General features: G+C 60.2%; 43 protein-coding genes and 6 pseudogenes (2 of these 49 cut by a window edge). 15 read left to right on the forward strand and 34 right to left on the reverse strand.

The genetic code is table 11. The annotated features are described in order from the left end of the window. The 6 genes from ACZYHG_RS36925 to ACZYHG_RS36950 all read right to left on the reverse strand — a co-directional run. Nucleotides 1–103, reverse strand: partial view of a hypothetical protein gene (locus tag ACZYHG_RS36925; RefSeq protein WP_464615533.1) — the 5' portion only. 464 nt of this gene lie to the left of the window's left edge; the window shows 103 of its 567 coding nt (coding positions 1–103); the start codon lies at nt 101–103; the stop codon falls past the left edge of the window. Between the two features lie 208 nt (nt 104–311). Beyond that, the gene (locus ACZYHG_RS36930; RefSeq protein WP_464615381.1) at nt 312–950 is read right to left on the reverse strand and encodes a DUF2026 family protein; all 639 of its coding nucleotides are present in this window, start codon (nt 948–950) and stop codon (nt 312–314) included. Between the two features lie 62 nt (nt 951–1,012). Beyond that, nucleotides 1,013–2,023, reverse strand: coding sequence for a hypothetical protein (locus ACZYHG_RS36935; protein ID WP_464615382.1), 1,011 nt, complete (start codon nt 2,021–2,023; stop codon nt 1,013–1,015). Next, the gene (locus ACZYHG_RS36940) at nt 2,020–2,418 is read right to left on the reverse strand and encodes a hypothetical protein (protein WP_464615383.1); all 399 of its coding nucleotides are present in this window, start codon (nt 2,416–2,418) and stop codon (nt 2,020–2,022) included. The genes ACZYHG_RS36935 and ACZYHG_RS36940 overlap by 4 nt, the downstream gene beginning before the upstream one ends. A 237-nt stretch (nt 2,419–2,655) precedes the next feature. Next, nucleotides 2,656–3,582: an HNH endonuclease family protein gene (locus ACZYHG_RS36945; RefSeq protein ID WP_464615384.1), complete on the reverse strand. Its 927-nt coding sequence runs from the start codon at nt 3,580–3,582 to the stop codon at nt 2,656–2,658. A gap of 114 nt (nt 3,583–3,696) precedes the next feature. Beyond that, nucleotides 3,697–6,012: an AAA family ATPase gene (locus ACZYHG_RS36950; RefSeq protein ID WP_464615385.1), complete on the reverse strand. Its 2,316-nt coding sequence runs from the start codon at nt 6,010–6,012 to the stop codon at nt 3,697–3,699. Between the two features lie 167 nt (nt 6,013–6,179). Between ACZYHG_RS36950 and ACZYHG_RS36955 the strand changes: the two genes are divergently transcribed. The 6 genes from ACZYHG_RS36955 to ACZYHG_RS36980 all read left to right on the forward strand — a co-directional run bounded on the left by ACZYHG_RS36955 (nt 6,180) and on the right by ACZYHG_RS36980 (nt 13,664). Further along, a complete protein-coding gene (locus ACZYHG_RS36955) occupies nt 6,180–6,989 on the forward strand; it encodes a hypothetical protein (protein WP_464615386.1) in 810 nt (269 codons plus the stop codon). After that, nucleotides 6,986–7,558 (forward strand): hypothetical protein, encoded by a 573-nt coding sequence (locus ACZYHG_RS36960; RefSeq protein WP_464615387.1) that lies wholly within the window; start codon nt 6,986–6,988, stop codon nt 7,556–7,558. The genes ACZYHG_RS36955 and ACZYHG_RS36960 overlap by 4 nt, the downstream gene beginning before the upstream one ends. Then, nucleotides 7,558–10,998, forward strand: a complete 3,441-nt coding sequence (locus tag ACZYHG_RS36965) for a UvrD-helicase domain-containing protein (protein ID WP_464615388.1) — start codon at nt 7,558–7,560, stop codon at nt 10,996–10,998. Before ACZYHG_RS36960 ends, ACZYHG_RS36965 begins: the two co-directional genes overlap by 1 nt. Nucleotides 10,999–11,177: 179 nt before the next feature. Next, the gene (locus tag ACZYHG_RS36970) at nt 11,178–11,936 is read left to right on the forward strand and encodes a multiubiquitin domain-containing protein (RefSeq protein WP_464615389.1); all 759 of its coding nucleotides are present in this window, start codon (nt 11,178–11,180) and stop codon (nt 11,934–11,936) included. A gap of 1 nt (nt 11,937) precedes the next feature. Further along, complete coding sequence (locus tag ACZYHG_RS36975; protein ID WP_464615390.1) at nt 11,938–12,378, forward strand: hypothetical protein; 441 nt, start codon at nt 11,938–11,940, stop codon at nt 12,376–12,378. Between the two features lie 107 nt (nt 12,379–12,485). Beyond that, on the forward strand, nt 12,486–13,664 hold the full coding sequence (locus ACZYHG_RS36980) for a hypothetical protein (protein WP_464615391.1): 1,179 nt from the start codon (nt 12,486–12,488) through the stop codon (nt 13,662–13,664). Nucleotides 13,665–13,710: 46 nt separating this feature from the next. Here the strand turns inward: ACZYHG_RS36980 and ACZYHG_RS36985 are convergent, their stop codons facing one another. From ACZYHG_RS36985 to ACZYHG_RS37025, 9 genes and pseudogenes are all read right to left on the reverse strand, one after another. Further along, nucleotides 13,711–16,878: a UvrD-helicase domain-containing protein gene (locus tag ACZYHG_RS36985; RefSeq protein ID WP_464615392.1), complete on the reverse strand. Its 3,168-nt coding sequence runs from the start codon at nt 16,876–16,878 to the stop codon at nt 13,711–13,713. Further along, nucleotides 16,875–19,541, reverse strand: a complete 2,667-nt coding sequence (locus ACZYHG_RS36990) for a PD-(D/E)XK nuclease family protein (RefSeq protein WP_464615393.1) — start codon at nt 19,539–19,541, stop codon at nt 16,875–16,877. Before ACZYHG_RS36990 ends, ACZYHG_RS36985 begins: the two co-directional genes overlap by 4 nt. Nucleotides 19,542–20,000: 459 nt before the next feature. Beyond that, nucleotides 20,001–23,483 (reverse strand): AAA family ATPase, encoded by a 3,483-nt coding sequence (locus tag ACZYHG_RS36995; RefSeq protein ID WP_464615534.1) that lies wholly within the window; start codon nt 23,481–23,483, stop codon nt 20,001–20,003. Beyond that, on the reverse strand, nt 23,483–24,754 hold the full coding sequence (locus ACZYHG_RS37000) for a metallophosphoesterase family protein (RefSeq protein WP_464615394.1): 1,272 nt from the start codon (nt 24,752–24,754) through the stop codon (nt 23,483–23,485). The genes ACZYHG_RS36995 and ACZYHG_RS37000 overlap by 1 nt, the downstream gene beginning before the upstream one ends. A gap of 63 nt (nt 24,755–24,817) precedes the next feature. Further along, complete coding sequence (locus tag ACZYHG_RS37005) at nt 24,818–25,264, reverse strand: ubiquitination-like system serine protease family protein (protein WP_464615395.1); 447 nt, start codon at nt 25,262–25,264, stop codon at nt 24,818–24,820. After that, nucleotides 25,261–26,093, reverse strand: a pseudogene (locus ACZYHG_RS37010) (ThiF family adenylyltransferase); the annotation flags it as partial. The gene ACZYHG_RS37005 and the pseudogene ACZYHG_RS37010, both read right to left, overlap by 4 nt. Then, nucleotides 26,091–26,323: pseudogene (locus tag ACZYHG_RS37015) on the reverse strand (nucleotidyl transferase AbiEii/AbiGii toxin family protein); the annotation flags it as partial. The pseudogenes ACZYHG_RS37010 and ACZYHG_RS37015, both read right to left, overlap by 3 nt. 240 nt (nt 26,324–26,563) lie before the next feature. After that, nucleotides 26,564–26,656: pseudogene (locus ACZYHG_RS37020) on the reverse strand (oxidoreductase); the annotation flags it as partial. A gap of 46 nt (nt 26,657–26,702) precedes the next feature. After that, nucleotides 26,703–27,512 carry a hypothetical protein gene (locus ACZYHG_RS37025; protein ID WP_464615396.1) on the reverse strand — a complete coding sequence of 270 codons (810 nt, stop codon included), beginning with the start codon at nt 27,510–27,512 and terminating at the stop codon, nt 26,703–26,705. Nucleotides 27,513–27,563: 51 nt separating this feature from the next. Here ACZYHG_RS37025 and ACZYHG_RS37030 point away from each other — a divergent pair. Beyond that, a protein-coding gene (locus ACZYHG_RS37030; RefSeq protein ID WP_464615096.1) for an IS630 family transposase occupies nt 27,564–28,510 on the forward strand; the annotation gives its coding sequence in 2 pieces (ribosomal slippage) (nt 27,564–27,912 and nt 27,912–28,510; 948 coding nt in all). Here the strand turns inward: ACZYHG_RS37030 and ACZYHG_RS37035 are convergent. The 5 genes from ACZYHG_RS37035 to ACZYHG_RS37055 form a co-directional block, all read right to left on the reverse strand. Next, nucleotides 28,455–29,207 carry a hypothetical protein gene (locus ACZYHG_RS37035; protein WP_464615397.1) on the reverse strand — a complete coding sequence of 251 codons (753 nt, stop codon included), beginning with the start codon at nt 29,205–29,207 and terminating at the stop codon, nt 28,455–28,457. The two genes, ACZYHG_RS37030 and ACZYHG_RS37035, sit on opposite strands and share 56 nt — an antisense overlap. A 176-nt stretch (nt 29,208–29,383) precedes the next feature. Beyond that, a complete protein-coding gene (locus tag ACZYHG_RS37040) occupies nt 29,384–30,694 on the reverse strand; it encodes a hypothetical protein (RefSeq protein WP_464615398.1) in 1,311 nt (436 codons plus the stop codon). After that, complete coding sequence (locus ACZYHG_RS37045; RefSeq protein WP_464615399.1) at nt 30,691–32,421, reverse strand: hypothetical protein; 1,731 nt, start codon at nt 32,419–32,421, stop codon at nt 30,691–30,693. Before ACZYHG_RS37045 ends, ACZYHG_RS37040 begins: the two co-directional genes overlap by 4 nt. A gap of 172 nt (nt 32,422–32,593) precedes the next feature. Next, entirely contained in the window at nt 32,594–33,934 is a 1,341-nt protein-coding gene (locus ACZYHG_RS37050; RefSeq protein ID WP_464615400.1) for a hypothetical protein, read from the reverse strand. A 72-nt stretch (nt 33,935–34,006) separates the two neighbouring features. Further along, nucleotides 34,007–34,417: a hypothetical protein gene (locus tag ACZYHG_RS37055; protein ID WP_464615401.1), complete on the reverse strand. Its 411-nt coding sequence runs from the start codon at nt 34,415–34,417 to the stop codon at nt 34,007–34,009. Between the two features lie 527 nt (nt 34,418–34,944). On the opposite strand from ACZYHG_RS37055, the gene ACZYHG_RS37060 reads away from it, so the two are divergent. From ACZYHG_RS37060 to ACZYHG_RS37070, 3 genes are read left to right on the forward strand one after another with little or no spacing between them, the layout of a single operon-like run. Beyond that, nucleotides 34,945–36,183, forward strand: a complete 1,239-nt coding sequence (locus tag ACZYHG_RS37060) for a tyrosinase family protein (RefSeq protein WP_464615402.1) — start codon at nt 34,945–34,947, stop codon at nt 36,181–36,183. 16 nt (nt 36,184–36,199) lie between these two features. Next, complete coding sequence (locus ACZYHG_RS37065; protein WP_464615403.1) at nt 36,200–37,102, forward strand: hypothetical protein; 903 nt, start codon at nt 36,200–36,202, stop codon at nt 37,100–37,102. 11 nt (nt 37,103–37,113) lie between these two features. Continuing rightward, nucleotides 37,114–38,118 carry an SCO family protein gene (locus ACZYHG_RS37070; RefSeq protein WP_464615404.1) on the forward strand — a complete coding sequence of 335 codons (1,005 nt, stop codon included), beginning with the start codon at nt 37,114–37,116 and terminating at the stop codon, nt 38,116–38,118. A 58-nt stretch (nt 38,119–38,176) separates the two neighbouring features. Here the strand turns inward: ACZYHG_RS37070 and ACZYHG_RS37075 are convergent, their stop codons facing one another. The 6 genes from ACZYHG_RS37075 to istA form a co-directional block, all read right to left on the reverse strand. Beyond that, nucleotides 38,177–39,253: a ComEC/Rec2 family competence protein gene (locus ACZYHG_RS37075; RefSeq protein ID WP_464615405.1), complete on the reverse strand. Its 1,077-nt coding sequence runs from the start codon at nt 39,251–39,253 to the stop codon at nt 38,177–38,179. After that, the gene (locus ACZYHG_RS37080) at nt 39,250–40,572 is read right to left on the reverse strand and encodes a hypothetical protein (RefSeq protein ID WP_464615406.1); all 1,323 of its coding nucleotides are present in this window, start codon (nt 40,570–40,572) and stop codon (nt 39,250–39,252) included. Before ACZYHG_RS37080 ends, ACZYHG_RS37075 begins: the two co-directional genes overlap by 4 nt. After that, a complete protein-coding gene (locus tag ACZYHG_RS37085; RefSeq protein WP_464615407.1) occupies nt 40,569–41,777 on the reverse strand; it encodes a caspase family protein in 1,209 nt (402 codons plus the stop codon). The genes ACZYHG_RS37080 and ACZYHG_RS37085 overlap by 4 nt, the downstream gene beginning before the upstream one ends. 52 nt (nt 41,778–41,829) lie before the next feature. Further along, the gene (locus tag ACZYHG_RS37090; protein WP_464615408.1) at nt 41,830–42,963 is read right to left on the reverse strand and encodes a patatin-like phospholipase family protein; all 1,134 of its coding nucleotides are present in this window, start codon (nt 42,961–42,963) and stop codon (nt 41,830–41,832) included. A gap of 539 nt (nt 42,964–43,502) precedes the next feature. Next, nucleotides 43,503–44,258 (reverse strand): IS21-like element helper ATPase IstB, encoded by a 756-nt coding sequence (istB, locus tag ACZYHG_RS37095; RefSeq protein WP_464610223.1) that lies wholly within the window; start codon nt 44,256–44,258, stop codon nt 43,503–43,505. A gap of 12 nt (nt 44,259–44,270) precedes the next feature. Beyond that, nucleotides 44,271–45,782, reverse strand: coding sequence for an IS21 family transposase (istA, locus tag ACZYHG_RS37100; protein ID WP_464610222.1), 1,512 nt, complete (start codon nt 45,780–45,782; stop codon nt 44,271–44,273). Here istA and ACZYHG_RS37105 point away from each other — a divergent pair. From ACZYHG_RS37105 to ACZYHG_RS37115, 3 genes and pseudogenes are all read left to right on the forward strand, one after another. Continuing rightward, a complete protein-coding gene (locus ACZYHG_RS37105; protein WP_464613859.1) occupies nt 45,781–45,942 on the forward strand; it encodes a hypothetical protein in 162 nt (53 codons plus the stop codon). The genes istA and ACZYHG_RS37105 overlap by 2 nt on opposite strands. Nucleotides 45,943–46,551: 609 nt before the next feature. Beyond that, nucleotides 46,552–46,795: pseudogene (locus tag ACZYHG_RS37110) on the forward strand (3-methyl-2-oxobutanoate hydroxymethyltransferase); the annotation flags it as partial. Further along, nucleotides 46,786–46,887: pseudogene (locus ACZYHG_RS37115) on the forward strand (phospholipid N-methyltransferase PmtA); the annotation flags it as partial. The pseudogenes ACZYHG_RS37110 and ACZYHG_RS37115, both read left to right, overlap by 10 nt. A 159-nt stretch (nt 46,888–47,046) precedes the next feature. Here the strand turns inward: ACZYHG_RS37115 and ACZYHG_RS37120 are convergent. The 6 genes from ACZYHG_RS37120 to ACZYHG_RS37145 all read right to left on the reverse strand — a co-directional run bounded on the left by ACZYHG_RS37120 (nt 47,047) and on the right by ACZYHG_RS37145 (nt 53,600). Further along, nucleotides 47,047–47,673, reverse strand: coding sequence for a hypothetical protein (locus ACZYHG_RS37120; protein ID WP_464615409.1), 627 nt, complete (start codon nt 47,671–47,673; stop codon nt 47,047–47,049). 264 nt (nt 47,674–47,937) lie between these two features. Continuing rightward, a complete protein-coding gene (locus ACZYHG_RS37125; RefSeq protein WP_464615410.1) occupies nt 47,938–48,654 on the reverse strand; it encodes a hypothetical protein in 717 nt (238 codons plus the stop codon). Between the two features lie 14 nt (nt 48,655–48,668). Further along, on the reverse strand, nt 48,669–49,358 hold the full coding sequence (locus ACZYHG_RS37130; protein WP_464615411.1) for a hypothetical protein: 690 nt from the start codon (nt 49,356–49,358) through the stop codon (nt 48,669–48,671). Nucleotides 49,359–49,433: 75 nt separating this feature from the next. Further along, nucleotides 49,434–50,342 carry a DUF3616 domain-containing protein gene (locus ACZYHG_RS37135; protein ID WP_464615412.1) on the reverse strand — a complete coding sequence of 303 codons (909 nt, stop codon included), beginning with the start codon at nt 50,340–50,342 and terminating at the stop codon, nt 49,434–49,436. A gap of 68 nt (nt 50,343–50,410) precedes the next feature. Further along, nucleotides 50,411–51,457 (reverse strand): DUF2278 family protein, encoded by a 1,047-nt coding sequence (locus ACZYHG_RS37140; RefSeq protein ID WP_464615413.1) that lies wholly within the window; start codon nt 51,455–51,457, stop codon nt 50,411–50,413. Nucleotides 51,458–51,929: 472 nt separating this feature from the next. Next, on the reverse strand, nt 51,930–53,600 hold the full coding sequence (locus ACZYHG_RS37145) for a phospholipase D-like domain-containing protein (RefSeq protein WP_464615414.1): 1,671 nt from the start codon (nt 53,598–53,600) through the stop codon (nt 51,930–51,932). A gap of 945 nt (nt 53,601–54,545) precedes the next feature. Between ACZYHG_RS37145 and ACZYHG_RS37150 the strand changes: the two are divergent. Then, nucleotides 54,546–55,223 (forward strand): annotated as a pseudogene (locus ACZYHG_RS37150) (IS5 family transposase); the annotation flags it as partial. 52 nt (nt 55,224–55,275) lie between these two features. Here ACZYHG_RS37150 and ACZYHG_RS37155 read toward each other — a convergent pair. Both ACZYHG_RS37155 and ACZYHG_RS37160 read right to left on the reverse strand, forming a co-directional pair. Next, complete coding sequence (locus ACZYHG_RS37155) at nt 55,276–56,259, reverse strand: IS5 family transposase (RefSeq protein WP_464615415.1); 984 nt, start codon at nt 56,257–56,259, stop codon at nt 55,276–55,278. A gap of 513 nt (nt 56,260–56,772) precedes the next feature. Next, the gene (locus tag ACZYHG_RS37160) at nt 56,773–56,973 is read right to left on the reverse strand and encodes a hypothetical protein (RefSeq protein ID WP_464615416.1); all 201 of its coding nucleotides are present in this window, start codon (nt 56,971–56,973) and stop codon (nt 56,773–56,775) included. 151 nt (nt 56,974–57,124) lie between these two features. On the opposite strand from ACZYHG_RS37160, the gene ACZYHG_RS37165 reads away from it, so the two are divergent. Then, on the forward strand, nt 57,125–57,671 hold the 5' portion of the coding sequence (locus ACZYHG_RS37165) for an ATP-binding response regulator (RefSeq protein WP_464615417.1). It continues 551 nt past the right edge of the window; only the first 547 of its 1,098 coding nucleotides appear in the window; its start codon is at nt 57,125–57,127; the stop codon falls past the right edge of the window.

Here is a 57,671-nt window from a genome sequence, read left to right on the forward strand (position 1 = left end):
CGCCTGCGGCCAACCCGACCGGCCGAGAGTCATGGCTCATATCCTTTGCGTCATCCTCCAAGCTCGCCAGCTTGAGCAGGACGACAATATCCTGGCCCTTCATCATGAGTGCCGTCCTCTGTCCTCGGACAGAGGACACTAAGCACTGCGCAGCCCTTCCTGTCAACGATCACGACTGCAAAACGGGTTGGTCTTGCCAGCGCAAGTTGCGCATCCGCGTTCTTTCAGCGTTGTCCACAGTCCCCGGACAGCGGACGCAGACGCCTGGCGGCGCACGCCAAGCATTCATGCTCCGGTCCGACACTGCCCGATTACCAAGAGCCGATGGCGACCGTCGCCGCAAGCGACAGCCGGGTTACCCGACCCTTCTCGTCTTGCATCGCGCAGGTCGGCATCTGTTTCGCGCGTCGTTTTCCGTACCAGGCCATCGCAACGTTGATCAGATCCTCGTTGAACCGCTTAGCGAGAAAACCGTCGAGCAATTTGTCCGTCAGAGCCGGATCCGGATAATACCGAAAATCGCCGGTGTGAACCAAGGCATCGAGGTCGGGAGCTTCTTCATCCAGGCGCCGTTGCATCATCTTGCGAGGCAGGTCGGCTGATTTCGGGAAATCAGCAAATGCCTCTCGATAGATTGGAGCCATGAAGTCAATAATATGAGTGTCGGTCTGGAGCCACACGTGGAATGCATCGGGCCCGGACACCAGCTGCCCATCCTCCAATTTCCCGAAGGTGGCAACCTCGCCGCCGCCGTCACCCAAGCAAAAGCAGAACGCACCACCTACGATCCGCGCTCTGATTTTATAGCACTGGTTGAGAATATAGCCGCCGACGGCCGCAAAGAAGAGGCATGCTCTCTCGGCGGTCGCCTCTGGCACGCCCTGAAGCACGCCATGGGTCACCTGATAGATGCGGTTGTATTCGCTAAGCGGCAGAAGGAACTTACCCATGAAACCTCAGTTTTTCGACGATCATAAATCACACTTGGCAAAATCTGTGTCGTCACCGGTGTCTAGTCGGATTCGAAATGGACAGGATCCTCGGCTATTAGATCTTGCAGGGTTGGTGCCGGCTTATTCGCGCTCGTGATTAGAGTTTGCGACCATAAGATCGACGTCTCATAAACTGAGCTGCACAACCATTCACCCTTCTCTTCGAACCAATGTTGCGCTTCAGGCAGCAAATCGAAGGAGACTCGATGGCGCGCGAAGGGATTATGAAAAACCTCAATCTCCGCCGTCCACGGCTCATAGCCGTGCGGCCAGAGCCCTCGATACTCGTCGCCGGTGACGTCGAGGCAGAACGGTATACCCCGCAGGGAGCCGGGCATTCGGTCGAAGAAATGTCCCAGTCTTGTGTAGCGATAACCCTCAGGCGCACCGCCGCCCGAGATTGCGACCCGATTGAGCTTCGAGATCGAGCAGGCATTGGAAAAGATGACAGCCGACAGTTCGGCGTGGCGATCATTGGCGAACAGCCCCGCCGGGAACTGCGTTGGCCCGAGCAGGTACTCAGCCGGCATTGGCACAGCTTGTTTTCGACCGTCCACCTCGGCGACAGTTGCGCCTGTGCCCTGCAAATAGCCAATCAAGCCTTCGCGGCTCCACATCATCGAACCGGATACATGAAAATCCGCGACTGCCAGGATGAACGGTTTTCCAATGACATGAGGAAGCTGATCGTATCGTCGTTCAAGCTTATTTCCGATGGTTTTGGCGAATCGTAGTGCGGCCGTGCCGAAGAATATCTCTTCTCTTTCGGTGGGCACATCCGCGAAGGGCGCGTTAACATGATTGTATGGCACCTGCGGATTGGCGGTGACGGCCTCGACCCAGGCCTCCTCGCCCAGACGATTCGCAATATGGAAATCCGGCGATTCAAACGGCTGTTCGACAAGCAGTCCTTGCTCCCGAAACCACGCGAGAAGGTGCGCTTCCCATAGGCGCGTGTGAAAATTGGTGGTCTGGCAGTCACTAGCCCAGTTGCGGTCAGGCTTCGGCATGGCGAGATAAAGCTGGTTCAACGACCACCCGGCGGGCCGACGCGCCGTTGTGGCAAGCAATCGAAACACCTCGCTTGGCTGCCGTCCGGCCAGATCGAATAGCGGAGGACGGCAGATGGCGCCGGCCGGCATCGGCTCCGGCGGCTGACCTTCAACGAGACAGGGCTCCAAAGCGTCACGCGCGGCGTCGATAGTTGCGAAGCCGCTTTCCTACGAGTGACGGTCCAGACCGAGTCCACCCGGCGTCGCATCAGAATGGCATTGAACGCGTCGGCGGTAGCGTCATGTGTGACGATACCGCAATTGCGACCGTCCGGACCGCCCCAGGCCGCAACCGGCGGTTCGGCACCGAAGTCGTGGCCGCGCGGAAGCGACAAGGCGTAAAAATCAAACTCCCATTGCGGGATTTTGCGCATCCATTCTCCTTTTTTTGCCTGTATCGGGTTTCAGCTGAGGCCTGCTTCAGATAGGCTGTCAGATCAAGTTTGGATTTCAGCGCCGGATTGAAATCCGGGTCATCAACCGCGTAGTGGACGATATCGGCGCGGTTCTGGGCTTCTTAAGGAAAGGGCAAGGGCGCAGCCGATTAGTAGATGGCGCGCCGCCTGCGGACGGCATTTGAACCGCGCTCGCTCGATTTTCTTGAGTCGCGCTCAAGGCGCTGGCGTTGCCATGTCGCGCTTGAACTGTTGGATCCAACTCGACACCATCGTCGAATAGGGCGCGTCCGGAGCAGCCATCGTGCCGATTTCCGCGATCGTGCGCTCTATGACAGCACGCAGACTGGCAATAGCCTTGTCTCGGATCGGCTGTTGCTCCAGCTTTGCCAAGGCAAGCGCTTCCAATGCATCCGCCGCCGCTGATACGCGTACGACAATATCTCCAAGCAGTTCGAGGCGCCGCAAGACGCGTGTGCGCTCTTGCACCAGGCTCAGCCGATTGAGCCCGTAGATTTGGATGGAGACGGCGCCACGCGGACTGATTCCGGCTGCGCGCGCTCCCTGCTCTATGTCCAGCGCCTTTTCAGAAAGGGTGGGGAGGGCGGCTGGTGCTTCACCAGGTTCCGGTATCGCGAACACAAGTCCGAGTGGGTTGGCGCGGTCGATATGGAACTGCAAATGCTCGGATGGAATGTCGGCGCACGGATTGAGCAACAGCGCGCGCTCCATGGTAATTGCGCTGGCTAATTGGCCTTGCGGGGGTTCGGTTGCCATCCGGACTCCCGAGACAGGGAAACAACTGTCCTTACCCGTCAAAATCGAGCGGAAGCCGCGCTGGCGTTGCCGCTCGAGAATGCCGGTCTGGCTGGTCAGCGTCTCGGGCGTCGGTTGGTAGCGACGGCGGTTACAGTCGATGCAGCTTGGCAACAGATTTTCCCAATCCGCAGCCAGCCACCAATAGCCGAGATGCCCGGACAGGTCCGCGACTTCGCCCTTGGGACGGAAATGCTCGATGTCGACTGGCGCCCCGACATCGTAGCGAGTCTCGCAATAGGCGCATTTTCCGTGGAACAGCGCTTCGAGTGCGTGGCGGACATCGTCCCCTTTATATGCTCCGAAGGAAAACGCCTTTTCGGGCAAGGGAGCGGTAGCGAAATGGGTTCGCGCGCGGCCAAGTTCGCGTGCGCCATTGCTATTGCCATCGAGCAAGCTTGCTGGTCCATTGATCGCATCGCGTTTGACAGCGCGCATCGGTCAAAGCCGCTCCAGCGCGGTGACGATGCTGGTTTTCGTCGCGTCGTTGAGTGCCTGCAAGCCGTCAGCCGACGTATCGCGGCGTTTGCACAGATAGCTTTCTACCGCGTCTTGAATGAGTCTTTCGACGCGCGTCGAACCGACGGGCAAGGCATGGATGATCTGACGCTGGAGTTTGGCACGCAGGGTTGCCAGCTTCTCGGCGGCGTCCGGGTGCAACCGACCTGCCTGCTCAAGCGCGAGCAGATCGCCGGTTTGCGCGAGGCTCTCCTCCATGTCGGCGGCATCGGTTGAGAACAGGTCGAACAGGTCCGAGGTAAGCAATTGCTCGACGGTCAGCATATCGATTACGGGCAGTTCGGCGAGCGGTTCCACGACTTCGGGCAGGGCACCCGGTTCGGGGTCGCGGCGCCGGATCCTGCGCAGCGCCAACACTTCATGCGATGCCATTCCGCGCAGGCACAGCGGATCGTGGGTCGTCACTATGAACGTCACATTGGGCAAGGACTGGCGCAGCCCCGACATGATCCGCATTTTCCAGCGCGGATGGAGATGCGCCTCGACTTCATCGATCAATACGATGCCCCGTGCCCGCGCAAGCGACGGACTATGCGAACCCTGTATATCAAGCAGGCCGCGCATAATGTCGCAGGCCATGGCCAGCACGGCGCGGAAACCCGAGGAAACCGCGATCAACGGCGTTTGGATGCTTGAGGTACTGCCATCCATCAATTCGGTCGCGATGGACAAGCAGAATTCGCCATCGTCGTCGGGCGCGATGACATCGAATTCCTGATCGACAGCCAGGATCGAGCGGAGGGCGCGGACGACTTCGGTGAACTGAGGTTTGCCATGTAACGAGGCGAGCCAGCGCTCTGGATTGGGTAGTACATAGGCCGGGTCGAACAACGACAAGATGCTGGTGCTCTCAAGCCGTCGCTTGTCGCTTCGCAAGAAGAAGCGAAAGGCGCCATAGGCGAACACGGGAATTCGGGGTGGTTCTATTTCCTCACGCTTGCCTCGCGGCCAGCTTGGTTCCACCCGCAATATCTCGGTACGGCCATCCTCATAGGCGACTTCGACCCGGCCTTTGCGGTTCGGCCCCTTGCCACCAAGAAATCGCGGGCCGAGCATGAATTGTGATGCTTCGCGCGAGAGTCCGCGGCGCGCCGTGTCGGATGCCAGGGCGAGAGCAATCGCTTCTAAGATTGAGCTCTTGCCGGTGGCATTTTCCCCGAGGATTATCAGCGCATTTGCTTTTAGCGCTTTGATATCGTTACCTGGGGGCGGTGGTGTCGGCAGGGGGACGGTCAGGCCTTCGATGCTTTTGAAGTTCTCGATTGTGAAGCGGACCGGCCGTGCGGCGGTGATCGATGGCGCGACGACTTTATTCGGTTCGGCAGTCAGCAGCGCGTCGATATCTTCTTCGAGCGTATCGTGTGCGGCCTGGAGATTCTCGCCGAAATTGGGGCGCCTCATGCGGGTGCGGTAGTAGGATTCGATGCGCTTGCTCGAGAGTGCCGGACGGGCGCCGCCGCCGCCGCCCAGCTTGCGGGCGAGCTGATAAAGCAAAAGGAACCAGCTGCCACCGTGCAGTAACTGATCAAAGTCGAAAAGACCTTCGGTGCCCTTGGCGGTATTGTTGGCCAATCGCTTGAAATAGCTACGTAGCGCCTTGCGCCGGGACGCTTCGACATCCGGGCGGTCAAGGTTGAAATGGCGCACGCTGAAGCGCCCGCGTTCGTCGATCCCGAACATTCGCCCATCGGGAAGGACAAGCAAACGCTTGCGAAAATCCTCACCGCCGGCTGGATCGAGCAAAATGGGTTTGTCCGTTGGCGGCACGCGCCAGGTGCCGGTCGGCTGTTCGGCGTAGAGTTCGATGTCGCGGCGATCGGGAAGCGGGCAGCGTTTTCCGCGTACCGGGAAAACCGAAGGTTCCAGGGGCATGCAGCCCGCACAGATCGGATAGATATTGTCCCAGGAATTGGCGAGCCAAGTGTAGTAAAGGTGCGCGCGATCACCATAATCGGTATGCGCGTCGGTTGTCGGGCCGGCTTCTTCGGTCGGACGAAATCGATAAGGCTGGGTCGGAACCGCGCACTCGCAAAACGCGCAGTGGCCATGAAACAGCCGCTCTAGCGATGCTTGGAGCTCGGGATCGTCTACCGTCAGGCCCTTCATACTGAAACGGGTCTGCGAACTGATCTCGGTTGTCGTTGCGAAAGCCGATCGCAATGCATCGCGCCCGCGCGCGGATCGGCTATCCGACAAGCAAGCGGGCACCGGTTCGTTATGCCGGTTGATATCGAGCATTGAAGTCCCCTCCGTACCCGCCGCACGAGGAAGTACCGCGAGCATCGGCACTATAGGCGATCGCTCGAGAAATACATCGTAGACAAGATTCCGATTCCGACTCATCTCCGCGATTGCCGGGTTGGCGGCCACGCCAAGTTTGGCTATGCTAGCATTGAGGGAAGGGGATGGACGACCAAATCCAAACAGAAGCTGAGCAAGTGACGCCCTTGCGGAAGCGAAAGGTCGACGGCACGCTATATTGTCGTCCTCCCGATATCGAGAATCTACTTGGCGTGCTCATCCGGATTGAAGAGGCAGAAGCCTTGGCGCGCGCGCGGATACGCTCGCGGAGCGCCCCGGGTTGGCTGCCTGGCGAATGCCTGATCCATATGATGCGGCGCGCGGGCCGGCGCGGCGAGCGCCGCGCCTATAACCAATGGTGCACCTTGGTGCTGGAGCGGGTCCGCGCTGCGTTGCCCCGAGCCGGCGACGCCAGTGCCAGATCGCGGACGCTCGAACTGGCCGAATATGCCCTGGACCGGTTTGTTGGCATGCTAGGCCCCGATCTAGTCGGATATGAGGACCGGCTGGATATCTGGGAAGCGCGCTTCGACCTCGCCTTGGCCAATCTGCGCCGCGACGCATTCCGGCGTGACTCCGTCGTCGATGACGAGCCCACCGAGACGGTGGCAATCGGCGATGACGAAGCGCTGCAGCTTGAGGTCGAGCGTGCACTAGGCGCGTTCAACCCCTTCGATCCTGCGTTGGAAACAGAAGACGATTTCCGAACGCGCGTCTGGGCGGCGATTGACGGGTTGCCAACGGAACAAAACAGGATTCTAACCATGATGCGCGAGGGACTGCCCGTGGGAAACGGGGTGGCAGGCGAGAACTCCATCTCGGGGATACTCGGCAAGACGCCGCGTACGATACTCAACCAAAAACTGCGTGCCTTTGCGGCGATCCGCAAAGCGATGGACGGAGCGGAGCTGTGAGCGCCGCTACGCCATCCCGCGACGACGTAGTCGAATCGTTCCTGATCGACAGCCACGAGGCTGGTGCTCTGCTGCGCTATTTGCGTGCCTATCCGGCTTTTGCGGTCGAGCTGATCGGCTTGGTGCACGAGATGCGTCGCGACATCCCCGACGCTGTCGAAGCGTTCACGCAGGAAGAACGTGCGGCAATCGATGCGGCGGTTCGTGTTGCGGGAAGCGCCTGGCCTGCAGCACCTGCCGGCAGCCAGGATCTTTTCGCGGTACTTGGTCCGGCGGACTATGGGCGTTTGTCGGTGGCACTCGACGTGCCACGCCAGGTCGTTGCGGCCATTCGTAACCGGCGTGCCATTCCTGAGACGATCCCGCGTGGTTTTCTGCGCCGGATGGCAGACGCGCTCAACGGCAGCATTGACGATTTGCTATTCAGCATGGGCGCGCGTTCGCTTGCTGCAAGCTTCAAAGCAGTTGAGCGGCCTGCGTCGGTTGCGCCGGTCAGTTTCGAGCAGATTTTGATTGAAGCACGCGTTCCGGAAGGGCGACGGCTTGCGATTATGGCGGAACGCGACTGATGGATGCTGTCGAGGTTGCGCGTCGGCGAGCGGCCTCGATTCACGCCCAGGCTTTACAGGAAGGTGCCGATCCGTGGTCACCGCTCGACCTCGTTCTCCGCGAGGTCGAGCGGGAAGGGTTTGCCGCAGAAGCGATTGAGCCGGGCGCCGCGCAGCTTGAGGGCGCACTCGCGATGTTCATGCCCGAGATCGGGCTGATCCTGTACAGCGATCGGGGCACGCCATTCGAACGCGCGCTTCTGGTGGCCCATGAACTTGGCCATGCGCTTCTCGGCGATGCCCTGGGTAACTGCGATGTCGATATCGACCGGTCTGTTGAAGGTGCGGCGGACGGGGAGGGGCGCGTGATCGCGCATGGTCCTCGTCAACGGCGCGAAATCCAGATGGACCTGTTCGCGCGCGAGTTGGTGCTACCGCGGCCATTCGTAAGGCGCTTGCATCTCGAGGAGGCGATGAGCGCCGCGCAGATCACCGCGCGGATGGGGGCGGAGCACGCTATCGTTGCACAGCAACTGCTTGATGCCTTGCTCGTGCCGGAGACTCCCGCGCTGAAATCGAGGCCGCGTCGTAAACTGACACGCGCGCAACAGGACGCTTCTGAGCATTTCGGAAAAGCTTACCTGCTTGAAGCTGGACCGGGCACCGGCAAGACCGAGACGCTTGTGCACCGCGTCGCATGGCTCCTCGCCAATAAGCCAGTTCTGCCGCGTGAGATTCTGGTGCTCACCTATTCCAACAAGGCAGCAGCCGAACTGTCGGAGCGGATTGCCGGCAATGACGCCGACGCGCTCGCGGCGATGTGGATCGGGACGTTTCACGCATTCGGACGCGACCTGCTCCACATATTCGGCGATATGGTCGGCCGGACGCGCAACCCTACCTTTCTCGACCGGGTGGGTGCTATCGACCTGCTCGAACATGAGCTGCCAACGCTTGGACTTCGTCAATTGGGAGATCGCTACGATCCAACAGAGTTGTTGGACAATGTGCTAGATGCGATCTCGCGGGCGCAGGACGAAGTCTGCGATGCGCCTCGATATGAGGCTCTTGCCGCTGCGGAACATGCACGGGCGCAGTCTGCGGTGGAGGCCGACCCGGACGCGAGGGCCGCGGCGGTGAATGCCGCTGAGGCTAAGCTCGATATCGCTGCTATATATCAGCGTTACGAGACGTTGAAGGACACGAACGCACTGGTCGACTTTGGCGACTATGTCATGCTTGCGGTGCGTTTGCTGGAAAATCACGAGCCCGCTAAGGCTTACGCACGCGCCTACAGCCACGTCCTTGTCGATGAATATCAGGACGTCAATCAGGCAAGCGTCCGGGTGCTCAAAGCGCTTTGCCCCGATGGCAACGGGCTTTGGGCCGTGGGCGATCCACGCCAGTCAATCTATCGGTTTCGAGGGGCATCCTCGCGTAATGTCGCTCGGTTTGCGCAGGATTTTCCAGGGGCGAGCGGAAGCGAACTCGTCCTCAATCACCGCTCGCGGCGCGAGATAGTCGATCTGCTGTCGCATTTCGGCAAGGGGATGGAGCGCGTACAAGGCGAGGGCGATCCGCCGCTGCGCCCCTATGAGAAACTGGGGCCGTTCAAAGGACCGTGTGGCATAAAGCCGGATCTGATCAGCTTCCCAGATACTAGCAAAGAAGCACCGGCGATCGCACAGATCATCGATCAGGCGGTCAAGTCTGGCGACCACTATCGCGACCACTGCGTGCTCGTATCAGGCAATGATCGCCTGGCCAAGATTGCCGCACAGCTCGAAGCGATGGGGCTGCCAGTACTTTATTTTGGCAGCTTGTTCCAACGCGCCGAAATCAAGGATTTGCTCGCGCTTTTGTCATTGCTGGTCGACCCGTGGGCGTCCAGCCTGCTGCGAACCGCGTGCATGCCGGAATTTCCGATGGCGATCGATGATGTCGCGAAGGCGTTGCGCCAGCTTCGTGATGCCGAGAATAGGCCCATCGATTGGATTGCTGACCCGGAAACGATTGCTGCAGGTCTGTCGTCCGAAAGCGGTGTGGGCCTGCGGTCGCTGGTCGGAATGCTGTCCTCGGTCGATGCCTATGCGCATCCTTCGGCCATTCTCGCTCAGTTGTTGCTCGATCATAGCCGCATCGCGGCGCGAATGGCTGCGCGTACCGACGCCAGCGGTGCGGCGGCTGCCTTGGCCGTATGGCAATTCATCAATTTCGTGCGTGGACAGCGCGGTGATTCCGGCAGTTCGATCATCCGGCTCCTCACCAGGGTCCGACGCTTGCTGCTGCTCAAGGAAGATCGTGAACTGCGTCAGTTGCCCGCCGCAGCGCAAGCGATCGATGCCGTGCGCCTGATGACGATCCACGGTGCGAAAGGGCTGGAATTTCCTACCGTGCACCTGCCTGGCCTCAATGAGGGAACGCTTCCCAAACCAGAGGCGCTCCCGCAGTTTCTGCCACCCGAAGGCATGGTTGCCCATCCGCGTGGGACCGTTGAAGCCGAACTGCGCGCGAGCCATCTGGAGGAACAGGATTGTCTCTTCTATGTCGCCCTTTCACGGGCCGAGGAGAAACTCCATCTCTATCGCGCCAAAACGAAGACCAACAATGTTGATCGCAAGATATCTTCATTCATCGCCAGGCTTGGCAATCAAATCGACACCCAGGATCTTAATCCGCAAAAGGCGTTGCCCGCACTTGCCAGCGATCTGCCGGTAGCAATCAGCTTGCCGCCGAACTGGCGGGTCGATGCCTGGACGCTCGATATTTACGGCAAGTGCCCGAGACGGTTTCTCTATACTCACCTCCTGCGAACCGGCGGCGGTCTGCATAAGACGGCGCTTCGCTTGGCTCATGACGCCGTTCGAGCGATCTGCGGTACGCTCGCGAAGGGCGACACCTTGCCCGATGTCGCTGACATCCGCGTCCAGGTCGCGGCGGCCTGCGCCATTCCGGAATTGGCCGATCACGGCAACGCCGCTGGATTCCAACAATTGGTCCTCGATTTGGTGCTGCGCTATTGCGCAACGCGCGACGGCAAGGCTTTGCAGGCAGTAGAAGTTATCGAAACCGTGGTCGGAACCGATATCGTCCTGGCGCAGGCCCATGAGGTGCTGGCAAACTCCCAGGGGACGATCCTGCGGCTCGTGCAGAGCGGGCATCACCGCGATGACAATGTCGATGCGATCGCGACGCGGGCGCTGGTTGTCCACGCAGCCGCCCGACCGGGCATGCGGGTTGAATTGCTCCATCTCGCCGACTCAGACCTGCCACAGGCGCTTTCCTTTAGAAAAGGGGAGGGGAAGCGGTTCGACACCAAATTGAACAGCGTCTTGTCGAAGATCCGCGCGGGTCAATTTCCCGCCGTTCCGCGACCCGAACGTTGCGCCCGATGCGCGGCCTTCCTGGTTTGTGACGCACTGCCTCCAGGTGCGCTCAATTGCACGTCGGATGCCGCCTAAAGCGCTGGATTTGACGCAAGCGAGCAACGGTTTCGGTGTGCATTCTATAACGCTTCGCGTCTCGCCATCTGCCCGGAGCAGCCCCCTAACGTCTCCCCGCCCAGTTTTCCGATCACTCGAACCACCCGCGATTGACCTGTCAGAGCCCGCAAGTGGCGGTGCCAGATTTGGAGTCGCAGATGAATTACGAACAGACGAACGGCGCCGCCCAGCTCGGCCCCGAAGACGGAATCGAAACCAGCCGTAGCGAGGCCTATCGCTTGCAGTTTGGTGAGAATGGGCTGGAGTTTCGCCCGCTGGCATTGCCGGACCCGGTGCCGGTCGGCCGGCAGATCCTCGAAGCAGCCGGCATCCGCGCGGTTGAGAATTGGGCGCTGATCGCCTTGCTTCCCAGTGGCGCGATGGAGGACATTCGGCTCGGCGAGCCCTACGATCTGCGCGGACGTGGTGCCGAGCAAGTCATCGCTTTCATGACCGACATCCTTTTCCGTGGGTTCCTGCAGGGACAGGACATGTTGTGGGGGCGGAAGGATATCCGCGGCGCAGAGCTGTATGCACTGGCCCGGCTACATCCCGGCGAAATGCTATATCTCGATGTGCCCGGCGGTACCGATATCCAGGTTGCCCGCGAGGATGTCATTGACCTCTCCGCACCCGGTGTCGAGCGCTTCATCGCCGGCCCTGCGGCGGTCCCCCAGGGGTTCGAGGTGCTAATCAACTATAACGGGGTGGTGCGCTCGCTCCGGGTAAGCCCTGAAGAGGCGATCGGCGCGGTGATCGCGGCGGCCCGGCCATTGTTCGGCAATCCGGGCGGCGAACTCGTGCTGGTCGATCCGAGCTTGGGCCGGATCCTGGAGCCCCATCACACGGTGGCGCAGGAAGGCGTCCAGCCGGGTGCCCACCTCCAGCTCCGCCCTCGTGCGGTCCAGGGCGGCTGAGATGCCGGTCCGCCTGAGCGAGCAATTGCTCGCCGAGACCTTCGGTCATCTACGGACCTGCGGAGATGGCCGAAGGGAATGCCAAGCACTTTGGGTCGGACCTTGGTCCGACCCAGACCGCATCAGCCGGGTCGTGCATCCTCGCCATAGTGCGAGTGCGGTTGGCTTTCGTCTCGAAGAAGCTTGGCTGACGGCATTCTGGTCGTCACTGGCCGAAGCGGGGGAGGGCGTCCGGGTACAGATCCATACCCATCCTGGCGCTGCCTTCCATTCCGCCACGGACGATGGCTTTCCGTTCCTGGCGACGCCCGGTTTTCTCAGTCTAGTCATCCCCCGCTTCGCACTAGGCCCGGTCGGTTTCGAAAAGGCATTTCTGGCGCGCCTCGACGTGGACCATTGCTGGCGTGAGGTTCCGATTCCAGACCATCTGGAGATTGTCTGATGTCCTTGTCCGATGCCTTGTCCCGCACCTTGTTGCTGATGCGGAGCGACCTCGATCCGAGCGCCGAGGACGCCCAGCTTGTCCATGCCCTGACGTCGGTGCGCGTCGTGCTCCATGCCGGCGGCGACGCGCTCGAAACCCATTCGGGGCAGACCGCGCTGGTTACTACGGCGCTGACGATGGCGCGCTCCGGACATGAGGTCTGGGTCGCCGCGAACGAGGTGGCAATGCTCAGGCCCCAGCCGCCTTTGGTGCAAGGCCCGCTGCTCCGCGCGCTTACCGACGCTGGCGACGATCTATTGCCCGGTCGTTCGATCAGGCTCGGTGCACCGCTTTCGGCCGACCTAGCGGTGACATTGGGGCAGGCGATACCCCTCGCGGTCGCGGATCGGGCGATCACCATCGATGCGACCGATTGGGCGACATCGCTATGCGATCAGCCTGGCCGATGGTCAGGCGGGGCATGGCCGCTTGGCGCGATAGCGGCGGGCGTTCTGGTTGCATCGGAAGCCTTCCGGACCGCCATGCGCAAGCTGGCGCATCACGCTGCACTTCCTGCTTATTTTGCGGACCTGCATGCTCCGGTGGGCAACGTCTCGTTCGCGCTTGCACCGGATAGCACACAGAGAACCATTGCATTGCCGGACTTCGACATCATCAGCGGTGGCGCGATCGCCAATGCTGCCTTGTTTGCGCTGGCTCGGATTCCAGGGATCATCGGCAAGGGCCGGGTGCTCGACGATGATCGATCTGCGCTCAGCAACCTCAACCGCAATGCGCTCCTACGCCGCAGCGCGTTGGATGCATACAAGGTTGCCGATCTGGCACGGCTGACCGGCAATATCACGCTGTCGCCTGAGCCGGTACGATATGTAGCAGGCATGGCCTTGGCGGATCATGTCTTGGTCGGCGTCGATGATATTCCGTCGCGTTGGGCTGCACAGGGGCAAATGCCGCACTGGTTGGGAGTCGGCGCGACCGAAGGCTTTTCGGTGCTCGTTTCCTCGCACGCTGCAGAACAGGCATGTGCCGGATGTCTGCATCCGGTAGCCGCTGCGTCTGTGGGGCCGATCCCGACAGGGGCATTTGTTTCCTTGCTGTCGGGGCTATTGCTGGCCGTCCGCTGGTTGCGGGCCATTGGACCGGAAGGTCCTGCGTTTTCCGATCAACAGCAGTTCCTCAATGCGCTGCGCCCGGAAGGATGGAGCTTCGGCGCTATGCCCTTGCTCGGCAATCGGGAATGCCCTGTTGGATGCGCCGCTTCGCTGATGCGCAAAGTTGCCTGACAGGGCGCATAACGGGGCCGGGCCTATAAATCGGCCCAACCCTTATTCATTGTGGCAGGATAATCTGCGTCATCACCGCTGCAATCGGCTGATGAATCCAATATTCGAAACGGGTTTTTCCAGTCACTTGCTCCAGCGCGCTGGCATAGAGCGCGACCTGGCCTGCAAAAGCACGCAGCCGATCCTCATCGAAACCGATCGATCCGGGGAAGCTCTTGTGGTCGATGATCGCATAGCCATCGCCTAGATCGACCAACAGGTCGAGCCGGCCGCCGAGAATCTGCAATCCTTGCACTGCATGGACGGGCCATTCGCTGTGCCTCGCTGCTTCGCCAAATTGAGTAGAGAGAAATGCACGCAACCTGTCGGCGATCTCCACCAGATCCACACCCCGAACCTGCGGAACTTCCCAGCGGGCCAGCATCGCCGTTGCGAGTGCAATCCGGGCGTCGATATCGCTTGCCGGATCATCGGCGGCGAGAAAGCGGTGTATGGCTTCACCGAGGCGCTGAAGGTCCGTATCCCCCGCCAGCGCAAATCGTGCACCGAGCGTCTGGGTCCCTGCGATCGTGATCTCGCCCTCGGCCAAGTGCTGATCGCTCGGGCGAATGCGCAAGGGTGGATGCGCCTGGGCAGCTGCGGGTTTCCGCCAATATAGCTCTCGGCGCGCGTCGCCAGGGTCGGCGAGCGCGCGGCCCTCGGGCTCGGCCCGGCGCGGGAAATTGACGGTGCCGACCTGCAGATCGGCGCCGGTCATGGCAATCAGCGGCGCGCCATCATCACTGGTGAGCTCGTCGAGCCAAGCGAGCGCGCCACCCGTTGTAGCCAGCCCCAGATGATCGCGCGCGCGGGTCATGCCGACATAGAGCAAGCGGCTGCGCTCAAGGCGTTCCTCTGCCAGAGCAGCGATGCCCTGATTGGAATCTGGCGCAAGCATGTCGAGCCCGACATCCTTTTGCTGTTCACCATAGGGCCAGGGCCAGAAGCGCAACACGCGCTGGGCGAGGGGCGTGTCCCAGGCAGGCGGTGATTCGTCCTCTGCGCTGAGCCCGAAGGGCGATCCTTTGGCCGCGGCGTCGAGCTCGGTCAGGATCACGATCGGCCACTCCAGGCCCTTGGCGCCGTGGTAGGTCAGGATATTGACGGCATCAGGGTGGCGGCTCTCGGGCTGGCGGGCATCCTTGCGCGCGGCGATCCATTCGCAGGCGCCGGCGAGCGTAGCGGCCTGCCGTTCGGCATGCTGCTCATCCTGATACAGCCCAATCAAGTCGCGCAATGCCTCGAGATTCTGCAGCCTTTGTTCTGCATCGCCCCAACGGGTGAGGGTTTCCAGCACGGTGTCGGCGTGGAGAATGGCATCGAAGGTTTCGGCCGGCGTCAATTGGGCGGTGCGGTCGCGGATCGCAACCAGGGCCGCGGTGAAGGGAAGCCCAGCACACAGTCTGGCCTCCGCATCGGCCTCAAAAACCGCCGCGAACCAACTGTCATCGTCGCCTGCTAGGCGAGCGATTTCGGCCAAAGCGAGGGTGTCGCTGGGATCGGCCACCCAACGCAAAGCCGCGAGTACGAATTCGGTTTCGGGCCGGTCGAGCAAGCCGGGGCGCTCAATCGCGACCCGAATGCCGTAGGCTGCAACCGCCGCGGCAAGATCGGTAACTTGGGCATTCCCGCGGCACAGCACGGCGATATCCCCGCCGCGCGCTTTTCGCAGGCTTCCGTCCTTGTTGCTGACCGGCCATGCGCCAGGCTCACGCAACAATCCTGCAATGCGGCTGGCGAGCATCGCCGTGCGCTCTTCCTTCTTTTTCCCGGTCATCGTCCAGGACGACAATGCCGGCGGCATGCCCTCCCCGTCGCTCCGCGCGCAGCCGTCAAAAGCGACTTCGTCGATCGTCATGCCGGCGCGAAGCATGTTGGGTGTGATAGAGGCGTTGACGAAATTGGCGAGCTCCGGCCGCGTGCGCCAGGATCGACGCAGATACTCGGTCTTGCCGCCGGTAGCTTTGGTGATTGCCTCTGAGGCAGCGCTGGTAAGCGCCGGATCGGCATCGCGAAAGCCGTAGATGGATTGCTTAGGATCTCCGACCCACAGATTGCGGCCGGCGATTTGCGAAAGCGCCGTGAAGATTGCGATCTGGATCGGGCTTGAGTCCTGAAATTCGTCGACAAAGACGGCGCCGATGGTTTCGCGCAGCCGCTCGGCATTTGCTGGCGACTGGATGATCTCCAGCGCCAGCATTTCCTGGTCGACAAAGTCCAGCAGTCCGCGGGCCTTCTTATACTCGGCATAAGCGGTCATGCACCGCATCGCGCAATCGAAGACAAGATCGATATAGGCGTTGATATCGGTTCGAAGACCTGGGTGGCGGGGGTGGGTCACCGCTGCCGCGATCACCCCGGCGAATAAGGCTGCATCGGCTTTGGTCGTGCCAAGCTTGGCAAGCCGCGCCCAATCAGGCCATGCGATACGCTCGCCCGCGGCAAGGGTGCGCAGCGCCTTCTCCACGATGGGCACATCCTTGTTCAGCGTACCGGCTTTGAGCAGCGCGCGGTTATCGTTCACCTGCGCGATGCAAGCCTGCAATGCTGCAGTGAGAGCATCGTCCAGACTCTTCCCGGTTTCGCCAGCACCAGCGGCCGGCAGCAACGCGATCAGGCTGGCGGCCGAGCGCGCAGCGGAATGCGCAAGCTTGCCAGGGGCGATCCCGTTGGAACGGGCCATATCGACGGCGCGCCGGACCTCGTCCTGCCAGCCCCGCACGCTTCGCCCCGGCAGCACATAGCCACGCGCTTGAATCCCGAAACGTTCGGCAATGTCCGAAATCGCCGGCCCGCATTGTTCGATCACCGCGCCAACCGCACGATCGAAAATCGCGGACTGCCGGTCTTCGGCGATTATTTCGCTCACCGGCGGCCGACCCATTTCGAACGCGAACTCATTTATGAGCGCGCCGCACACCGAGTTGACCGTACCGATACGGGCGGACAGCATGGCGGCGCCAAGGTCCGGTTTTCCGAGCTCGATCAGCTTTGCGCGGATGCGGCCTGCTAATTCAGCCGCTGCCTTTTTGGTAAACGTCGTCGCCAGGATGCGGTGGGGAGGCGTGCCCGCTAACACTTCGTCGACGATCGCCTCGACGAGACGGTAGGTCTTGCCGGTGCCTGCGCTTGCGATGACCGTATCGACCTGGTTTTGCACATTTTTCTCCATCATGTCAGGCCCCGCACGCGGCAAAGCGTGGCATAGTCGCACCATTCGCAATGCACCTCGCGGGTAATCGCAAGGTCAGCCGGCATCAGATGGGCGACGCCTTCGACGCCGGTTGCGAGGAGTTGCCCGGTCTCCGCATGCTGGGACCAGGTCTTCCATCCCTCCAATATGGCCTGCCAGGTTGCCGGGAAACTGCGGCTTCCCTCGACTTCCCGGCCGATCAGTCCATTGCCTGCCAGCGTTGCGAACTGTCGTTGGTTAAGGAGGAAATAGCCGGCGCGATATGGTTGATCGGGCGCCACCAACGCGCCGTAGGTGGCCAACTGCACTGCGCGGCCGGAGGCCAGTTCGTCGATTCGTGATTTTTCGCTGCGCGTCCATTTGAGATCGATGACGACCGCATTGCCCTTGGCATCGCGTGCGACGAGATCGATTGCGCCGCGCATCGCAAGCAGTGTTTCGAATTCACCGCTTACCTGCTGCTCGGTCGCTTCGACCGTCAGCCCATTCTCGGCAAGACATTGTGCGAGGGTCGCCATGGCAGCAGGCAGGCGCCGCCGCGCGAGATTGAGGGCGTCAGCGAATTCCGGATGGCGAAGCGGCGCCGCGAGCTGGTCGATGCGCACTTCAAGCAGTCCCTGTGTCTTAGCTGCCGCCACTCCCGCCTCGGGCGGTGCGCCGGGTTGAAATATCTCGCGAGCAATCGCGTGGGCGAGATTGCCGAGCAGCTGGTTTCCGTCGGGGATGGACCGGACGCGACCCGCCCGGAGCCCCGCGACGTGACGTAGTGCCCAAAGCAATTGGCAGGAGAACAAATTCTCGAGGGAAGTCGCGGACTGGGCGCGGCCTGCAAGCTTGGTGGTAAATCCAGGCGGCGTCACCCAGGCGAATTGCGGCGAAGCGAGTGGCCGCAGCGCTGTGGCTTGCCTGGCAAGCTCGACACCGGAGAGCAGAAGCGCGGGCGCTCGCAGCGCAGCTTCCAGATCGGTGCGAACCGCGAGTTGGTCGAGCGCCGGCTTGAGGCGATGGGCAAGCGGATGCAGGCTGTCCTCGGCATCGCAGTTGAGTCCGCCTGCCACCAGAAGGACACGCTCGCGCGCATTCAGGATCGCGCGCTCCCAGGCGGCGCTGGCTGCCTGGGCGGCGCGGTTGATGGCGTCCACCGGACAATCGGCGGCGACAAGCTCTGCGCGCTCCGCATCACTCCATGGGGCCCGCTCGCTCCCTTCCGTGGTCGCGCTGAAGTTCCACCACACAAGCGTCGATGCAGGCGCCCATACCGATCCTGGATGCTGGACACTACGCCAGCTGGCGGCTTCGGCGATCGCCCCTGGATTGACTTGCCCACGGTCAAGCGCCTGATCGATGATGCGTTCGACGAGCAGCCGGGGCAAATGATCGCGGCCAAGCGCAGCCAACGCGCCGCGCACGTCGCGCGCCAGCGCAGCGGTGGCGGCATAGAGCGGGTCTTCGTTGATGCCGTATCGGCTTCCCGCCCAAGCATTGACGAGATCGCAGATCTGGAGAGCCTGACTGATCGGCATCCCGCTTTCCGGGTTGGCCGTTTCGGGCTCGGTCCATGCGCGCCAGCGTGTCAGCCGGGGCTCGATCCTGGCTATTTCGTCTGCGTCGGTTCCAGCCCGATCGCGCTCCGCGTCGCCAATCGCCTGCCAGGCCGTAACCCATTCCTGACCACCCCGGCCTGGGGCGGCTTCGAGCGCTGCCGCCAGCCGCCGCGCGACCCGTGGCGCAACTGGCGAATTGGGGAACACCAGTATTTCGAGGATCGCGCGGGCATCGAACGGCGCCCAATGTGCCTTGAACGCAAGGAGCAGCAATTGCAGCGACCCGCGATGAACCGAAGTTTTGCTCCGTCCGGCGCGTGGCTGGCCGGCTGCCCCCAGCCCATGATCGAGCATCCCGGTGTCGCCGTCTTGCGCGACGAGCGCGATCGCTTCATCCTTGCGGCTGGCAAACCAGTCTCCGAGGATTTCGGCCGCAAGTGAGGCGCTCGCGCAGGATGCCAGCGTCACGCTCTCATCCGCCGCGCCCAGCTCCGTGTCCGTGCCGAGCATCCAGCGCTGAAGCCGGCCCAGCGCCGTTTCCGCGGCTGCTGCCGGGATTGTCGGGACACGCTCAACGACTGTCCCGAGTTCCTCCAGGCGATAGATCAGGCGGCGAATCGCTGCAGGACAGAGTTCCGGATCGTCGATTATCCGGAAATGCGTGATCGCAGCCACCGCGCGCGGGTGGAGGGCGGCAAGAACGGCGACTATCCGGTCGTTCAATCCGCGCGGCAAATCGGTCGCCGCAGCCGAAGCTACGGCCAGGTCTGCTAGGCGCGGGGATTGCCAGGACAAGTCGTCGCGCCAGCCAAGTCCGACCAAATCATCGCGCCAGGCGAGCAGCGTTCGTGCAGTAGACCAGGAATCCACGACCAGCGAACGCGACCAGAAATAGCTGCCGCCCAGGTTTTCCAGCCGAGACTGGAAATGGGCGATGCGGACGACCTGCGCGGTCGCGGGGCCGCCAAGCCCCAATAGCGTTTCGAGGATGTCGACCAGTCCGATCGGGCCAACAACCGGTTGCCCCAAAGATCCGGCTGCGTCGCCGCCATGATCCGGCCAGGCACCGCCATCAGCCCACAGGCCGAAAACTATCTTCATTGTAGACCCTCCACTATGGTCAGCATGTCAGCAAAGAGTCGAGTTTCGTAACACATGTTTCCACCGAATCTGATCTACTACCCGCCGTTCGAACCATGTGAGGCAACCTTGATCGCCATCGGTTCAGTGACCCGCAAGGTGCGCGCATGCGGACAATCGCGGTGTTCGCGCCGGATCGGAAACCTCCGGCAAAAATTTTGGACGTACTCGTGCAAATCTTGGCAAAAGCAGCTGATTTACACTTAGCGTGAATGTCGATCTACCGGGAACGAGTGGATCGGTAACGCCTACTTTTGCGAACAACCGGCCAGTGCGCTTCCGGCCAACATGAACCACCATTTTACTTAAGGGCGGGACGTACGCTTGGTGGCCGACCGCCCCGAAACCTGTCGATCGGTAACCGGCCCCCATTCGTCATCGCCGAAAGAGTGTATTCGCGCGTCATGCCTAGATCGGTCATCAAACTATTTCATGAATTTTCACCTCTGGCAGAACCTGCGCAGCAATCTCGCACAAGTGCCGATGGTGTGTCAGGTAAACCACCTGTCCGACCTGAGCCATCTGCCCGAATAGCCGGAATACTTCCTCGGAGCGCGGCTCGTCGAAGGTCTCCATGATGTCGTCTGCAATGAAGGGGACCGAGGGCCTAGCCGTCGCGAACTCCTCGTATCCAGCTAGGCGCAACGCCAGATACAGCTGGAACTGGGTACCCTTGGACATCTCGACCGCAAGCTTGGAGCCACCATGCCGTGACAAGCCGATCAGTGTTTCACGATCCTTATCGGGTCGCGTGGCAAGGCCGGTATATTCGTCGCGTGTGATCAGACGGAACGCTTCGGACGCCCGATTCATCATCGCGCTTCGGTGTTTGTCGCGATAGGCTCGAATGCCGTGCTCGGCGACCAAGCTTCCGCTTCTGAGGCGAAGATAGCTTAGCGCCAGATCCTCGATTTCCATGAGCAAAGTGCGTCGGCTCGCCTCAAGACGAGCGGCGGCATCATCGCCGCCAATGACGGTCAGGCGATCGGTTGCACGCGCCTTGTCGGCGAACAGGTTCTTCGCTCGGCCTTCGAGGTCTTCAAGACGCGTAAAAAGCTCGGCCTGCTCCCGCTGAAACTCGGCGAGGTCGGCATCAGCAAGACTGGCCATGGCAGACTCTAGCGATGGCAGCTGCATATCGCCAACGATCTGCCGTTCGAGCTTGCCCTGCTGCTCGACCAGCTCATCCCTTTTCCGGCAGCGTTCGAGAGCTTGCCGGACCTCCGCAAGCGCGCCAACCTGGAAGAAGTCGGTCAATTCCTTCTTGCGCGCTGCATGGACCGCGATCTCGCCGTCCACCCGCTCGCGTTCGGTCGCGAGATTAGCAAGGATCTTGTCCCGTTCCTGCCGCTTCGCTTCGATTTGTCTGGCTTCCTCGTGCCGCCGGATCAAGGCCCTGGCGGCGTCAAGGGGATTGCTGCCATCGAATGTGTCGCCGAGAGTGTCATGCAACTGGGCGATAGCTTTGACGAAGGAATTTCGGTTTGCCTCCATGGAGTCGATCCGATGCCGCAGATCATCCTTCTCCCTCAAAGCTTCGGGGAGGCTGGCGATCGCATCGAGAAGTTCCCGGACAGCGCCAACGCCGCCCTCCCGATCAGTGAACCAGGTGCTTGCGAGGGCGGCCGCCCAGTTTCTCTGCCACTCTTCGGATGTGGTGATGGCTTCGTCGAGTGTCGCCTTCCGTTGAACCGCGGCTGCTTCGAGATCAACGCGGCGCTTGTCCGCCTCCAGTCGTTTGGTCTGCAGCGCAGCATGGTCCGCGAGAATCGTGTCGGCCGCCTGCATCAGGACGGCCACACCCAGACCATCGACAACGATCCCGACATTGATCAGGGTCATCGCGAGCGAATCTCGTTCCGTCACGAGCGCAGTCCTAGCTTCTTCGACGTCAGTCAAGGCACGGCGCAGATCATCCCACGCAGTCAGCGCCGAAGTGCGGGTCTCAGCCCATTGGCCGATCCTTGTCAGCCATGACCTGACGGATGCATCGTCACCCAGATCGATTTCGGGCGGCGTTTCCGTCCTGATCTCCCGCCGCAGTGTCTGCAGTTCTTCATCGGTCTCCCGCAGCAACTGGCCTTGGCGGTCGATGCTCGCCCTGGTTACCGCCAGCCGTGCGGCCAGGGAACGTAGCTCCTCGAGTTCCTTGGCGCTGTTCAGACGCGCGGCCGCGGCTACATCCGTCACTCGCATTCGAGTCTCGAAGCGATCGGCCGTTTCCTGATCGAGGACCGACAGATGTCGCGCCCAGGCTTCGTCCCGTTCGAGAAGGGCGGCCTTCGCCTCATCATCATCCATGATTTCGATCGATTCGCGGAGTGCGGCCAGCCGTGCTGCATCTTCCTCTTGTTTCGTCGAGAGCTCTCGTTCACGCTCGATGATCTGCGAGCGACGCTTCTCTAAGTCGCCGGAAGCCCTCTTCCAGAATTCAACGCGATCGGTAGCGGGTGGCGACATGCGCCGGAGAGCGTCACCGTCACCAGACGATGGATGCAGCGCGCCGACAGCATCTTCAAAACCCTGGCGTTTGGTGGGAACGCTTCGTTCGGCAAGGCGGAGTTCAGCAACAAGATTGCCATCGCGCAAACGGCGCAGCACCGACTGAAGCTGTGCCACCTTGCCGGCATCGATCTGGGTACCCTGGCCATCTAGGGCCTGGCGGGCGCGCTGCTCTTTCTCAAGGGCCTGCCGGGCCGCCTCATACTCCTTTTCAGCCGATTGTCGTGCGACATCAACGCCGGACTTTTCGCTGATCAGGCCACGTAGCGTCCCGATCGTCGCAGCCGGTATGAGGAGCGACTTCGGATCGTCGACGCCTGTCTGACCCAGCGTGGCGAGGATGAGATCGACCTTCCGGCTCGACTTAGACAGCGCCTGCTTCCTTTTCGGCAAATCTTCTTGCGCGGTCGCATATCGTGCGGCTGCGTCTGTCAGCTGATCGAGGCGATCCGCCATTTCAAGCAAACGGTTCTCGACCACGAGCCCTTGGAGTTCCTCCCGGGCCTTCCGCTCACGCTGTTCAATGCCGGCGAGCTGGGTTTGAAGCCGCGTCTCTTCGACAATCAGGTCTGAAAGTGCGGACGCCCAGTCAGTTGGCGGATGCGGCAGGTCCACGTATTCGGAAAGCTGCTCGTCTCCCTGACGGTATTCGGCCGCCAGGGGGTGGGCACGCAGGACGCGCGCGATCTCGTCGTGCCGGGCCTTTGCTGTACCGATCTCCTTCATGGCAGCGTCATAGGCCGCTTCAGCCTGCTCGAGCGCTGCCATCAGCGTTCTGTAAGCCGACGCCTGGACGTCGATATCATCGCGCTGCGATTTGAGTTCCGCGATCTGGCGTTTCAGGCCCGCAATCTTCGTTGAGCTGGCGCGTTTCCGGAAGATGCCGTCGGCTTCGGCGATCGCAGTCTCAAGAATGGAACTGATGCCGGCAAGGCCAGCGCTTGCCGAGAACAGCAACTCTCCCAGATCGCCCTTGCTTTCCAGAATGGCGTTGCCGCCATCTTCCAGCGTCTGATCGTCGAGCGAAAACATCATGCGATAGGCGTCGCGCGTCAGCCCGGCGAGCGGGACGCTCAGGATCGCCTCGTTGACCGGCTGGCCATGCGCGTCTACCAGCGAGTTGCTGCGCTGCTTGAAGCGCTTGAATTCATATGCCTCCCCGTCGAACTCGAGGCAGGCGGCGATCTCCATCGCCTTGCCTTGATGCAGGAATCCGTAGCGCGAGCGCTCTTCTATGCCGAAGAGGAGATCGAGATAGCCAGAAAGGGCTGTCGATTTGCCTGCTTCGTTCAATCCGTAAACGATGTGCAGGTCAGGCGTTCTGGCGATGTGCTCGCCGAAATCGATCGAATAGTCAGTGAACTTGCCGTAGCGGGTGAGATCGAGCCGGCGCAGGCGCATCAACTGATCTCCGACGCTTGCGGCTTCAGCCGGGCCAGCATATCCTCGCTGCCTTCTGTCAGCAGCTGGTCGATCAGGACTTCGAACGCGGCTTCGTCATCGCCGCTGAAACCGCGCGCCTCCGGTGGCAAATCATCGCGCAGTTCCTTGACCAGATCACGCACGGCCTCGCGCACACCATGCTGGTGAATGATATCGCTGCGCATCAGCTCGCCGAGTTCCAGGACCGGGTCGGCGGTAGCGGTTCCGACCGGTGCGCTTACCGGCGCCTTGGTGGCGATCTCGATCTTCTCGATCCAGGTCTTGCCGAGGCTTTCAGCGCGCTGCTCGGTCTCTGCAAGCAGCAGATCGCGATCGCGGCGCAGCTGCCATGACAAAGGCGTCGCACCCGTCAATCGAAGGCGACCGACAAGGTTTGATGAGCGTGTCCGGTCACGAGCGACACCCATGCCTTGCTCGATGAGTTCAGCCGCCTCTCGCCACGTCACAGCGGAGGAAAGATCTACGGATATCCGTTCGAACTGGGCAACGCTGGTGGCACGTTCTTCTAATGTGAGGCTGCGATCATCGTTGACCGTGACGAGTGTGACGGTCTTCTCACCGGCTTCGTTTATGTCGCGGCCCTGCGGCATGCCCGGCATGATCACCATACGATCGCCCGCATGTTGGGCGCGGACATGAACATGTCCCAAGGCCCAGTAATCGAAGCCCCAGCCATGAAGGTCTGACGCCTTGCAAGGCGCATAGAGATCGTGGCCTGGCGCGCCGGCGAGACTCGTATGCATAATGCCGATATTGATCGCGTCCGGGGTAGGGCGGTGATATTTCTCGAGGAGGCTTTCCGGAGCCTGAGGTTTCGCAAAGCTCAGGCCATGAACAGATATAACCAGATCACCTCTCGCGAGACTAATTGCGTCAGCGCGACCGCCAAATCTCGTGACCGAAAGGGGCAGGATCAGCTCTTGCGTGATCCGCGACATGGCGTCGTGATTGCCGCGAATGATGAACGTCGCGATACTGGCTTCATAAAGCCGCTGCATCTGGCTTGCGAGAAACCGGGCGGTTTTCATCGACGTCTGGTCGCCGTCGTAGAGATCGCCCGCGATAATCAGCGCATCTACCTGCTCGTCGATACAGAGATCGACTATCGCGATCAGCGCCTGGCGCGTCGCATCGCCAATCAGCTCGGCAAGATCGCTGTTTCGCATCGCCAGAGACCGCAAAGGGGAATCTAGGTGGAGATCGGCCGTGTGAACAAATCGAAATGGCATGGTCGTCTCTTCAAAAAGGGCAGAACAGCCGAATTTCTTCGGCTGCTCGATTGAATAATAGTCCTATCGCCGCACTAAACTGCACACATAAATCCAGGCACGATGCCAGAATCCCGAGGGAGCCGTCGGCAATGCTGATGGAGCAGGCGGCGCGATCGCTGGCGTCTGCCCGTAGAAGCGCGCTTTGGCGGCGCGATCCCGACGGCGCTCGGCTTCGACCTGCTCGTCGCTCCAAGGATCGGCTTCAATCACCTTGCCGCGGTCGATCATATAATGTGACCGGCACTTCAGTGTCCAATTGCCGATCGACGGGCGCAGCGAGATGGTCTCGCCGTCGGACGTCATCTTCCGGTCCGTCGGCGTGAAGGGCGCCACCACCTCCTCGCCCCAACCGCAGCAACAGCTGTGGGTCGATGTCGCATATTCCATTGAGACATAAAGAATGCCTACCTCAAGGCGCTCCGGGATGTGCTCTACAAAACGATGCTCTAGCCGCTTGTGCCGTATCACCCGAGGTCTCCGTTGATCAGGATGTTGCCGTCGGTGGTGTAGGTGCAGTGGTGCTCGCCCTCGAGATCACGGTAGAAGCCGCGGATCTTTTTCCACTTCACCACCGCGAGGACCGCATTCAAGGCGTTCAGGTCCGCAGCCTGGATGTTGGACGCGTAGATATCTTTGGCGCCGCCGACGAAGGAAATGCGCTGGCGCGCATGATCCCGCTTCTCCGGCGTACTGACCGTCACCCGCAGGATACCGCCGAGCGACCCCTCGTCGAGTTCGAGGCCATGCCGACATCGACGAACGCGGCGCCGATCGCTTCGAGCTTCTCGACGATCAACCGCTTCGCTTCGCCGGCGTCGAGCGACAGGAAGGCGAAGGTGACGCCGTCGAGAAGGTCAGGTTGTCGGTCCCGAGCTCGACATCGTGCGCCACGATGTTGCGGTGCATCCGGCTGTAGATGCGCTTCAGATAGTGGACCTTCTTCGGCGCCTCGCGCAGCTCCTCCAGGGTCGGCGCGCCCGGTGCCCGAAGGCGTTGTGGGTCAGGAACTCGTCGCTGTCGAAGAGCCGAATCTCGCGGACCGGCGTCTTGGCGACGAAGTCCAGAATGTAGCCGCCAGTGCCGCCGCCGCCGATGATGGCGATCCGCTCGCTGATGAGCCGCTCGGTCAGGATGCCGATACCGACACGGTCGGAGGCGGTCTCGACATAGTTGAAAACGCTGTCCTCCGCCTCTTCCGGCTCGCGGAAGGTGCGGGGGTCATGCCGGGCTTCAACACCGCGGCCGGGCCCGCGATGATATTTGCGTAGCTCGTCATCTTGTGGTGGTAGTCCGTGTAGTTGACGCGCAGTTGCTCGATCATCGCGTCATGCGGGCGAGTGCAAACGAGCCAGGTGCAGCGGTCGCGAGATCGAAGTCCGGTCGATTGAAGAACATCCTGGCGTGCGCGACGCAATCCGCACCGAGCGCCGGATCAGCGATGGCGGCGGCGCTGACGTGGGCTGCGGCGCGCTGGTGCAGGTCATAATAGTGACGGGAAACGCGTTGGCCGCCCCCGCGCAGCTCGCCGATCCTGGCTCCCAGGACCGAGCTCGGCAGCAGAATGGCAGGTGCGCCGATCGCCTCCTGCGGCAGGAAACGACGCATGGGGATTTGCTGGTCCTCACGCGTATCGCGCGGATATAAAAGCCGTCATTTCGGGAGAATTGCATGATAATAAGACTCCGAGCAGGCGAATTCCTTTACCGTGCGGAAAACCGCCTCCGACTATGCGGCGGCGGTGGGATCTCTAAAAGACACGGGATTGGCTCAGGACCGGCAGACCTGCGCCAGGCCTCCACCGACGAAGACCTCACCGCAGGTCACGAAGCTGCTGTCCGAGGACGCCAGAAACGCGGCCGCCCGTCAGGGTTGGTCAAGGGCCGGTTCGGAAAGCAAGGCGGTTAGTTTATTCGACAATTCCGACGGTCAGGTCGGCCGTCTGATGTGCAGCGTCGTCGACATTGCCCCCCACGGAGGCGTTCAGCTGAATCCGTATGTCCACGCGGTAGAGGCCCGGTCCCCGCGTTGCGTAGTCCTGACCGCCGTCGCCGATCGGCGTTAGCGAGCCTACCACTTCGGTCCCTTTAGCATCCCGCAACGGCTCATTGTGCCAATCGAGGGCTTGAATGGTTGCGCCCGGAGGCATGTCATTCCAAGTCACGCGGAGCGGCGGCGACTTCTCTGCCCTGACAATGATAAAGACGGTACCCGCCAGATCTGCCGCGGCGGTCGCGCTGGTATCGTGGCCGGTCTTGCCGATCACATTGCCGAAGGCACATCCACCCGCCGTAACGTAGTGTCCACCGTGCGCGGCGATGTCGTAGGTCAGGCGCAGGTTGCCATGCGCTGCCGACTCAATCCGTGCGGTCGCTTTCGCGCCTGAGATCTTTCGCTCGAAATCAGCATCGCATTCACTCGACTCCGATCCGGTGGTGGCCAGATCGGCCGTCTTGTTGAGGGGCGCGCGCACGGTTTGCATGGCGCCGATATGGCCGCGGCCACCGCCTCCGCCGATGCTAACGGACGCGCTCCCGTCCGCGCTGTACAAAACCGTCTGGTCACACACCTGTTGGTTGGCGAATATGTCGGCAGGAAGCAGCCGAACCGCGACGACGCGCGGCGCGAGCGCCTTAAGCGTTGCGTTTGTCGTGGCTTGAATGTCCGAGCTGGCACCTAGAGCATTTTCCGTGAACGCCGAGTCAGATTTGGGATTCACGCGGTGGCGGAAGTCTGTTTCATTTTCCCTGTGATTCGCAGGGAGATGACGATGACACGCAGCTTGAGTGCGGACCTTCGCGGTCGGGTGATTTTGGCGATATCGGAGGGTGTTTCGACGCGAGAGGCAGCACGCCGGTTCCGGATCGGGATTGCTACGGCGGGGAACTGGTATCGCCGCTATCGCGAGACAGGCGAGATGGCGGCCCGCAAGCAGGGCCAACCGTCGTGCTCGAAGCTTGATCCTCACGAAGCCTTCATCCTCGGCCTGATCGAGGAGACGCCCGACATCACTCTGGCGGAGATTGCCGAGAGGCTGGCGGCCGGGCATGGCGTGCGCGTGGTTCCTTCGACGATCTGGATGTTTCTCGACAGGCGCTGCGTCACGTTTAAAAAAAGACGGCGCATGCCAGCGAACAACAGCGCCCCGACGTCAAGGCGCGCCGTCGCGCCTGGTTCGACGGCCAGCTCGATCTCGACCCCGAGAAGCTGATCTTCATTGATGAGACTGCCGCCTCCACCAAGATGGCGCGGCTGCGCGGGCGGGCCAAACGTGGCGAACGCTGCCGTGCGCCGGTTCCTCATGGTCATTGGAAGACCACGACCTTCACCGCTGGACTGCGGCTGAACGGCCTGACCGCACCGATGCTGCTCGACGGGCCGATGAACGGCGCCGCCTTCCTGGCCTATGCCGAACAGGTGCTCGCACCTGAACTTTCTCCCGGCGACATCGTCGTCATGGACAACCTGCCGGCTCACAAGATCACCGGCGTTCGCGAGGCCATCCAAAGGACCGGCGCACGGCTTCTGTTGCTGCCGCCCTATTCGCCCGACTTCAATCCGATCGAGATGGCGTTCTCGAAGCTCAAGGCCCTACTCAGAAAAGCAGCTGCCCGCTCCATCGATCAACTCTGGTCCGTCATCGCCAACTGCCTCGACGCCTTCAAACCGGCCGAATGCCGAAACTACTTCGAGGCAGCCGGATATGACCCGGTGTAAGTCGAATCTGCTCTAGCGAAGCCGTGAACGCCTCGGCCTTGCCTGCTGCATCAAGCGACAGGGCGGTGCCACTTTTATCGTAAAAGGTGTAGCTCAATCCTTTGGCCACAAGGGATGTCGCGACCACGCGGTATTGTTGCGATTGGATCCGGTCGACACACTCTTTGCGGATAGAGCAGCTCTTGAGTGCCTGGATCGCGAGGTTTTCGTCGAGTTGAGTCACCCATGCTTCGTCGACCGCAAGGTCGACTTTCTGAATGTCGGACCATTGGGGGCCTGCTTTGACGGTAGCCCCATACAACTGCGGAAGCTCAACATCGGCACCGACTTTCAGGCTACCGTTGGTTTCATACGAGAGCCTAGGAATGGATACGCCGGCGGGCGCCTTGCTGGCGTCAGCCAGCGCCTCCGCGCCCGGCACCAGACAACTCGACCCAGTGATGTCAGCCACCGGCAGGTCGAGTCGGTCATTCGCCGGCGTCTCGCTAGGGCGATAGCTGACGATTGAGCCAGGATGCACAAACGTGTCGGATGCCAGTGTGGCAACACAGTTCATCTTCTGTTGGTCGCGAATATATTCGCAAAGCCGATCAGCGACGATAGTGGGCGAGCGCGGCCAGAAGTAATACCCCGCGATGGCGGCGACGCCGACGGTCGCGACGGCGAGCAGTGCGTAGAGTGGAGTGCGTTTGGTCATGCGTCACGTACCTTCGCAGGCGCATCGTTGCTGTTGGATATTGACATGCATGGATCTGGGCCATTCCGATCCGTAGAAGACGAGCAGCCTCACGCGTTATCACCTGGACGGTATTCGCCTTCCTGAGCGATTGTAGAATTCTGCAACGCGGCGCACTGACAGACGAGACGACACGCCTAAAGATTGATTGTCACTTTCAGGCAGAGTTCGTCGGGACCGAGGCGTTGCGTCGTGTAGTGCGTTGACTCACTTTCTAGTTCGTTGACAAGCGTTTTTCGGGGCACCTCGCTCTTGTTGGCTTCAGATCCGTGCTTGCCGGACATCGTTGACATCAAGGATGTAAGACGATGGGCATCATGTTTGTCTGTTGAGCGGTGATCGAACAAATTCCACAGCGATTTGGGCGTGGCGTTGCGACTGCCGTGATGTCCTACCTTATACACGTCGATCGATTTGAGCATGTCCCGAACCTCATCCTGCGCCAAGGCGTACTGCCAATTCTCAAGCTGGGCGTCACCGGGAAACAAGAAGCTCTTGCCGCCCATCCTGAACAACAGGATGACGCTGGTGTTGTTGAGGGCATCGTCTAACATTGTAACGATGCGCAGCATCTGTTCGCTACGAAGCTTTTTGGAATGATTGACGAACCAGCGCGCGTTAACCGGAAAGCGGTATTTTTCCCGGCCAACCACATGTTTCGGAAAGAGCGGCTCGACCTTCTGGGGGCCAGTCGAATGTAACGTATCGCCCGCCGCGGCGAGCCGCAGCCAGAATTCATCCTTGTCCCAACTCGTCTGCGTCTTGACCGCTTTGTGCTGCTCGACGGTGGGAGGGCCTAGGACGTCGACCTCGACGCCCGGAAGTAGATCTTCAAGCCCGCTCGGCGCTCCTGCAAACACATACTTATTTTTGTTCTTGTCATTGGCCATCGTCATGAGATTCTTGACGGCACTGAGATTCTTGACGTTGTTCTCACCCAGGAACCCAAGCAGGGCTTTGACGTCGGGCTGCAGGGACCGGCTGCGCTTGACCTCAGCCCAAACTTGGGACGCCACCTGCTGCATCGCCCAAAGAGTCCTTGCCCGGTGCTCCGCGGCGGAAAGGTGGGTACCGCCAGGCGCAGCCAGCGGAGCCGTCGCCGTCTCTTCGAGATCCGGGTCCTCAGTCCAGGGCTGAATGACGAGATCAGGCTTGAGTTTGGCGATGATGTTTCCGGAGGCGCTGCCCGAAGCATTCGTTGCGAAACCGGAGATGTGGTCCTTGTGACGATGCGTAGCGACAACAGCTGTCAACTTACCGCCTGTCACGCTCTGGATGTCTTTGGCGATCGCTTTCATCCGGGTGCTTGGCACGCCCTCGGGCAGGCCGGTCGAACCGAAGTCGATCAGCACGTGGCGGCTTGTGCCATCATCGTAGTGGACGGTAAACAGGAAGCAGTCCCCGAACCCGACCTGATAGCTGCGGATGTCCACGCGAGCGGGCTTCATCGTGCGGCGCTCCCCGCCAGCGCCTTTGTCATATGCAGTTCGGCAAAACTTGACGATCCGTCGGCCGGACGCGAAAAGAAACCGCTGTTCCACAGATGGCCGATCCGCCCACTTTGACGTTTCACGTCCGTTGGGGAGTTCAGCAAGTGATTGGCAATATTGTATTTAAGCTGGCCATATTCGTCGAACACCAGTGTGCCGCCGCCGAAAAGCGTGACATTACGCCAAGGCTCCATGCCCTCGGGGATATCAACGCCGACATCCTGCAATTCCTCTGCTTGCAGGGTTAGCATCTGGACATATTCGGCGATTGTCTCGCGGAGCACAAATCCATCAGGCGCGATCCGCGTGCTCGGCCGTACGGACTGCACCTCGATGTATCCATCTTCCCCCAAGTCCAATGCGACGCGGTTTTCCCAGACGAAACGAAACATCTCCTCCTCGTCACGCAACATGGAGTCGAAATGCGTGCGGCTGTAGACCATATCCCGATCCGACCGCCGCCAGGTTCCGTCGTCATCAGCATTGTCTGATGGCCCGATCCCATAGTCCGCGAAGTTTCGCAGCAACGCTTCTCTGTATCCGTAGCGGTCGTCGGGTACGACCTCGCGGTCAACGGTCAGCAGCGCTGACAAATAGGCCGAAAAGCTAAGGTCGACCGGCGGACAGTAATCGATCGCTCGGATCGCCATCGTCAGCAGATGGTCGGCAGCCTTCGCGCCCTCTTCGACCACGAGGCTTCGATCTTTCTTGCCCCGAGAAATGGTCCCCACTTTCTGAAGCCTTGCAACCCAGATGTCGAGAAAGGAGCGGAGCATCGAGGCCACAAGGAGTTCACCCCGGCGATGTTCTTCCTGGAACGCCTCCGCACCTATGTGGTCGCGGCCGGGCACAAGCTTTACCGAGCGCCGGAGCGCCTCACCGCGAATTCCGGCGAGTTCCTGGCCCATCTCATCGGCCAATCCGAGCAGGGCCGAATCTACCAAGGCGTCAGGTGTCAGGAATTTCGCATCAATGAGCCGATCGCCAGGCTTGCCGTCGAGTACAGCACCGACAATATTCTTGAGCGAGAAAACAGAGAGCAGCGCGACGACATCGGCGAAGCCTTCGTGGAACGCCGCTTGATCGGGCGAGGAGGGCTCAAGAAAGCGCCGGCGCAATCCGTCAAGCAACGCGTGCGTTGTCTCGTGAGCGACGATGTCGTGCGCGAGGCTCGTATAAATCTTCTGCCCGGGCTTTTGGCCAGCGAGTGTCCCCTCGAAATAACCGAAAAACAGCCCGCGGTCTTCGCGCGAGTAGAATGCATTCGGTTCGGCGAAGGCGTGCGGTGCGACGTGCAATTGGTGGCCATTTGAACCCCAAGGAACACGTCGGCCCAGGGCCAGCTCGAACCGGGCAAGGATCCGCATCACGATGGCGTATGCATTCTGTGCGTGAAAACGAGGGTCTTCGAGAATTTCCTTGTCCGAAGCATTTGCGTAAGGGTCGGGATAGTCCTCCTCAAGCCCCGATCCCAACTTCAAAGGAGCATAGAGAGCGTTGGCGGTTACATCATAGTCGATCACCGTAACGCGGTAGCCGCTTGGTCCGGCGCTGAGTTCCTCGGCCGGCACCTCGATAGTCGCCCGCAATATTTTATTCTTGATTCGAACCGAAGGATCCTGAGCAATGATCGTCAGGCTCCGGTTGGTACGGAGGCCATGGCGTGTGCCGAGGACGTTCTTCACTTCAGGCCTCCGTCAAGACTGTCCAAAATCCTTGCCTGAGATCACGAACAATATCGTAAACTACAGGCCGGTGAAATGACCGATAAAAGTAAGCTATTTCACCAAGTCTTCCCGCGTTAGAGAGCGGCATCGGACCAGGAGGGTCAGTGATATTGCCGCCTGTTTGCATCGCTCAAATCCACCTCGCCTCGCGAAGATGCCATCGCTTGTGCTTAGCGGGGGTAGGCCAGTCGGCGAGTAGGGCTAAACCATCCCCTTGGACTGCAACGTTCGTCTCGATGACAGAAGCCCGGCGGAGGTCAGCTGGTACAATCTCGATCGTTACAGATGCGGGAGGGGAGATTGGATTCTCTGCAACTGCTTTCAGAATCTGCAGGGCTGAATGCTCATAAATCGCGAACGTGCCGAACCTCCCCCACCAACGGTCTAAACCGAACAGAAAGCGGTCAGTTTCGCCAACAACCCAGAAGTCTTGGATCACGTCAGCGGGTTCCAGGCCATCAGCTCCTGGCCCTGAAAGGATTCCTCTCAGTAGCGACGCGGCCTGGGTTGCTCCGCACAACTGGAAAACATTCTCATAATTCGCAAACGCCATGCGGCCGCTCGGCTGCGCCCGCTCACCATCGCCCCGGCGCCCGCGGCCGCCGCCGTCGCCGTCCCCGCCCCCGAACCGATAGGGCGGCAGCGACTGCTCCACTTCCACGTCCTCAGCTGTTTCATCGATAGCTGCGACTTGCATCTCCCCGCTCGCAGCTGAAGAGAGCGAAGATACCGGAACGACAGACTTAGAATGCACGTGAAATGGTTGGGGGCTAGCAATTGCAAGCGTGGATTCGCGCTCGCCGGGAATTGATCCGAACGCAAGGGCATAGCCGCTTGCCACGACAACGCCACCCCCTTCGGCACCGATAAAATTGCGGACTTGATCGTTGTATGCATCTTGGGCGAGCTTGATGATCGTTCGCCGCTTGGCTCGCTTTCTTGAAAGACTTCCCTTTGCTTCGACAACCACGACGCTTTGTTGTTGAAATCCGTGTTGCGCACCCGGATCATAGACGAAATCCGGTATCTTCTTCGTGGTCAACCTAACACGCTTGTCGAGGTTGAGCTTCAATTCCCGTGCGTTTGCCCGCCAAAAGAAGCCTAATTGCTCCATCACGAGGTCCGCGATGGCAGCCCCGACCTTGCCGGCCAAGGAGGTTCGCTCATCATCCGCGAGGCAGTCCATTTTTTCCGTAAAGGCAAACTCGGCATTGCTGTGATCGAGAAATATATCCATGTAGCTCGCCGCGTTGTGCCCAATAAAACCTATCAGGTGCTGCCGCTCTTCCTGTGTCAAAATCAATGGATCCGTGCTCATTGTCCGCGTACGGCCGACCGATAGCACCAGGTGTTCCCATTCGAAGCTCATTTGATCTGGCAGGAATAGCTCATTCCCGCCCCTGTCGAGCGTCTGCTGTACGAGAAAGGTGCTCAGATCGCTTATGATTTTGGCTGGCGGATCCCACACCATGCTGAGCGCCCCTTTCGCAGCTTCTTAAACCTATATGCCTTACAGGAGCCAAACCTCTCTGGCAGACGCTTGTCAGGCTCCGCCAATAATCGCCGTTGCTTCGGCAACGGTCTCTTTCAAAGCAATCATGTTTCGAGCTGGGACGCGATTGTTCCAGTGATTTTGATCGACAACCGCTACGCTGTTTCCGCGGTAGACAGGCTTGCCATTTGCCACCGGACTGACCTGCACAGCTGAGATTCCGCCAGCATTCAATGCAACAGGAGACCCTGTCGGAAGATGCAGCATTGCAAGACGAATATGAGCTGAAAAAAGCGCACATACGTCGGCAAACTTGCCGCGGACGAAGACACCATTTGTCGCATAGTCCACAAAGACCGTTGCCCGCGGCTCCTCCTGAAGAAGTGCGGAACGTATCTTGATAACCCGAGATGGATCGATGGAGACTTGATTACCCGTGTGATCAACCAAATCGACAAACATTTTCCCCTCCCAAATACTATCACATATTGCCTACGTTCAGTTGCTAACGCAATCGGTCTTCTCATAGACATCTATCCGATGGCGGCGAGTGTTTGACATCGCGCTTCCGGGGTCGGGGAGGCACCTATCTCACAAGGGATGACGAAGTTCCTTCTCGTGTCAGACCCATTTGGGCCTAAGCGACACCGCAGGCCCCGGACGCCCAAAACTGCTTTGACCCGTAGCCGTGAGACGAACGTTCACCTCGCGGCTCAATACCACTGTCACGCACGATCAAGCAGCTGTAAACGATCCCGACCCCAAATAGCGTGCGCACATATTGTCTCTCTCTTGCGAAATACGTGGTTGGCAGGCATCATCGTAGCGCGCGCTACTTGATCGAGACTTTAATCGTAAGGCTGCGAGACCTCGCTCCTGCGGTACCCGCGGGAACAGATTGCGGAAATTCGGTTGCTAAATTGCTGAGTTTTCTAAGGCCTCGTCCGTAGCGCTAGCCGAACGCGTTTGCACGAACAGGGAAAACACTCGTGAACGTCGAGATCCGCTTTGCCAGCTACGACGCCCAGGGCCGGACATTCGTTACGTGGCGACCGGTCGAGGTGCAGCTCAAGCTGGTCGCCCCGCCGACTGGTGTGGCCTCCGTCGACGTTAAGGTAGCTGCCAAGACGCTTGCGTCAGGCGGGCGCCTGGCTTTTTCGACCGTGCTCACCGATCAGGGCTCGCCGACTATCGACGTGACGCTGCCTGCGGACGGGCAGGAGGTACCGATTTGGGTCGGCGGTGAGTTTCCCGGCGCCAGCATTCGATATGGCGACGTGTCTCTAGAGGTTCGCGACAAGACCTCCAATCAGGTTCTAGGGATGCAGGCGCTGATGGTCCGCGCACGCAAAGACGCCGACAGCCTGACAAGCGCCGAGCGCGACCGATTCCTCGCCGCACTCGCTACCCTCAACGGCGCCGGAACGGGCATCTATAGCAACTTCCGAGATATGCATGTCGGCGGTCCACCCGATATTGAGGCGCATGGCGGACCCGGCTTCCTGTCGTGGCATCGCGCATACCTGCTCGACTTCGAACGCGAATTACAGGCGATCGATCCAGAGGTAACGCTTCCCTATTGGCGCTTCGACCGCGCCGCACCCAAGGTTTTCAACCGCGCCTTCATGGGCGTTCCCAATGCGCTAAACCAAGTCGAGTTCGCTGCCGGGAACCCGTTGACCGGCTGGGTAGCGTTTGGCGCGCCCGGCATCGAGCGAGGACGTGGGGTCGGGCCCACCACCGAACCTTCCGTTCGGAGCGAGGCCCAGACACTCGCGATGGGCGGCGCGCCAAATCCAACCTTCGGCAACTTCAGGGGCATGCAGGGCAATCCTCACGGAAGCGCCCATATGAGCCACGTCACTGGCTGGATCACCAATCCGACCCGAGCGCCGCGCGACCCACTCTTCTTTCTGCTTCACTGCAACGTCGACCGTCTTTGGGCCAAGTGGCAGTGGGCGACTAAGATCCACGACCCGGCCGACCCAGATTCCTTCGTGGCGGGCGCTTTTCTTCCCGGCCATAACCTTCCCGACGCGCTTTGGCCATGGTGTGGACCGTTGACCGCGCCTCGCCCAATCACGGCGCCCGGCGGAGGCCTCGCATTTTCACCGATGACACCCGCGCCGGCGACGAGCCCGTCGGTACGCGATATGATCGACTATCTTGGAACGGTAACGGCAACACATCACGCCTTTGTCTATGATGACGTTCCGTTTCAAATGTAGGCCAAGGAAGCAGACGATGGACATCGAAGCGCATCGCAAGAGATACCTGTCCCAGATCGAAGGCGCGGCGAAAGAAGCATCTGCCGCGACGCCTGAGGCGCTCGCCACGTATGCCGCGTCCGCGGATCACGATGCGCAAAGGATGTGCGATATGATCAGGACCCTTCCGCTGGACGATCATTCCTATCAGGCGAGCGTTCGTGCGTTGCTCGACATCTTGGCGAACGATTCGCTCGACACGGAACCACGGCTCGCCGCGCTCGCCCAGCTTGGGGCCGCCGAGTTCCAACCGGTTGAGTTTGCGAAAGTCCACGCCGAGTTCATAGAGCTTCTGCGTCGGCTTTCGCTGTCCCCCGACAAGAAGATCCGCACCGCAGCGCTTGAGCGTCTGACTCTGACAAATGATGTCGAAGCGCAAAAGCTGTTGCGGGAAGGCTTGGAAAAGACGCGAAAGCCACTCGTCCCAGCTGCAAAAGCGATCCAGCTTTTGGCGCGCGACGACCATGGCGGCGCGACGCCTCTGTTTCGCCGCCTTGCAGCCGATGGGAGCGGTCAGGTCCGGGAGCAGGCACTTCGAGCACTTGCGTCCGATACAAAGTCGGTGCCGATGTTTGAGTCCATCGCGGCAGACAAGAAAGAGAAAACCCAACTTCGGCAGATCGCGGCTGCAAACCTCAAAAATACGTCCACCACGCGCTTTGCAAAGCTCGCAAGCAACCTGGCGCTTGATGACAACGAAGACGACAAGTTGCGCGCCATAGCGGTCGCCGCAATCACGCACACCAGCGAGGTGGCCGCCAAATTGAAGTCGCCGGCATTCACAAATTCTCTGTTGGCGCTCGGCTCATCGACGAAGTCGCGCTCCCTCAAAGCTTCCATAAATCGGTTCTCAAAAACTCGCGAAACCAAAAAGGTTTAGGGGCGCCCCACATGCGGCAAAGCGCCGACGACCTGATCGAACGGGTATGGGCCGTCCCGGCGAACCGCGGGGGAGACCGGCAGCTGGTCGACTTGCTGCGACAGGACGCGCCACACTTCAGGGGCCTCTCCGCCGCGGATGCCGAAAAGGTGCGGGCACACATTCTGGCGTCATTCGAGCACCGCAGTCTTCCCGCTGAAGCCATCGACGCCGTGAAGGAAGAACTCCGGACGAGCCTCAGTCCAATCATTCTTGCCGGAGCCGCGCGTGCGTTGCGCGGCCTACCTAGCATCGATCCCGAGTGCCGAGGCCTACTTGTCGCCGCATCTGCGCGCATGGAGCTTCGAGACGAAGTCGTTCGGCTCGAAGCAGGGGAGAATGTGCAGATCCGGGCACCGCGAACTGCCCGCAGCGAGATTGCATCGACGCTTGCCTTCTATGCGGAAGCAGTCGTTGATTGCTGCGGGGGAGCCGCTACGCCATCCCGCGTTGTTGGGTCACCTCAACCGATCTCGTTGTGCCCGAACACGCTGACCCGGGCGGTGGTCGAGGATCAGTCGGAGGGACGCACACCGCTGCTTGAGTTCTTACGGGACAGGGTCAGCCTGGTCGCGTTTTTTTACACGCGATGCATGAATCCGGCCAAATGTTCGCTGACGATCTCCCAGCTCGCCAATGTCGCCCGTGTGGCGTCGACGCACGCCTGTGGACCGAGCCTGAATTTCTTCGGCATTAGCTATGATCCGGATTTCGATTCACCCTCGAGATTGTACGTTTTCGGACGCGATCGCGGCTTTTCCTTCGGCGATGCCTCCAGGCTCACGCGCTGCGTCGCAGGTTGGGCCGCCATCCGTCGCATGTTTGACCTGCGGGTAGGATACAATGAGGCAACGGTGAATGCCCATGCGCGCGAGGTGTTCCTTGTGTCCCGCAATCTACAGGCAATGCGCATCGACTGCGAGCGCCTGTCGGATCCGGCCCTTTTGCTGGACGAAATCAGTGTCGAATACTCGTAATCACTGCAGACGCGTTATCGTCGTTCCGGTGTCCAAAACCCACGTATCCTCCAATCCGCTAGACATCGATAACCACTTTCTCTCCCTCATGAGCTGGGAAGACGCAATCATATCGATATTTTGCCTTGAGCTTGGGGTCGTTCCAAGGGGTTGTCCTGTCGCTTGCATAGTTGAAGTAAAGCGTCTTCGGGCGCGGCTGCCCGAATTTGAGGATACGGCTGATCGCTTCCGGATCAGGGTGGCCAAACACCGCGCCGCTGGTTGATATCGCGAAACGATCGCAGTCGATTCTCTCGACCACCTCGCGGGTCAGATTGGCTCGGCTGCCATGGTGGGGAACCTTGACGAGGTCGATCTTGTAGGTGCCGGCATCTCCTGCCAGCGCAGCGAGGTTGGCAAGCACGATGTCGGGATGCGCGTCCGCCCCGAGCAACACCCGCCGACCGCCATACTCGGCGATCATGGCAATGCTCGAACCGTTGGGCGCGGTCTTGTCGATCAAACTCGGTTTGCTCAGTGTATCAACGTTGAGCTTGGCCGGCATTGCGCGCTTGCCGAACGCTTGAAGTCCGGGACGGCCGGCTATCGCTTGAGGCGGCGCCGCGGGCTTGAGCGCGTTCTGCCAGTCGCTGCGCAGCTTGTCGAGCTTGGCGCGATTTGGCGAGATAAGTGTCAGTTTAAGGTCCGCGAAGTCCAACGGCTCCGACACCGCCTCGGTATAGATCGCATTGCCCGAAAATGTTGTGTTGAGCGGCCATCCCTTTGCAGCAAGCGCCTTGCTGTAAGCGTCGGCGGCGTTGAACCCGAACGGCGTGAGTTTGTTGCCCTTGGCCATGGCCTTCAACTGATCAAATCCGTTGTACCAGACGGCCGCCGGCGTCAGTGGCAGATGTGGATCCTCGGCTAATTCCAGGAGGCCGTCGATATGATCGGCGTCGATATGACTTAGAAGCAGCAGCTCGACCGTCTCGCCCCGTCCGGCGATTGTCGCAAGCTCGGTCTTTAGCCGTGGCCATGTGGCCTTCCGGCCCCCATCGATGACGACATGACGCAGACTGTCGACCGTTGGGCCGTAACTGAGGATCAGGCAGTCCCCCTCGCTGGCAGGCAGCATCGTAAGGCGAAAAACACTCACGAGGCGCGCGCCTTCGCCGGGGCATAGCGCAAAACGGTGAAAGCCTGGCTTGCGTCGACCCGACCGGCCAACATGCCGGCTTCCCTGGCGAGCGCTTTGAGATCGGCGTGATCAGCTGAAAGCAGGATCGACATTTCGCGCAGCAGCAGCACCCCGGCACTGAAATAGGGCGTTCCGGCGGCGAACGCCCGCCGCAACGCGTCGGCGGCACGCGCATTGTCGCTTGGTCCTGTTGGTCTTAGGACCAGCCGGCGGGCGTGGACAATTGCGGCGTCCGGAATGGTGGGAAAGCGCGTCATGCAGTTGCCCAGCCAGGCGTCCCAACGCTCGTGCTCGTTTGGGGCATAGACCGCGAGCCCGACATAGGCTGCCGCGCACGCGGCCAGCGGATTGCGCAGCTTGTCCCCGATCGTCTCCTCGATCAGGTTCTCGCGTTCGAGTTCGGCGAGTAGCGGACGCGCCGCGATGGCTTGGCCACGATCGAGAAAAGCGAGAAGTCCCGCAAGTCGTCGATCTTTGACCGCGACCGTGGTCGCTGTGCCGGCCGTTCGAGCAGGGTCGACCAGCACCTCCGCCGGGCTGAAGTCACCGCTGTCGGTGCAGAACCATGGTAGCGGCAGACTGGCGATTTCGAATCCGCCGTTGGGCAATTCTATCCGCGCCCACTGGCGGTTCGCCGGTTCGGGAGGGGCCTCCTGCAGGTGCGGGACACGCCATAAAGCCGTGTCGCCGTGCTGACTTTTAGGTTCCAGCAATGCCCAATCCGGCATTGCACCGGCAACCTGATCAAGAGGCCCGATACCCTGCATAAGCCGGGCGCGCTGCGGAGGGGTTGGCTCACCGATCGACGAGCCATTGTCGGGCTGTATTATGTATTTGAGGTGGTCATGTCGCGGATCTGTCGCCGCCATGTCGCTAACCCTTCGCAGCGCCGCAGAGTAATCGTCGCTGCTGGTGTTGCCCGACGCCACCGCTGCATTGGCGAGAATCTCGCCGTCCGACCGGTTGATCGATTCCTGCAGGCTGAATCCGGCCCCGGGTGCAAAATCATCTGCGAACCGGCATAGCTCGTTCGAATCCTTGTCGATCGTCACATTTCGCTGAATGATACGTCCTGACGGCAAGGTCAGTTGGACGTTGTAAAGTCCCTCAGGCAACAATTGCTGGACACTCTGCCCAGCCCGAACAACCATCTCGTGGTTGATGAGCCCGCTGCTCTCGGCCGGGAAGCCAACGATGCGTGCGACGACGGCCCGGCTGTCGTCGCTCCCTTCGGCGCCGCCAAAGCTGATCGTGATCCCGCTGGGACTCACCATCATGGCCGTTTGCTCACTGATAGATCGCAGGAAAGTTCAGGCGGGTATGCGATGATCTTTTTGGCGCAATCTTGATACAGCGAGTCCGGCGCGAAGAACATTCCGACATCGTAGGTCACATTATCCGGATCTTGTGTCGGATTGACCACACGCAATGCGCAATTCTTGACGTCGGCGCTCCCTGCCGCGGCGGGATCATGGACAACGACTTCCTCAAAATTGTCCCGGCGAGCTTTGATGCTGACCTTTTCCTTCCAGATCGCCGGCTCGGCACTGCCGACATAGACGTCAACCGCGATCGGGCCCGGTTTTGATATGGGGAAGTCTTGCAACTGAGCCGCTGGCCACTGGACCACACCCTCGGCAGAACTCGCGCGCCGCAGATAGGTGCTGAGCACGGTGTGAAGCCGGCTGGTCGTTACCCACCATTGGGCGGTTACTTCGGCGGCGCCTCCGCTCAGAGCCTTAAGCAGCGCCACGGTGAACAGGCTCGGTCCATCTTCGCGTCCCCACGCCTGTGTGTAGAGCGATGTCGCGAAGTGGACGCTCTGCATAGCGGGCGCCCCGTCGCGCGAACCCAAGCTTAGCACGTCCAGGAGCGCATTGCCCGGCGTGGCCTGGCCGAGTTGCGAACTATCAAAATCGGGCGTGCGGCACGCATCGACGAGCAAAAGCTGGGTGTCAGGCTGGTTGGTTGAAAGCGCTATGCGGAACTGCTCGAAATCGATCGCGCCCTGGAATCGACTTTGGGGGTTTTTGCCATAGTCCCGGCACAGAAGCACCGGGTTTCCAGACTGCAGGCCATGTCCGCAAAACCCGAATACCAATGCATTGTCGCGTCGGCCGGACGCACGCTCGATCCAGGCGGCGACCGCGTCCTGCACGTCACTGATCGTGCCTCGGGGCACTTTTCTGTCGCCGGTACGCTCGTGCGTGAACTGGGCAACTTTCTTCTCGGACAGCAGCAGCGACAAGCTGGCAAGCGGCTTCTCAGGATTGTCGAATGAATCGAGAAACCAGTTTGCCACTTGACGCATGGACACTGGCGGCGCGGCCAGTTGCCCCATCCCCATGGCATTTTCCTCGTTCTTTGCCGAAACGTAACTGCTGCCGCCTTCGAGCCACGGATAGTCGCCGATACCGATCAAAAGGACATGCGTGCCAGACCGGTTGGCAGTGTCGTGAAAGACCAGTGAGCGATCGTTCATGCCGACAGCCCGATCGTCTGGGCTACTACACCGGCGTCGCTCGGGTTGCCCATCAGCCGACTGCCGTCGCTGAGTAGGGAAAGCCGGCGGGAGCCGCGACATCGGTGGGCCAATAGCGACGAATGCCCGCATCGGCGACCGCATAGCCCCAGTTGATCAGACGCTCCTGCATGGTCTCGTCCATCCGGCGCAGCCGTGTGGGAACGGCCGCGAGCAACTCAGTCTTGGCTCGCGGACAAGGAAGCGCGTCGGCGAGGCTGTAGTCCGCGATGTCGGTACGCGCGCTCCAAAAGGCGCCAAGACGCTCCTTTCGCTTGAGGGATCCAACCACCTGGATCATGCGCAGGTTGCGCACCTGCTGGTCGATGACCTCCAGCACGCGCATCGACTGGCGCGCCCAGTCTCCCGGCGGCCTGGGATCATCGGAGATATGTCCGCCACCATCCGACACGAGCACGGTCTTGCACCGTCCCCATACCTGTTGAAGCCCGAGATTGTCGTACACCCCACCGTCTGACAGGGTTATTTCACCGCGAAACGCGTCGTCTGCAAGTTCGTCACCTGTGGGCGGGTCGAAGTCGCTTGGGTCAACCTCAAGGATAAATGGCGACAGCACCGGCGGAAAGGCAGACGAGGCTGCCACCGCATCGGCGATCCGGACCGTGGGCGCAGCGATACGCCCGACGCGCCAGTCGCGGATCTCGCGGCGCGAGAAACGGAACAGCGAACCGGTCTCGAGATTGGTGGCGTTGATGATGAAGCGTGGCTCCTCAGGCAAATCCTGGAGCGTCTTGTCGCCAAACAGATGCTTGGCATAGGACTGCGCCACATAGTGCCCGATGCTTCCGGGCAGGAGCAGCCCAGTGATGATCGAACGTTCGTCAATCGTGACGCGCGCCAGCCCACGCACTGGATCGACCACGTCCTGCCTGAACGCGGCGATTCCGCCCGCCTCCAATCCATTCCAGGCAAGCGCAAGGACCGCAGCCGTGATCGAGCCGCCAGATACGCTTGAAACCCGCGTAAGCTCAAATAACTTACCGGAGTCCATCAGACGCCAAAGCGCGCCGACGTGGAATAGCATCGCCCGATAGCCGCCACCCGAAAGGCAAAGGCCAACGCCATCTGTGGGTAGATGGTCCGGGAAAACGGGATCGTTGAGCGGCGTCCCAGCTTGATCAGCCATTCGTTCTACCCAATCAGCGTACGATCACTTGCGTGCTTCAAGTAGCGTAGCGAGTTTTGTTCAGGACCGATCCGGCAGTGGCATCATTTACAAACCAAGCGTATCACAATCGAGCAACCGCATCGATAGGCTCTTGTCGTCGTGGCCCTGTGAAGCAATTTATATACAGCAAATCGTCCGTCGGGCAGTCTTAAAGCGTATTCCCGCGAGATATCTGGGGTCACGACCGCAATCAGCAGCCTCGTTCAGCGAGGCGCGCTCGAAGACAGAGATAGAAGCGCTTAATAAAGGCCTCCTATGTTGCAGTGGGTAGTTTGGCAACGAAGCTGTCGACAGGCGCCTGTAGGTCGGCGGCGCGGCGGCTTAGTTCATCCGAAGCTTGCAGCACGTTGCGTATTCCGATGAAGCCGGCCACCGATTCCGATTTGAAGCCGGCCAGTCATTCCGATTTCATTCCGGCCGGCGTTCCGATTTGAAGGCGGCCATTTCTCGGACTGATCCTGGGTCTGGTTGATGTTTGGATCGGGTTTTGTTTGAGGTCAAGCGTCGGTGTTTTCGGGTGCGATTGGCGGGCGCTGTTTTCGCATGCTTTCACCGGTGAGATCGATGCGATAGGCGTTGTGAACGAGGCGATCCAGTATGGCGTCGGCGAGTGTTGGGTTTGCAATAATCTCCCACCAGCGATCCACGGGCGCCTGACTGGTGACAATTGTCGACCGACGCTCGTAGCGATCTTCGATGATCTCGAGGAGGTCACGTCTCTGGTCATCGTTGAGTTTTTCCGGTCCCCAATCATCCAGAATAAGCAGATCGGTCTTGGCGAGGGATTTGAGGATCCTGCCGTATCGCCCGTCACCTCTGGCAAGGGCGAGCGTGGCGAACAGCCGGGGAACGCGGTGGTATGTGACGGAGAAATCCTCGCGGCAGGCCTTGTGGCCGAGCGCGCAGGCCAGCCAGCTCTTGCCGACGCCGGCTGGCCCGGTGACAAGAAGACCGTGATGCTTTCTGATCCAGTCGCAGCTGGCAAGCGCCATGAACAGATTGCGGTCGAGACCGCGTGCAGCACGAAAGTCGGCATTCTCGATCTGCGCGTCATGACGAAGTTTGGCAGCTCTGGCGCGGGCCTCGAAACGTTTCTGGCGGCGCATGGTCGCCTCGCGTTCGAGCAGCATGGCAAGCCATTCGCCGTGCTCGAGGCCGCGCGCTTCGGACTGTGCGTCGAGTTCCTGGAAAGCGGTTGCCATGCCGTAAAGGCCGAGCTCTCGCAGCATGTCGATGGTGGGATTGATCAGCATGGGTGTGTCTCCTCAATGAAAGTAATCAGGGCCACGCAGATTGGCGTGATCGACGATGGCGGTTGGTTCGGTGGAATGGCGTGCGGCTTTGTGGTTGGCGATGAGCGAAGCAATGCTCTTGCAGTTCAGGCCACCGATCTCGACGGCGCGGGCTGATACGGCTTCAGCCCGATTGCGCTCGATGTCGCGAAACAGGCGCAGGATGCCCAGGCATGTTCGGAAGCCCTGTTCGGGGTGCGGACGGCTGGCGAGAATTGCGATGACCAGACCTTCGGTCTGCGGCCCGATCGACGTGGCCCAACGCCGAAAGCGCTCCGGGGTCCACTCGGCATAGCGCCGGTGGGAACTGGGCATGTGATCCGGATCGGTTCCATGGCGAGGACCTCCATAGCGGCGCTGATGCACCGCGACGCGCTTGCCGCGGTGGAAGATCTCGATGGTGCGCGCCGTTGCTCTCAGATCCACCTGCTGACGAATGAGGCTGTGCGGCACGGAATAAAAGAAGGTCTTGAACTCGACGTGGTAATCCGTCGAGACGCGAGCCAAACGCCATTCGGCAAACTCGTAGTCTTCGCTCGCAAGGCTGGCGAGTGCGGCACGCTCGACACTCTCAAACAGTTGCCGGCGACTGACGCCCAGCCGGCGCATGACGTGGTCGTTGATGCGATCAAGTGCCTGACGAATGGCCGCATTGGCTTCTGCCAGCGAGAAGAAGGTCTGATTGCGCATCCGCCCCAGAATGCACGATTGGGCGAAGCGGACGCCGTTCTCGACTTTGGATTTGTCCTTCGGTCGCCGCGGCCGTGCCGGTAGGACACCGACACCATAGTGGGATGCCATCATGCCGTAGCTGCGGTTGATCTCGGGATCGTAGAAACTGGCGCGGCTGACGCCCGACTTCAGATTGTCGGGAACGATCAGCCGGGGAACGCCTCCGAAGAAACGAAACATCCGGACATGCGAGCCGATCCAGTCCGGGAGCGTTTGCGTCCAAGTCGCCTCCGCATAGGTGAAGCTGGATGCGCCGAGCACCGCCACGAAGATCTCCGCCTCGCGGATCTCACCGGTCTTGCGATCAACAATCGGGATCTTCTTGCCGGAATAATCGACGAAGACCTTGTCGCCGGCCGCATGCTCCTGACGCATCGTCGGCGAAAGCCGCTGCTCGAAACCGCGAAAGAGTTCGCAGAAGCGACTGTAGCCATATCCTTCGGGATGCGACCCACGATACTCCTCCCACAGGATAAGCAGGGTGACGCCGGGCTTCTTGAGCTCGACGGCAAGATCGGCCCAGTTCGGTTCTGTGCGTCTTCTCGTGCCCTGTTTGACGCCGTTGCGAGTGAAGAGTTTGTTCTCGAGCGCATCGTCGGTCAGTTCGCCCGGCAAGGGCCAGGTCAATCCAACCGCCGCTGCGCGCTGCAGATTATCCTGCACCGTACTGCGCGCTATTCCCAACACGACGGCAATCTCGCGGGAGCTGGTCCCGCTTCCGGCAAGCCGCAGCATTTGTCGTAACTGTCTCATGGTCAGCCTTCTCTTTGCCGGCATCAAAATCTCCCCGTTCATCGCGGGGCATTTGATGCCAAAGTTGCTGACCCAGGAGGTAATGTTCAGTGCCGAAAACTGGCTGACTTTTGATTGGAATGGTGGCCGGCTTCAAATCGGAATGGTGGCCGGTCTTTGATCGGAATGGCGGCCGGCTTCACGTCGGAATCCGCACAGCACGTCGTGCGCCGCGTTTCTGAAGGTGGTGGCGTTCACGCTGACCGTTGCGATACAGTCGCCGGTGCGACCCGATCGACAGGGTTGTCGGCAAGAGATCAACTCAAGACAATCCCTGGACCGTAAGTGCCTTTATCTCGCTCGGATCCCGCTGTCGCACCGGTTCAAGAACAGCTGTGCCCATGAGCCAAAGAGGCAAAGAGGCAAAGAGGCAAAGGAGAAAACCAGAACCTTGACCGGTCCTTCCATCGCTCGCCGCCATTGCCTCCGCATTGGGGATGTTTCATCATTCTGGATCGCAGGGCGCTCGCCGATCGCACACCGCGAGGCATCTTGCTCGGCCTGAGTGACGAGCCCGGGCTTTAGTGAGCGAGCTCCCTCGGCCGTAGTCGCTACGGCTTCTCGGGTTGGGCAAAGGTGCCACAGTTAAGCAGCTGAACCGATTTAGTTTATTCTGACGAGGACCGTCGGCGCGTCACACACTCGCAATTGCGAATTTAGGTCTTCGCACCTGCACAAAAATGTGCCAAACGCTGCTCGCATGGTTGGTAACGTTGGGGAAGGAGCCCTCTTGAGTGCGGCTGCTAACACCAGGGCGATCACACCGCCAGATGTCCGTTCCCGGAAGGGTGGCACGCCACTCGTCTGCCTGACAGCCTATACCACGCCGATCGCAAAGCTCGTCGATCCACAGTGACATTGTTCTCGTCGGCGACAGCGTCGGCATGGTGCTCCATGGCTTGTCGTCGACGCTGGACGTGACGCTTGAGATGATGATCATGCACGGGCAGGCCGTGCGACGCGGCCTCGAGCAGTGGGCGCGCTGATGCCAGCGTCCCTTCATGCCGCGCGTCGTATGGCAAGCGTCATTAATCCGGCATCCGGATTGCCGGTTCTTGAACTTGGCGTCGTAGTCTGCGGGGGCGGCAGCATTCTTTATCGGTTGTGCAAGCCACCCCTGGGGAGGGTTTCTGTCAGGCGATCCGGTCGATTGGGTTCGCCATCGCGCCCGCCATCCAAGTCTCCTCAGCAGGTGGTCGCCCGAACCGCTTCAGAAGGCCTCTCGCTATTTGACGTGGTACCGCTTGCGAAAACAGATACCCCTGACCGAGCTGGCACCCGATCTCCGCAAGTAAGACGGCCTGGGCTTCGTTCTCGATGCCTTCGGCTTTGGAGCAACATCAGGGGCCATCCCTTCAGGTGCCTTTGCGGGTGCGGCTTGCCGCCAAAAGCCTTTGCGTTTGGGCGCCTTCACATCCCCGCGGCGTACACTTCGACGCATCCAGCCAGGCCAAATGAAAAGCAGCATTCCGATATCGACCACCAAAATGATGCGATGCCACCAAGTGATGGGCACGGAATGGTAGGGGAGGAACGCAATCTGGAAAGCAATGAGCAACATCACTGGCGCGATGACCGAAGTCGCGGAAACCGCACAGGCAACGATCCGCCGCGCCCAGCCGTTCAGAACCAGATCGCCGGCTAGGTTCTGGACCACCAAAGCTGCGTTCAGCCCGGAGCGAACTTCGTCTCTTCGCTCGTCATGGACCTTCTTCGTGTTTCGGCCGCCGGATTCGGCCCTCACATAGTCCCGCAGTTCAGCAACGCGCGTTTCTGTAAGATGCACCTGCAACAGGTAGTATCCGTGAATAATCAATAACAACAGTGGTGCACCTGCATAGAAAGTAGCCAACGGAAGATCGGTACTCAGGATCGGGAGAGCCTAGGGTTTTTCCAGCAACAGATCGAGATGCGTTGTCGAACCCACGGTGACAAACAAATAAGTTACTAGTGACACCAGCGTGACCCAGGTTGTCCGCATAGCGTCGCCGGCCGAATTGACTGCATCGATTAAATGTTTTCCATCCATTCCGTTTCGCCCCGGAGTTACTGCGCGTCATTGGCATTGAATGGAGTGTCGATCATGCAGAAATCGCCGCAGTACTGAAGGTCGCGGTTACTTGCCCCGCCAGACGACGAGCAGGGCACGGAGCGTGGCGAATACCGCGAACACACTCAACAGCAGCATGACAACCGGCTGGACGACTGGAAAGAAGCTTGTCGCGTCGTTGCAAGCATCTGGGCCGACGACTTCGCCGGCCAGCCGATAAAAGTCGCCGAAGATGCGTCCCAAGGTGGCATCTGGCGGAAAGCGGAAGAAATCATTCGCTCCTACGGCCAAGGGATCCCATTTGTCTTTGGTTTCGCTGCAGAGCTTGCCCTCGCCAAGGAACACGCGCCAGAAATGCCCTAGTGCAAAAAGAGGCAGGATCGAGAAGAAAACATAGGCGAAAACCTGGCCCTTTCGCCCAAGACCGATCGACGGCGAAGCATCCCAAAGCCGGAATGGATATCGCTCGTACCAGCTCGGGCCCGTGCGCTGGGCGTGCTCGCGCATGACTGCTGCGTTGAGGATGAGCAAGATCGACAGGATCAGGATGCCCCACATCGCAACGATCGAGTCCAGCAGACCTGGCACGAACGAAAAGCCGACGACGACGCTCAGCTTGGGGTCAATGTCCGACCCTTGAGTTTGACCATGCGCAACAATGGCGAACAGGTTTGTCGCAAGTGCGAGCGAGAGCCAGAGCTTCTGTGTTGTCGCGAGCGTAATTCCATTGATCGCGCGATCGTCGCTCGGATGTGTCTCGGGTACGTTCAGCTTCGAATTCATCGACGTCCCTCACTTCACAGGTTGAGCAATAGCCCGGCTACCGCCGGCAAGGTGCCTTTGACGACCAGACTTGGCTTGGCGCCGGTCATGACGAAGCGGGCGGTATTGAGGGTCACGCCGAGGGCCTGCACCGCCGGCGGCAATGCCAGGCCCGCACCAGGCGCAGCAAGTGCCTCATTCAGCAGCCCGCCCAACTTGTCCCTTACCAAGTCGTCGAGATGTAACGCCTTAGCGGCGTTTCGCGTCAAATCGTTCGAGATGTTGAACTCCGCGATACGACCGGTGAGCGCGACACGATTGTCCGCCACCGTGGGTACGAAATAGGCTACAACGCTGCCATCGGAGCTTGGCACGACTCCCGGCCGCACGCGGAAATGCACCTTGGCACGAAGTGCCGGACCTTCGATCGAAAGCTGCGTGCCGTTGTGTGTCAGCTTGCCGCCAAGGTCGATGTGCCGCTTCGTCCAAACGGCCCCGATCAAGGGATTGAGCTTGGCCACAAAGTCGGACAGGTCAATGGTCAAAGCGATGGCGACGGGCTGCGCAGGATCGTTTCTGCTGGCGGTGAGGCCGACTGGGAACTTGATCTCAATCCCTTCGATGGTTTTGGGAATGACGGTAGTCGGCAGCTCGACGTTTTTGGCGTATCCCGGCAGCAGTCCAACGATCAGCCAGAGGAATGTCGTGACCAGTCTAATGCCCATTCTCGTGCTCCCCACTGCTCTGTTCACTCGCTATCGCCTCTGTTGTTCCAGACTCGCGATCAGTCTCAACGCAGCCTAGTCGGTCGCCATCCAGTCTGCCTCATAGACATTGCCATCGATCCGGCCCTTGTCGGGCCGATCGTAGACGACCAGGTAGCCGGGCTTCCCGTTTCGCTCGAGAACGCACAAACCTTCCCGCTTTTCGCTGGCGGTGGGCCACTCGTAGAGCTTTTCAGGGTGCTGGATCAGCGAGCTTGCCGCCGGCTGCCAGCGATAGAGGCAAAAGGGCCCCATCGCATCGCCCACCGGGCCAGCGACAATCAAAATGGAGATTCCGTGCCGGCTAAGGTCACGGATCGCCAGGCTGCCGAGATCGAGAAAGGACAGCCTGTAGCTCTTTATCTCCAGGTCCTTGTTGAGCCTGAGGTGAGCGACCACAGCGCTGTTGTCGAGCCGTGGGCCGCGAAGTCCCAGAAGCACCTCGTTTTCGGTGACCACCAGACCTTCAATATCGAGGCCGTTCTCCTTGCTCGGCAGCTTGAGGAACGGCTTGAGATAGGCATCGCCAGACAGCACGTCGCGAATCGAACCCGCCCCTTTTCTCGGGGCGATTTTCACCTTACCCAGGCGCGATGCATCGTCCGTGAGGGTGATGCGCGCCAACAGATGCCGGCTCGGCCGAGCGCGGATTTTCGACCGAAGCAAGTTATTATCGTCATCGTCGGAGGCCATGCGGACATGGCAATGCGAGCCGCAAAGCCAGAGTGCTCCTTGCGCGACATCGACCGCTTCCAGGTCGAGTTCGGCACCGCCCTTGCTTTCCCCGGCGCCGGGCCAGCGCGCGATCAAGTCGTCAATTCGATACTGGCTAGCCAGCACATACCCGGCTTCGTGCGCCTTCAGGCACTCGAAGGTCCGCCCCTCGTCCGAAACGGTCCATAGCAAGCTTCCGTGGGCCGCTACCCCAGACAGATTGTTCAGCAAATCCTTCGAGGCCGCCGCCGCAAAGTCGAGCCGTATACGCTGGACCGGGTTCTTCGCCATAGCGCCCTTCAGTTCTGAAACGGAATGGTGCGGCCGGGCTGCTGAGCCTGTTCCTTGGTATAGGAAACGCCATGCACCTTGATGCCCCGTTCGTCGAGCAAGGTGATGATGCCGCCCTTGTTCGACAGCGCCACGGGCGCGACGATGTCGACGACCCTCGTCGCGCCGGCGTCGATCGTGCCTGTCAGTGTCATGCGCTGCTTCTGCTTGTCGGCGATCGCCCAGCCTCCAAGATTGACGGAGACATCTGCCGTGTTGAGCAGGGTCACGGTCTCGTGCTCGGGCGTTTTCGTGTCGTTGACATAGGCAGCGATGATCCGCACCAGACCATCCGGCACCTCGAATGTCGGGATTTGATCACGCTCTATTGGCGTATGCGGCGCCGTTGGATGCTCTGGGTCGGGCGTCAGGATAACATTTCCCGTTACGTCGTCGGTGTGCCAGGCCTGCGTCTGGAACTTCATGAAGATCCCGATCCACTGCCCCTCGTCGGGGAAGTTGAACAGCAGCGCTCCGTCCTGGTAGACGCCATTGTCCTTCTGGAACTGCCCCGGCGGGTTGCCTTGGTTCATATGAATGTCGTGGATGCCTTGGCCAGGCTTGAAGCCGAAGAATTTGTCGGCAATTGCCGGTTCCGGTCCCCACGGCGCCCCGAAGGCATAGACCATGGCGTTTTCATCGGACATGGCGCGCTGCACATAGGCGTCGATCTTTTCGTTTAGATCATTGTCGGGGCCCGCCGCGTCAAAGGGCAGCGGTTGGAATTCCCAAGGCTGACCAATGTTACCCCGGATAAAGTCAATCGCCATGCCACCCGGTGCGGATGGCAGCTTGTGCAGACCCGGTTCCAAGCCCGCAAGCCCATCGATAACCGGGTGCTCGAACGGCGCGCGCACAAGGAACGCGACCTCGCTGCCATCGCCCGACTCGACATTGATAGCGATCCGGTACTGTTCGCCATTGGCTGATATCAGCACTTGGTAATGCTTGTTCTTCTTCGTCCCCAGGCGATTGTTGGTAGGGCGCCCCTTGAGCACGGCGTAAGGTATCGACATTTGGCATCCTCCTTGTGGTCGTGCACTGGATAGAGATCGGTGTGCCCCGTGATGGCGGCCCTTAATTCGGGATAACGCTGACCATGGATGTCCCGTGTAGATCCAGTTGACGATAATACTTTCATATAACCGAGGTTGCTGCAAGCAGGAGAATATTACTGTGATAATTCATCAGGTAGCATTTCAACGTAATCTTGCAGCCCTGGGGATGTTCCGTACAGAATTCCGACGTAGAGCCCCTCGACCAGGTAAGACTTGGGGAGGTCGTAGAGGGGCCAGAGAGTCGTGACGAATGTTTCAGCACCTAAGGCATGGAAGGCAGCCTTTAGCCCCAGGACAGGGGCCCTGCTTGCGCAAGCATGTTGTGAACGTCTTTACAGTATCGTAGGGCCAAAAGTAGACGCCGTGCTCGAACAGGTCAGAGCCGGCGGGGCCTTCGCGAAGCCATAGCTGAGAGACATCGGCCGGCCCCTCACGACATCCAGAAGTTCAGTTCTTGGGCATGGGAGCCTCCCGGCTTCCACCCATCCAGCGGTTTGTACAGCGAATTTGGATCGCCGTCGTTCTGTAGATAGTTGCGCCATGAATAGTGGTCGTAGATGCCGTTCAGGTGCAAGGCATAGGCCTGCGCAAGGGCCTGGTTGCCCCTGATGATCACGAGGTTTTCGTCATTGTTCTCCGATGCGTTCGGAGAGAAATTGTGGGACCCGGTGACCACGACGCAATCAGGGGAGAACGGGTCGATGACAATGACCTTGGAATGCACGATGGCCATCATGTGGTTTTCGAGCATTTCCCGGGCCGTGAACTCCGCTTCCGCCCAGGCAGGTTTGTTTTTGTCGGTGATGCCGGATGGAATGAGCACGTCCCGGTGGAAACTGCCTGAGCCGGGCCCTGATTTCACGACCTCGCCCTGAACTTCGACAATGTCACTATTCTTGGAAGTGACCACCCGGGAAACGACACCGCGCACATAGATCTTGTTCTCCTGAGCGCGTTCGAGGAGGGCTTCCAACAAAGGGGATTTTCCCGGCATGAACATGGCGAACAACGCGCCTTGCTTTGCAGCGCTGATGGCCTCGAGAATCGGTTGGAATTCAGCCTGCCCGGTTGTCGCGGCAAAGTAGAGTTCAATCTCCTTATCTGTCGTTGGATTGGAATTCTCCGCGCGCAGGGCAGGGGGCATGTCGTCACCCGCCTCGACCAGCATTCTCCACTGCTGCAGATAACGTTCAGCGATCTTTGGACGCTGGGCGATCAGAACATTGTTGAGCTGTGTACAAAGACCGGTGGTCGTCCAATTGGTGCTCCCGGTCAGCACCGCCGTACCCGTTCCGTCGCCATCGGTGCCACGACGCACTTCGACGACGAACTTGTTGTGGACGCTTGGCGACGACCTTGCCGCGTGAGACAGATCGCGGTGATGGACGTCCAGCCCAGCGCGCTCCAGATCAGGTCCTACTTCCGGGTCTGTTCCGTCGCCATTGCCGATCAGGATATGCCCGCGCGATCCGAACGGCTTCAGCGCATCGATCAGTTCGGCGTCATTGATCTCGTAGATTGCAGCAAAGATTTCACTTTCTCGACGGTCTGCCTCGCTGAGGAAGGTCAGGATCTGATGGCGGGCATCGCCCGACAGGTATCGTCGCGCAGGAAACCCTGGCGTCTTGAGATCGTTGACAAATTTGTGAAGCGATTGAGGGGTGACATCGCCATGCACGAACCTGCTGACGACCTGGGACATCAAGGTGCCGCGATTGAAATAGGCCGCAAGCCCATCCCCCACCTCGCCGGAGGCAACCAACGGATCGGTCCATTCGGATAGACTGTTTTCATCTGCGCTAAAGCCATCTTCCGCCGCGCGCATGGCCGTCACCCGATAGGAGACACTGTCGGTGGACGCCACTGAATGATCCGTCCAGATGCAACGACGGATCGGCGACTGGTCGGAGGCAATGCCTGCGTCAGGAACCTGCTGCCGGCCGGGCTGAGCCGGAATCCGGTTCATGATCACACTTTCTATGCCTGTCTTGGTGTCGCGACGTTCGAGTTTGAAACCGACCCAAGATTCGTCCCAGTCTGATGCGTTCCAGGCAATCAGAACGTCGTCCGCATTCGCGTAGGCTTTGATTACTAGCGGCACGTTTATCCCCCCGAAACAGCAACTTTCTTGGACAGTAGCAGCCGCCAATTTACAGTTGTGTGACATTCACGCGAAAAAAGAACGGGACTTCCGTCTTATAATGATTGTCGATACTACGATATCACGACAGTGGTTAGCAGGCTACCTAAGCAACATGAGCTGACGGGCAGTGATTATCGAGTCAGAAGCAGTGATTCATTGTGTCCGTCCGCACTCGGTCATGGTCCTTAAAAAGCATGTGAGCGGCTGAATAGAACCCGATCTTCATTTGGCAGCTGCAACCAACCCTGTGTCAGCAGTGCGTGTCCCTTTGGCCAAGAAAGATCGTCCCAAAGGTCCGCAATGCCATGCGTGACTGCCAAGATCCTGGTCGCCGAGAGCGTCGAAGGCCTCACCGACGCCCTCTTCGAGCTCGGCGGCGATATCGGGATTCTAGTGGTGAAAGCCTGACGCTTGGTACCGGACGCGTAGGGCAGCTCAGGGTGGAAAGCGGCCGCTTATTCCTATAGCGAGGAGATGACCTAAACCGGACTGCTCTCGATGAAGCTCATTATCTTCGACTGTGACGGCGTGCTTGTGAACAGTGAGGAGATCTATCTCGCCGCCGAACTTGAATTCCTAGCGTCCATCGGAGTCATTTTCGAACGTGGCTCCTACTCGCAAGCATTCATGGGGTTATCCCCGGAGATGTGGAAGACAAAGCTCCAGTCAACAGTCGAGCAGAAGAGCGGGGGGACCCTCCCTCCCGACTTCTTTGAGCGACTAGATGAACTTACGTCTGCTCGAATGGACAAGCATCTGGCGGCCTTACCAGACGCTCGGCTCACGATTAGCGGTATAACGGCGCTCAGGTGCGTCGCATCGAGCACAGCGTTGGTGCATGGATCCTTTGTCAACGGTTTGGCGATAGGCAGGCAGGATCGAAATCAGCTTGATGCGAGAGCCATGCCGTACAAACACAACGCAGATCGTCGTCATCACGTCGGAAAGATGAAATTCAGGGTGACGAATTGGCGTGACTACGAAGCAGGTCTGCGCCGGCGTGGTAGCCTGACCTTATGGGTAACGCCGGAGGCACTGGCGGGATGGCGCGCTCCGCGACGCAAGACCCGCGGCGGCCAAGCCCGGTATTCCGATCTCGCCATTGAGACAGCGCTGACGCTGGGTTGCGTCTTGGCAATGCGGCTGCGCCAGACCGAGGGATTGCTCCACTCGCTGCTGGATCTCATGGGGCTGAAAGTCCCAGTTCCAGATCATACGACGCTGAGCCGTCGGGCACAGAAGTGGGAGCCATCAGCCCGACGAAACCCGCCGCTGCCGGACGGCCCGCTGCATGTGCTTGTCGATAGCACGGGATTGAAAGTCTACGGCGCCGGGCAATGGCTGGAGCAGAAACATGGCGCCAGATCACGTCGCAACTGGCGCAAGCTGCATCTGGCAGTGGATGCCAAAAGGGGCGCGATCATTGCCCAAAGGCTGACAGATCAGGACACGGATGATCCTTCCCAGGTGGCACCGCTGCTCGATCAGATCGCCGGCGAGATCGACCAGTTCACAGCCGACGGAGCCTATGACGGCAAGCCAACCTATCGGTCTATCCTGCAGCACAGCGCAACCGCGAGGCGTTGGTGCGCGGATATGACATCGAACGCATTTCGATCTTTAATGTAGTTGGTTATGCCTGCGTGACTTGACGCCGGATAGACTCCGGGCGTGCCCATGCCAGCATGCGGTTGAGAACGATGCAACCGATGGCAACCTCGGTTTGTTGAGCCGGAAGAGAGCGTGCTCGCAGGCGCCGTCCGATCAGCCCCTTGTATCGTCCGATGGCTGTTTCGCTCAGCGCCCGCTTGCCGTAGCCGGTGGCTGCCTGCCATTTCAGCCGACCATCGCTTGCGATTGCGGCAATGTGCTTGTCCCTTTGACCAGGCGGTCCGGTATCACCGCTTTCCACCGCCGTGGAACGCGGTGGAATGACGATGTTCGCGGTTGCGCTGTGCTGCAGGATAGACCGATAGGTTGGCTTGCCGTCATAGGCTCCGTCGGCTGTGAACTGGTCGATCTCGCCGTCGATCTGATCGAGCAGCGGTGCCACCTGGGAAGGATCATCCGTGTCCTGATCTGTCAGCCTTTGGGCAATGATCGCGCCCCTTTTGGCATCCACTGCCAGATGCAGCTTGCGCCAGTTGCGACGTGATCTGGCGCCATGTTTCTGCTCCAGCCATTGCCCGGCGCCGTAGACTTTCAATCCCGTGCTATCGACAAGCACATGCAGCGGGCCGTCCGGCAGCGGCGGGTTTCGTCGGGCTGATGGCTCCCACTTCTGTGCCCGACGGCTCAGCGTCGTATGATCTGGAACTGGGACTTTCAGCCCCATGAGATCCAGCAGCGAGTGGAGCAATCCCTCGGTCTGGCGCAGCCGCATTGCCAAGACGCAACCCAGCGTCAGCGCTGTCTCAATGGCGAGATCGGAATACCGGGCTTGGCCGCCGCGGGTCTTGCGTCGCGGAGCGCGCCATCCCGCCAGTGCCTCCGGCGTTACCCATAAGGTCAGGCTACCACGCCGGCGCAGACCTGCTTCGTAGTCACGCCAATTCGTCACCCTGAATTTCATCTTTCCGACGTGATGACGACGATCTGCGTTGTGTTTGTACGGCATGGCTCTCGCATCAAGCTGATTTCGATCCTGCCTGCCTATCGCCAAACCGTTGACAAAGGATCCATGCACCAACGCTGTCGCGAACACTTTCCACGAGGTAAAGATAGCGGTGGCCGCGCGCGACTCTCTCAACGACAAACATGCCAGCGTTGTTAGCGAATAAATGCCATAAAATCCATACAGAACCGGATGACAGCACAAATGTTGTTACCACAGCGCGATTCACGCTTGAAGATCATGCGCTCAGGATATGACAGTGCATCCTTGGCATCGCGGGCACATGGATAAGGCGGCATTTTCGATGATGAGGGCCGCGGCGGCATGGCCGGTCCGCTCATGTCGACCATATTTCATCCACCAAGGATAACGCCACCCGGCCGGCCCTCCAGGACACAAAGTAACAATCCTGACACAGGGCCTCTTGACTCTGGTGGTGGCGCATCGCTTGCCCTTAGCTTTCCTCGCCGGCACCACCCACACGCGCGAAGTTTTGCGGCCGAAGTGGGTTTCGGCCTAGCGTCCCTTCGACTCGACGGCATCGACCAGCTGTATCGTCTCGCTCGAATGTATCTGCCTTCGGGCCGCTTCAAGCTTGGTCAGTACCGCTTGGCAGGGTCGCCTTTCGGCGATCCCAACGTCGGATTTGCCGACGGCCGATGCAGCGCCAACGGTGGTCACATGAATAAAAAGTGCCGAGAAAAGAATGGCGTCCATAATTTGCCTTTTTTGGTTGTTCCGTAACGGGCTTCTAACACCCGTAGCTGACGGCAGCTTGAAAGCCGCCGGACATTTGCGCCACGGGGGTTCAGCGTAGCGTCAGGTTCCGTCATTAGGCATGAACCCTGCAATATTAATGGAGTTCGGCATGGATATTTTGCTCATTGAAAACAACGAGGACTTTGTCAGCGATGTACGCGAACATACGATGGGCCACGCGGTCCACTGGGCCAAGGACCTGTCCGAAGCGCGGGATAAAGCAAGTCTGTTCAACTACGACCTTGTTCTGCTCGACATTGAGCTGCCAGACGGCAACGGCATCGACTACCTGCGGGAGATGAAGAAGCGGCCTGATTCGGCACCGGTCATCATCGTGGTAGGCCGCGATCAGGACGGCATCGAGGGGCTCAACGCTGGTGCCGTCGACTATTTGGTCAAGCCGTTCAATTTCGGCGCACTTTCCGCGCGCATTCATGCCGTGGGGCGTCGTCATGGGAAGTTCCCGGAGCCATATTGTGTCGGGACGCTGTACATAAACTCGGCCGAGCGGCGCTGCGCGCGCGACGGCCGCGAGATCCCCCTGTCGAGACGCGAATGGACGATTCTCGACCGCCTTCGGCGCCGACCCGGAGCGGTAGTTTCGAAGGCGACGATCGAGGAAGAACTCTCTTCCTTAGGTTCGGAAATTGAGAGCA

The organism is Mesorhizobium subarcticum, from assembly GCF_055456085.1.

Coding starts and splice junctions, on each gene's coding strand:
- ACZYHG_RS36930 (WP_464615381.1), bottom strand. CDS start 950: ATGGGTAAGTTCCTTCTGCCGCTTAGCGAATACAACCGCATCTATCAG.
- ACZYHG_RS36940 (WP_464615383.1), bottom strand. CDS start 2,418: ATGCGCAAAATCCCGCAATGGGAGTTTGATTTTTACGCCTTGTCGCTT.
- ACZYHG_RS36950 (WP_464615385.1), bottom strand. CDS start 6,012: ATGCTCGATATCAACCGGCATAACGAACCGGTGCCCGCTTGCTTGTCG.
- ACZYHG_RS36955 (WP_464615386.1), top strand. CDS start 6,180: ATGGACGACCAAATCCAAACAGAAGCTGAGCAAGTGACGCCCTTGCGG.
- ACZYHG_RS36965 (WP_464615388.1), top strand. CDS start 7,558: ATGGATGCTGTCGAGGTTGCGCGTCGGCGAGCGGCCTCGATTCACGCC.
- ACZYHG_RS36970 (WP_464615389.1), top strand. CDS start 11,178: ATGAATTACGAACAGACGAACGGCGCCGCCCAGCTCGGCCCCGAAGAC.
- ACZYHG_RS36975 (WP_464615390.1), top strand. CDS start 11,938: ATGCCGGTCCGCCTGAGCGAGCAATTGCTCGCCGAGACCTTCGGTCAT.
- ACZYHG_RS36985 (WP_464615392.1), bottom strand. CDS start 16,878: ATGATGGAGAAAAATGTGCAAAACCAGGTCGATACGGTCATCGCAAGC.
- ACZYHG_RS36990 (WP_464615393.1), bottom strand. CDS start 19,541: ATGAAGATAGTTTTCGGCCTGTGGGCTGATGGCGGTGCCTGGCCGGAT.
- ACZYHG_RS36995 (WP_464615534.1), bottom strand. CDS start 23,483: ATGCGCCTGCGCCGGCTCGATCTCACCCGCTACGGCAAGTTCACTGAC.
- ACZYHG_RS37000 (WP_464615394.1), bottom strand. CDS start 24,754: ATGCCATTTCGATTTGTTCACACGGCCGATCTCCACCTAGATTCCCCT.
- ACZYHG_RS37035 (WP_464615397.1), bottom strand. CDS start 29,207: ATGACCAAACGCACTCCACTCTACGCACTGCTCGCCGTCGCGACCGTC.
- ACZYHG_RS37040 (WP_464615398.1), bottom strand. CDS start 30,694: ATGAAGCCCGCTCGCGTGGACATCCGCAGCTATCAGGTCGGGTTCGGG.
- ACZYHG_RS37050 (WP_464615400.1), bottom strand. CDS start 33,934: ATGGTGTGGGATCCGCCAGCCAAAATCATAAGCGATCTGAGCACCTTT.
- ACZYHG_RS37055 (WP_464615401.1), bottom strand. CDS start 34,417: ATGTTTGTCGATTTGGTTGATCACACGGGTAATCAAGTCTCCATCGAT.
- ACZYHG_RS37065 (WP_464615403.1), top strand. CDS start 36,200: ATGGACATCGAAGCGCATCGCAAGAGATACCTGTCCCAGATCGAAGGC.
- ACZYHG_RS37070 (WP_464615404.1), top strand. CDS start 37,114: ATGCGGCAAAGCGCCGACGACCTGATCGAACGGGTATGGGCCGTCCCG.
- ACZYHG_RS37080 (WP_464615406.1), bottom strand. CDS start 40,572: ATGATGGTGAGTCCCAGCGGGATCACGATCAGCTTTGGCGGCGCCGAA.
- ACZYHG_RS37085 (WP_464615407.1), bottom strand. CDS start 41,777: ATGAACGATCGCTCACTGGTCTTTCACGACACTGCCAACCGGTCTGGC.
- ACZYHG_RS37090 (WP_464615408.1), bottom strand. CDS start 42,963: ATGGCTGATCAAGCTGGGACGCCGCTCAACGATCCCGTTTTCCCGGAC.
- istB (WP_464610223.1), bottom strand. CDS start 44,258: ATGCTGATCAATCCCACCATCGACATGCTGCGAGAGCTCGGCCTTTAC.
- ACZYHG_RS37105 (WP_464613859.1), top strand. CDS start 45,781: ATGGTCAGCCTTCTCTTTGCCGGCATCAAAATCTCCCCGTTCATCGCG.
- istA (WP_464610222.1), bottom strand. CDS start 45,782: ATGAGACAGTTACGACAAATGCTGCGGCTTGCCGGAAGCGGGACCAGC.
- ACZYHG_RS37125 (WP_464615410.1), bottom strand. CDS start 48,654: ATGAATTCGAAGCTGAACGTACCCGAGACACATCCGAGCGACGATCGC.
- ACZYHG_RS37130 (WP_464615411.1), bottom strand. CDS start 49,358: ATGGGCATTAGACTGGTCACGACATTCCTCTGGCTGATCGTTGGACTG.
- ACZYHG_RS37140 (WP_464615413.1), bottom strand. CDS start 51,457: ATGTCGATACCTTACGCCGTGCTCAAGGGGCGCCCTACCAACAATCGC.
- ACZYHG_RS37155 (WP_464615415.1), bottom strand. CDS start 56,259: ATGCCGTACAAACACAACGCAGATCGTCGTCATCACGTCGGAAAGATG.
- ACZYHG_RS37160 (WP_464615416.1), bottom strand. CDS start 56,973: ATGGACGCCATTCTTTTCTCGGCACTTTTTATTCATGTGACCACCGTT.